Annotated in this window: 51 protein-coding genes and 1 riboswitch (2 of these 52 only partly in view); of the genes, 23 read left to right on the top strand and 28 right to left on the bottom strand. The window is 71.0% G+C overall.

The features are described 5' to 3' along the window. The 3 genes from AB0H86_RS39035 to AB0H86_RS39025 form a co-directional block, all read left to right on the top strand. Nucleotides 1–661: the 3' portion of a dienelactone hydrolase family protein gene (locus AB0H86_RS39035; protein WP_362449972.1), read on the top strand. 494 nt of this gene lie to the left of the window's left edge; 661 of the gene's 1155 nt are visible here — the last part of the coding sequence; the start codon falls outside the window, past its left edge; it ends in the stop codon at nucleotides 659–661. A 38-nt stretch (nucleotides 662–699) separates the two neighbouring features. Then, a complete protein-coding gene (locus AB0H86_RS39030; RefSeq protein WP_362449970.1) occupies nucleotides 700–1812 on the top strand; it encodes a chondroitinase-B domain-containing protein in 1113 nt (370 codons plus the stop codon). Between the two features lie 238 nt (nucleotides 1813–2050). Beyond that, complete coding sequence (locus tag AB0H86_RS39025) at nucleotides 2051–2848, top strand: HAD family acid phosphatase (RefSeq protein ID WP_362449968.1); 798 nt, start codon at nucleotides 2051–2053, stop codon at nucleotides 2846–2848. Here AB0H86_RS39025 and AB0H86_RS39020 read toward each other — a convergent pair. Then, on the bottom strand, nucleotides 2841–5063 hold the full coding sequence (locus tag AB0H86_RS39020) for a family 43 glycosylhydrolase (RefSeq protein ID WP_362449966.1): 2223 nt from the start codon (nucleotides 5061–5063) through the stop codon (nucleotides 2841–2843). The genes AB0H86_RS39025 and AB0H86_RS39020 overlap by 8 nt on opposite strands. Before the next feature lie 235 nt (nucleotides 5064–5298). Between AB0H86_RS39020 and AB0H86_RS39015 the strand changes: the two genes are divergently transcribed. Then, a complete protein-coding gene (locus AB0H86_RS39015; protein ID WP_362449964.1) occupies nucleotides 5299–6453 on the top strand; it encodes a right-handed parallel beta-helix repeat-containing protein in 1155 nt (384 codons plus the stop codon). Nucleotides 6454–6642: 189 nt separating this feature from the next. Here the strand turns inward: AB0H86_RS39015 and AB0H86_RS39010 are convergent, their stop codons facing one another. After that, the gene (locus AB0H86_RS39010) at nucleotides 6643–7485 is read right to left on the bottom strand and encodes a hypothetical protein (RefSeq protein WP_362449963.1); all 843 of its coding nucleotides are present in this window, start codon (nucleotides 7483–7485) and stop codon (nucleotides 6643–6645) included. After that, complete coding sequence (locus tag AB0H86_RS39005; RefSeq protein ID WP_362449961.1) at nucleotides 7482–8048, bottom strand: SigE family RNA polymerase sigma factor; 567 nt, start codon at nucleotides 8046–8048, stop codon at nucleotides 7482–7484. The genes AB0H86_RS39010 and AB0H86_RS39005 overlap by 4 nt, the downstream gene beginning before the upstream one ends. 269 nt (nucleotides 8049–8317) lie before the next feature. Here AB0H86_RS39005 and AB0H86_RS39000 point away from each other — a divergent pair, with 269 nt between their 5' ends. Beyond that, nucleotides 8318–9769: an NCS2 family permease gene (locus AB0H86_RS39000; protein ID WP_362449959.1), complete on the top strand. Its 1452-nt coding sequence runs from the start codon at nucleotides 8318–8320 to the stop codon at nucleotides 9767–9769. Nucleotides 9770–9841: 72 nt separating this feature from the next. Here AB0H86_RS39000 and AB0H86_RS38995 read toward each other — a convergent pair whose 3' ends face one another. The 3 genes from AB0H86_RS38995 to AB0H86_RS38985 form a co-directional block, all read right to left on the bottom strand. After that, on the bottom strand, nucleotides 9842–11293 hold the full coding sequence (locus AB0H86_RS38995) for a penicillin-binding transpeptidase domain-containing protein (RefSeq protein WP_362449957.1): 1452 nt from the start codon (nucleotides 11291–11293) through the stop codon (nucleotides 9842–9844). Between the two features lie 115 nt (nucleotides 11294–11408). Then, nucleotides 11409–11879: a GNAT family N-acetyltransferase gene (locus tag AB0H86_RS38990; protein WP_362449955.1), complete on the bottom strand. Its 471-nt coding sequence runs from the start codon at nucleotides 11877–11879 to the stop codon at nucleotides 11409–11411. Nucleotides 11880–11883: 4 nt separating this feature from the next. Next, a complete protein-coding gene (locus AB0H86_RS38985) occupies nucleotides 11884–12657 on the bottom strand; it encodes an IclR family transcriptional regulator (RefSeq protein ID WP_356776745.1) in 774 nt (257 codons plus the stop codon). A gap of 141 nt (nucleotides 12658–12798) precedes the next feature. Between AB0H86_RS38985 and AB0H86_RS38980 the strand changes: the two genes are divergently transcribed. Together AB0H86_RS38980 and AB0H86_RS38975 are read left to right on the top strand one after the other, a co-directional pair. Further along, nucleotides 12799–14328: an aldehyde dehydrogenase (NADP(+)) gene (locus AB0H86_RS38980; protein ID WP_362449953.1), complete on the top strand. Its 1530-nt coding sequence runs from the start codon at nucleotides 12799–12801 to the stop codon at nucleotides 14326–14328. A gap of 46 nt (nucleotides 14329–14374) precedes the next feature. After that, nucleotides 14375–14983: a DUF1349 domain-containing protein gene (locus AB0H86_RS38975; protein WP_362449951.1), complete on the top strand. Its 609-nt coding sequence runs from the start codon at nucleotides 14375–14377 to the stop codon at nucleotides 14981–14983. On the opposite strand, the gene AB0H86_RS38970 is transcribed toward AB0H86_RS38975, so the two are convergent. Beyond that, on the bottom strand, nucleotides 14949–16331 hold the full coding sequence (locus AB0H86_RS38970) for an MFS transporter (RefSeq protein WP_362449949.1): 1383 nt from the start codon (nucleotides 16329–16331) through the stop codon (nucleotides 14949–14951). The genes AB0H86_RS38975 and AB0H86_RS38970 overlap by 35 nt on opposite strands. Nucleotides 16332–16401: 70 nt before the next feature. Between AB0H86_RS38970 and AB0H86_RS38965 the strand changes: the two genes are divergently transcribed. From AB0H86_RS38965 to AB0H86_RS38940, 6 genes are all read left to right on the top strand, one after another. Then, nucleotides 16402–17397: a helix-turn-helix domain-containing protein gene (locus tag AB0H86_RS38965; RefSeq protein WP_362449947.1), complete on the top strand. Its 996-nt coding sequence runs from the start codon at nucleotides 16402–16404 to the stop codon at nucleotides 17395–17397. Beyond that, the gene (locus AB0H86_RS38960) at nucleotides 17394–17921 is read left to right on the top strand and encodes a GNAT family N-acetyltransferase (RefSeq protein ID WP_362449946.1); all 528 of its coding nucleotides are present in this window, start codon (nucleotides 17394–17396) and stop codon (nucleotides 17919–17921) included. The genes AB0H86_RS38965 and AB0H86_RS38960 overlap by 4 nt, the downstream gene beginning before the upstream one ends. A 75-nt stretch (nucleotides 17922–17996) precedes the next feature. Beyond that, entirely contained in the window at nucleotides 17997–18713 is a 717-nt protein-coding gene (locus AB0H86_RS38955) for a DsbA family oxidoreductase (RefSeq protein ID WP_362449944.1), read from the top strand. Between the two features lie 139 nt (nucleotides 18714–18852). Next, a complete protein-coding gene (locus tag AB0H86_RS38950) occupies nucleotides 18853–19905 on the top strand; it encodes an aminotransferase class V-fold PLP-dependent enzyme (RefSeq protein ID WP_362449942.1) in 1053 nt (350 codons plus the stop codon). Nucleotides 19906–19971: 66 nt separating this feature from the next. Next, nucleotides 19972–20568, top strand: a complete 597-nt coding sequence (locus tag AB0H86_RS38945) for a sigma-70 family RNA polymerase sigma factor (RefSeq protein ID WP_362449940.1) — start codon at nucleotides 19972–19974, stop codon at nucleotides 20566–20568. Nucleotides 20569–20593: 25 nt separating this feature from the next. Next, on the top strand, nucleotides 20594–21601 hold the full coding sequence (locus AB0H86_RS38940) for a maleylpyruvate isomerase family mycothiol-dependent enzyme (protein WP_362449938.1): 1008 nt from the start codon (nucleotides 20594–20596) through the stop codon (nucleotides 21599–21601). A 43-nt stretch (nucleotides 21602–21644) separates the two neighbouring features. On the opposite strand, the gene thpD is transcribed toward AB0H86_RS38940, so the two are convergent. From thpD to AB0H86_RS38910, 6 genes are all read right to left on the bottom strand, one after another. Next, entirely contained in the window at nucleotides 21645–22562 is a 918-nt protein-coding gene (gene thpD, locus AB0H86_RS38935; RefSeq protein ID WP_362449936.1) for an ectoine hydroxylase, read from the bottom strand. A 7-nt stretch (nucleotides 22563–22569) separates the two neighbouring features. Further along, entirely contained in the window at nucleotides 22570–22974 is a 405-nt protein-coding gene (locus tag AB0H86_RS38930) for an ectoine synthase (RefSeq protein WP_362449934.1), read from the bottom strand. Nucleotides 22975–23019: 45 nt separating this feature from the next. Further along, nucleotides 23020–24291, bottom strand: coding sequence for a diaminobutyrate--2-oxoglutarate transaminase (ectB, locus tag AB0H86_RS38925; protein WP_362449932.1), 1272 nt, complete (start codon nucleotides 24289–24291; stop codon nucleotides 23020–23022). A 54-nt stretch (nucleotides 24292–24345) separates the two neighbouring features. Continuing rightward, the gene (gene ectA / locus AB0H86_RS38920; protein WP_362449930.1) at nucleotides 24346–24870 is read right to left on the bottom strand and encodes a diaminobutyrate acetyltransferase; all 525 of its coding nucleotides are present in this window, start codon (nucleotides 24868–24870) and stop codon (nucleotides 24346–24348) included. Nucleotides 24871–25198: 328 nt separating this feature from the next. Beyond that, nucleotides 25199–25732, bottom strand: a complete 534-nt coding sequence (locus tag AB0H86_RS38915; protein ID WP_362449928.1) for a DinB family protein — start codon at nucleotides 25730–25732, stop codon at nucleotides 25199–25201. 161 nt (nucleotides 25733–25893) lie between these two features. Beyond that, nucleotides 25894–26994, bottom strand: coding sequence for an aminotransferase class V-fold PLP-dependent enzyme (locus AB0H86_RS38910; RefSeq protein WP_362449926.1), 1101 nt, complete (start codon nucleotides 26992–26994; stop codon nucleotides 25894–25896). A gap of 174 nt (nucleotides 26995–27168) precedes the next feature. Between AB0H86_RS38910 and AB0H86_RS38905 the strand changes: the two genes are divergently transcribed. From AB0H86_RS38905 to AB0H86_RS38865, 9 genes are all read left to right on the top strand, one after another. Further along, nucleotides 27169–28032: a transporter substrate-binding domain-containing protein gene (locus tag AB0H86_RS38905; protein WP_362449924.1), complete on the top strand. Its 864-nt coding sequence runs from the start codon at nucleotides 27169–27171 to the stop codon at nucleotides 28030–28032. 4 nt (nucleotides 28033–28036) lie between these two features. Next, a complete protein-coding gene (locus AB0H86_RS38900; protein ID WP_362449922.1) occupies nucleotides 28037–28870 on the top strand; it encodes an amino acid ABC transporter permease in 834 nt (277 codons plus the stop codon). Continuing rightward, the gene (locus AB0H86_RS38895) at nucleotides 28867–29685 is read left to right on the top strand and encodes an amino acid ABC transporter ATP-binding protein (protein ID WP_362449920.1); all 819 of its coding nucleotides are present in this window, start codon (nucleotides 28867–28869) and stop codon (nucleotides 29683–29685) included. The genes AB0H86_RS38900 and AB0H86_RS38895 overlap by 4 nt, the downstream gene beginning before the upstream one ends. Before the next feature lie 59 nt (nucleotides 29686–29744). Next, nucleotides 29745–30839, top strand: coding sequence for an amidohydrolase family protein (locus AB0H86_RS38890; RefSeq protein WP_362449918.1), 1095 nt, complete (start codon nucleotides 29745–29747; stop codon nucleotides 30837–30839). A 456-nt stretch (nucleotides 30840–31295) separates the two neighbouring features. Next, complete coding sequence (locus tag AB0H86_RS38885) at nucleotides 31296–32150, top strand: ABC transporter permease subunit (RefSeq protein ID WP_362449916.1); 855 nt, start codon at nucleotides 31296–31298, stop codon at nucleotides 32148–32150. Further along, a complete protein-coding gene (locus AB0H86_RS38880; RefSeq protein ID WP_362449914.1) occupies nucleotides 32147–33034 on the top strand; it encodes a carbohydrate ABC transporter permease in 888 nt (295 codons plus the stop codon). The genes AB0H86_RS38885 and AB0H86_RS38880 overlap by 4 nt, the downstream gene beginning before the upstream one ends. Before the next feature lie 74 nt (nucleotides 33035–33108). Further along, on the top strand, nucleotides 33109–34758 hold the full coding sequence (locus AB0H86_RS38875) for an extracellular solute-binding protein (protein ID WP_362449912.1): 1650 nt from the start codon (nucleotides 33109–33111) through the stop codon (nucleotides 34756–34758). Between the two features lie 43 nt (nucleotides 34759–34801). Further along, the gene (locus tag AB0H86_RS38870; RefSeq protein ID WP_362449983.1) at nucleotides 34802–35851 is read left to right on the top strand and encodes a LacI family DNA-binding transcriptional regulator; all 1050 of its coding nucleotides are present in this window, start codon (nucleotides 34802–34804) and stop codon (nucleotides 35849–35851) included. Nucleotides 35852–35941: 90 nt separating this feature from the next. Then, nucleotides 35942–37861: a DUF2264 domain-containing protein gene (locus AB0H86_RS38865; RefSeq protein ID WP_362449910.1), complete on the top strand. Its 1920-nt coding sequence runs from the start codon at nucleotides 35942–35944 to the stop codon at nucleotides 37859–37861. Here AB0H86_RS38865 and cobC read toward each other — a convergent pair. Genes cobC through cobM form a run of 6 tightly spaced genes read right to left on the bottom strand, consistent with a single transcriptional unit; the run spans nucleotide 37809 to nucleotide 44156 of the window. Beyond that, the gene (gene cobC / locus AB0H86_RS38860; RefSeq protein ID WP_362449908.1) at nucleotides 37809–38870 is read right to left on the bottom strand and encodes an Rv2231c family pyridoxal phosphate-dependent protein CobC; all 1062 of its coding nucleotides are present in this window, start codon (nucleotides 38868–38870) and stop codon (nucleotides 37809–37811) included. The genes AB0H86_RS38865 and cobC overlap by 53 nt on opposite strands. Further along, nucleotides 38860–39786, bottom strand: coding sequence for a sirohydrochlorin chelatase (locus tag AB0H86_RS38855; RefSeq protein WP_362449906.1), 927 nt, complete (start codon nucleotides 39784–39786; stop codon nucleotides 38860–38862). Before AB0H86_RS38855 ends, cobC begins: the two co-directional genes overlap by 11 nt. Next, entirely contained in the window at nucleotides 39783–40373 is a 591-nt protein-coding gene (locus tag AB0H86_RS38850; protein WP_362449904.1) for a precorrin-8X methylmutase, read from the bottom strand. Before AB0H86_RS38850 ends, AB0H86_RS38855 begins: the two co-directional genes overlap by 4 nt. Continuing rightward, complete coding sequence (gene cobJ / locus AB0H86_RS38845; protein WP_362449902.1) at nucleotides 40370–42073, bottom strand: precorrin-3B C(17)-methyltransferase; 1704 nt, start codon at nucleotides 42071–42073, stop codon at nucleotides 40370–40372. Before cobJ ends, AB0H86_RS38850 begins: the two co-directional genes overlap by 4 nt. Then, complete coding sequence (gene cbiE / locus AB0H86_RS38840; protein ID WP_362449900.1) at nucleotides 42070–43341, bottom strand: precorrin-6y C5,15-methyltransferase (decarboxylating) subunit CbiE; 1272 nt, start codon at nucleotides 43339–43341, stop codon at nucleotides 42070–42072. The genes cobJ and cbiE overlap by 4 nt, the downstream gene beginning before the upstream one ends. Continuing rightward, nucleotides 43338–44156 carry a precorrin-4 C(11)-methyltransferase gene (gene cobM, locus AB0H86_RS38835; RefSeq protein ID WP_362449898.1) on the bottom strand — a complete coding sequence of 273 codons (819 nt, stop codon included), beginning with the start codon at nucleotides 44154–44156 and terminating at the stop codon, nucleotides 43338–43340. Before cobM ends, cbiE begins: the two co-directional genes overlap by 4 nt. An 82-nt stretch (nucleotides 44157–44238) precedes the next feature. On the opposite strand from cobM, the gene AB0H86_RS38830 reads away from it, so the two are divergent. Next, nucleotides 44239–44976 carry a ZIP family metal transporter gene (locus tag AB0H86_RS38830; RefSeq protein ID WP_362449896.1) on the top strand — a complete coding sequence of 246 codons (738 nt, stop codon included), beginning with the start codon at nucleotides 44239–44241 and terminating at the stop codon, nucleotides 44974–44976. Nucleotides 44977–45011: 35 nt separating this feature from the next. On the opposite strand, the gene cobI is transcribed toward AB0H86_RS38830, so the two are convergent. The 9 genes from cobI to AB0H86_RS38785 all read right to left on the bottom strand — a co-directional run. Further along, nucleotides 45012–45764, bottom strand: coding sequence for a precorrin-2 C(20)-methyltransferase (gene cobI, locus AB0H86_RS38825; RefSeq protein ID WP_362449894.1), 753 nt, complete (start codon nucleotides 45762–45764; stop codon nucleotides 45012–45014). Beyond that, nucleotides 45761–47317 carry a cobyrinate a,c-diamide synthase gene (locus AB0H86_RS38820; protein WP_362449892.1) on the bottom strand — a complete coding sequence of 519 codons (1557 nt, stop codon included), beginning with the start codon at nucleotides 47315–47317 and terminating at the stop codon, nucleotides 45761–45763. The genes cobI and AB0H86_RS38820 overlap by 4 nt, the downstream gene beginning before the upstream one ends. Further along, nucleotides 47311–47910: a cob(I)yrinic acid a,c-diamide adenosyltransferase gene (gene cobO, locus AB0H86_RS38815; RefSeq protein ID WP_362449890.1), complete on the bottom strand. Its 600-nt coding sequence runs from the start codon at nucleotides 47908–47910 to the stop codon at nucleotides 47311–47313. The genes AB0H86_RS38820 and cobO overlap by 7 nt, the downstream gene beginning before the upstream one ends. Further along, complete coding sequence (locus AB0H86_RS38810) at nucleotides 47910–49922, bottom strand: putative cobaltochelatase (protein WP_362449888.1); 2013 nt, start codon at nucleotides 49920–49922, stop codon at nucleotides 47910–47912. Before AB0H86_RS38810 ends, cobO begins: the two co-directional genes overlap by 1 nt. Beyond that, entirely contained in the window at nucleotides 49919–53575 is a 3657-nt protein-coding gene (gene cobN, locus AB0H86_RS38805) for a cobaltochelatase subunit CobN (protein WP_362449886.1), read from the bottom strand. Before cobN ends, AB0H86_RS38810 begins: the two co-directional genes overlap by 4 nt. Then, nucleotides 53572–55080, bottom strand: coding sequence for a cobyric acid synthase (locus AB0H86_RS38800; protein ID WP_362449885.1), 1509 nt, complete (start codon nucleotides 55078–55080; stop codon nucleotides 53572–53574). Before AB0H86_RS38800 ends, cobN begins: the two co-directional genes overlap by 4 nt. Beyond that, nucleotides 55077–56018, bottom strand: coding sequence for a cobalamin biosynthesis protein (locus tag AB0H86_RS38795; protein ID WP_362449884.1), 942 nt, complete (start codon nucleotides 56016–56018; stop codon nucleotides 55077–55079). The genes AB0H86_RS38800 and AB0H86_RS38795 overlap by 4 nt, the downstream gene beginning before the upstream one ends. Before the next feature lie 100 nt (nucleotides 56019–56118). Further along, nucleotides 56119–56250: riboswitch (cobalamin riboswitch) on the bottom strand. 189 nt (nucleotides 56251–56439) lie between these two features. Beyond that, entirely contained in the window at nucleotides 56440–56661 is a 222-nt protein-coding gene (locus AB0H86_RS38790) for a hypothetical protein (protein WP_362449882.1), read from the bottom strand. A gap of 43 nt (nucleotides 56662–56704) precedes the next feature. Further along, nucleotides 56705–57671 carry the 3' portion of an inorganic phosphate transporter gene (locus AB0H86_RS38785; RefSeq protein WP_362449880.1) on the bottom strand. It continues 290 nt past the right edge of the window, so the window shows 967 of its 1257 coding nt (coding positions 291–1257); the start codon falls outside the window, past its right edge — the gene reads right to left on this strand; its stop codon occupies nucleotides 56705–56707.

Here is a 57671-nt window from a genome sequence, read left to right as displayed (position 1 = left end):
GGACAAGTACTTCAGCGGACGCTTCGTCGGCGACGAACTGGCCCGGCGCGGATACGTGGTCCTCTGCCTGGACGCCCTCGGCTGGGGCGACCGCGGCCCCCTCGCCTACGACCAACAGCAGGCCCTCGCCTCCAACTTCTACAACCTCGGCTCCTCCCTCGCCGGACTCATGGCCCGCGAGGACGCCCGTGCCGCCGGGTTCCTGGCCGGCCTCGACAGGGTGGACGCACGCCGGGTCGCGGCCGTCGGGTTCTCCATGGGCGCCTACCGGGCCTGGCAGACGGCCGCGCTCAGCGACGACATCGCCGCGGCGGCGAGCGTGTGCTGGATGACGGGCCTGAAGGAAATGATGGTGCCCGGCAACAACACGCTGCGCGGGCAGTCGTCGTACTACATGCTCCACCCCGGGCTTCCCCGGTTCCTCGACTTCCCCGACGTGGCGGGCATCGCCGCACCCAGGCCGATGCTCTTCCTCAACGGCGCGCTGGACACCCTCTTCACCGCCGACGGCGTGCGGGTGGCCCACGACAAGCTGCGCGCCGTCTGGCGTTCGCGCCACGCCGAGGAGCGGTTGCGTCTGAAGACCTGGCCCGACCTCGGCCATGTCTTCGTCGACCGCATGCAGGACGAGGTCTTCAGCTGGCTGGACCGCGTCCTGTGACCCCCTCCCCAATCGCACGACGAAAGGACCCGCCCGCCATGTCCCGTCGTACCGCTCTTTCCGCCCTGGCGGCCCTGACCCTGGGTGCCGGCCTCGCCGCCCTCCCCACCCAGGCCCAGGCCGCGACCGTGGTCGTCAGCAACTCGACCGACCTGTCCAACGCCCTGAAGAACGCCACCGCGGGCACGGTCATCCAGGTCCGCGGCGGCACCTACTACCCGACGGCCACGCTCCAGTCGACGGCCAACGGCACCTCGTCCGCGCCGGTCACGCTCACCGCGTACGGCTCCGAGACGGTGAAGATCGACGGCTCGTCGCTGCCCGACGGCGACTGGATCTTCAAGCTCACCGCGGACTACTGGAACGTCTCCAACATCACCTTCCAGAACTCCCCGGACAGCGCGGTCGTCTGCCAGTCCTGCACCGGCACCGTGTGGAACAACATCAAGACCATCAACGGTGGCGACTCCGGCTTCACGCTCACCGGCGACGGCACGGTCAACAACACCGTGAAGAACATCGACAGTTACGGCAACTACGACGCCGCCACCCATGGCGAGAACGCCGACGGTGTCGCCGTGAAGTTCGGCTCCGGCACCGGCAACCTGATCACCGGGGCCCGCCTCTACAACAACTCCGACGACGGCCTGGACTTCTGGTCGTTCTCGTCGCCGGTCACCGTCGAACACACCTGGGCCATGGGCAACGGCAAGAACCGCTGGTCCGACTCCGCGTTCGCGGGCGACGGCAACGGCTACAAGCTGGGCGGTGACGGCGAGGTCGTCGCTCACGTCGTCAACAACTCGGCCGCCTGGGACAACGCGGGCAACGGCTTCACCGAGAACTCCAACAAGGGCGCCATCGTCATCAACCGCACCACCGCCTACGCCAACGCCAAGTGGGGCTACTACTTCGCCACCGGCGCGGCCCGCCTCGGCAAGAACCTCGCCGTCAGCAACGGCGGCGGCTCGGTGAGCAAGGGCTCCTCGGTGGTCTCCTCCGGCAACAACTGGGACAGCGGCATCGCCACGCCCGCCTTCAAGTCGACGGACGCCTCGAGCACGTACAACGCCCGCAGTTCGAGCGGCACCCTGCCCACGACGACGTTCCTGACCACGGGCTCGACGACGATCGGGGCGACGATGAACTGAGATGAGGTGGGCTCAGCCAAGGTGCCACAGGGCGTACGACGCCGGTGGTACCAAGGCTGAGCCCACATCAGCACCGACCCGCCGCTCAGCTGTCGGCCAAGCACGCATGGGGTCCAGTCGCCTTCGCCCCAGCCATGGATTGTGTACCGATGGGATAACGGCGCTCGCACCGAACGTGTGATGCGCGTAGACAATGCTCTGACCTGGGCATCATCTACCCACCAGATCCGGAGATCCCATGCGCAAGTCCCTCAAAGCGGTCGCCGTCGGCGCGGCCTGTGTCGTCGCCGGTGGCGCCCTGTACGGCGCCGGCGCGGCCACCGCCGGTCAGTCCACGGCGAACTCCACGCACGAGCCCTACAACATCGGGCAGCTGGTCAAGGACATCGACACCTACTACGGCACCACGCCCGACGCCGACGGCGTGTACCAGGCGTCCCCGGACAGCCCGTACGCCAAGGATCTCGCGCGTATCGACTCCGCCGCGAGGAAGTACCTCGACCAGGCGGCGCGCAAGGCCCACCACAGGGGCGAGAAGCCCGCGGTCGTCTTCGACATCGACGACACGCTGCTGCTCAGCCTCGACTACGAGAAGCGCTACAACTACACGTACAGCTCGGCCACTTGGGCGGCCTACGTCAACAAGGCCGACCGCCCGGCCGTCTTCGGCAGCCCCGAACTCGTGCGGTACGCCGAGAAGAAGGGCGTCGAGGTGTTCTACAACTCGGGCCTGAGCGAGGCGCAGCGCACGGCCGCGGTCGCGAACCTGAAGAAGATCGGCGCCGATGTGAACCTCGACGCCGATCACGTGTTCCTCAAGAACTCGGCCAACCCGCCGTCCTACCTGAGCGGTTGTGCCACCCCGGGCGCCTGGACCTGCACGACGGTGCAGTACAAGTCCGGCACCCGGAAGCACATCGAGAAGGACCTCGGGTACGACATCGTCGCCAACTTCGGCGACCAGTACTCCGACCTCGACGGCGGCTACGCCGACCGGACGTACAAGCTGCCGAACCCGACGTACTTCGTCAGCTGATCCCGCGTACCGGCCGCAGCGACTCCAGCGTCGGCACCACCGGCTCGATCGTGCCGTCCGCCGCGAACTCCATGCGGTCGATGGTGGTTTCGCGGTGCATGCCGTCGCCGCCCGGCTTTCCGGGGCCGTTCAGGGCGAACCGGTGGTAGACGATGTACCAGTCGTCGGTGCCGGGGACGTTCACCACGGAGTGGTGGCCGGTGCCGAGGATGCCGTACTCGGCACGCTTGGACAGGATCGTTCCCCGCTTGGTCCACGGGCCGAGCGGGGACGGTCCGGTCGCGTAGGCGACGTGGTAGTTCTCGCTGCGGGTGTCGTCCTCGGACCACATGAAGTAGTACGTGCCGTTCCGCTTGATCACGAAGGATCCCTCACGGAAGTTGTCCGGGGTGATGTCCTTCACCTTCGCCGCGTCGTACGACACCATGTCGTCGTTCAGCGGCACCACGTACCCGTGCCCGTTGCCCCAGTAGAGATACGACTGGCCGTCGTCGTCCGTGAAGACCGCCGGGTCGATCATCTGGCCGCTCAGTGAACCGCCCTTCGCCACCAGGGGTTTGCCCAGGGCGTCCTTGAAGGGACCGGCGGGGGAGTCGGCCACCGCCACGCCGATCTGCTGCTCGGCGCAGTAGTAGAAGTAATACTTGCCGTCGCGTTCGGCGATCGCCGGCGCCCACGCGTTCTTGTCCGCCCAGGCCACGTCGGGCCCGAGGTCCAGGATCACGCCGTGGTCCTTCCAGTGGACCAGGTCCTTCGACGAGTACGCCTTGAACCGCGTCCCGCTCCAGCCCTGGAAGCCGTCCGTCGTCGGATAGATCCAGTACTCGCCGTTGAGGTAGTGCACGTCCGGGTCGGCGTTGAGACCGGGAAGGGTCGGGCTGCCGGTGCGGACCGCCTCGACCGTCCAGGTACGCCTCGTGCCGTCCGGGGCCGTCACGGTGTACGTCTGCGGCTTGCGGAAGTCCCGCCGGATACCGGACCTCGGGCTGACCGTCGACCCCTCACCCACCCACAGCTGCGGAGCGAGGTGGCGCAGATCCGCGCCGGGCTCCATCGGCAGCACGGCCTTCGACGTGGCCTCCGTGACGATCGCGTACCCCTTCTGGTCCTTCACCGTCGCGTCCACGACCGACGTGGGGCTCACCGGGTACGCGGCCAGCAGCCGGTCGTACTCCTTCTGTGTCACCGGGAGGACGGTGCCGTGCCGGGGGCTGGCGGGCAGCTGGTAGTTCGTGGACGGGGTCCACTTGCCCGAGTCGAGGTCGGTGGTCTCGAAGGGGACGTAGCCCCGGCCGCCGTACTCGTCGATGAAGAGGTACCACTTCTTCTCGGTGTTGGACTTGAAGACCGTCGGGCCCTCACCGCGGTCCATCGCACCGCTGCCGATGCAGTCCGCGACCAGGTCGTACGTGGTCGACGTCAGGCTGGTCGACTTCTCGCCGGTGATGAACTTGGCGCACGGCGAGCTGGAGTTCGGGTCCCGCTCGTCCTTGGTGTAGCGGTAGTAGGTGTCCTTGTTCTTCACGACCGTCGAGTCGATGACCGAGTAGCCCGGGTCGTCCCAGACCTTCGGCTCGCTGAAGTCGCGGAAGTCCTTCGTGGTCGCGTAGAGCATCTTGTTGTACGTCGATCCCTTGTGGTCGGGATCGTCGTCGGCGTACAGCTTCGACGCCCAGAAGACGACGTACTCACCGAGGGAGTCGTCCCAGTAGGCCTCCGGTGCCCAGGTGTTGCCCGCGCTGTCCGGGGCGACCTTCACCAGGCGCTGATCGGTCCAGTGGACCAGGTCCGTGGACTCCCACACCATGATCGACTTGCTGCCGTGCCGCTGGACGTCGTCCCAGCTGCCGCTGCTGTTCTGGTACATCCTGAGGTCGGTGGCGATCAGGAAGAACTTGTCGCCCTCGGGGGAGCGGATGACGAACGGGTCGCGCAGCCCCTTCTCCCCGACGGTGGACGTCAGGACCGGCTTGCCCGCGTTCAGTTCCCGCCAGTGCAGCGGATCGTTGCCACGGCTGAGGGCGTAGCGGATCTGTTCGCCGTCGGCGGTGCCCTCGCCGGTGAAGTAGGTGAAGAGGTACCCGGCGTACTTGGGCTGCTTCACGGGTGACGCTCCTGGTTGGGCGGTACTGGGGGGTATGGCGATCAGGGAGAGGAGAAGTGCCAGGAAGGGGAGCAGGAGCGTACGGGCGGTACGACGTCTGGGGGGTCGCATGACACATCCTGTGGGACTGTGGGGGTTTCTGTTGGGTCACTGTGCCCTCGGAGTGTCATGGGAGCGAAACAGCGCGTCAATCGGTGCGGGCGGGACGACAGCGATCGAAACTTTCGATCGTTTTCGTGGACGGCGGCAACCTTTCGGTCAGCGGTGGCGACCAGATCCCAGAAACGGGCCGGGGCGGCCCCTCCGGCCCGTTTCGCCTCCCATCCCCCAGGAAAGGAACGGCCCCGTGCGTCTTGGCACCGGACGTCACCGCAGGACACGGACCCTCTCGATCGCCGCGGCGGTGTCCGTCACCGCGGGGGCGGGTGGCGTCTACCTCGGCCTCTCGGGGGGCGGAGCGCAGGCCGCCTCGACGACGGTCACCGTGTCCACCACCGCTCAGCTGGAGTCGGCGTTCAGGAACGCGGTCGCCGGCACCGTCATCGAGGTCCGCGCGGGCACCTACTTCCCGACCGCCACCCTCAAGTCCACGGCCGACGGCACCGGTTCGGCCCGGATCACGTTGCGGGCGTACGGCACCGAGAAGGTGCGGATCGACGGGGCCGAGCTGCCCGACGGCTCCTGGCTGGCCGGGATCTACGGCGACTACTGGACCGTGCAGAACCTCACCTTCCAGAACTCCCCGGCACAGGGCTTCGTGGCCACGTCCTCAGTGGGCGGTGTCTTCAGGAACCTGGTCACCGCCGACAACGGCGACTCCGGCTTCACGCTGCGCGGCGACGGCACGACCGGCAACCTCGTGCGGAACCTGGACAGTCACGGCAACTACGACCCCGCGGGGCACGGGCAGAACGCCGACGGGATCGCGGTGAAGTTCGGCTCCGGCACGGGCAACCGGATCACCGGGGCGCGGTTGTACGACAACTCCGACGACGGCCTCGACCTGTGGCAGTTCTCCTCGCCGGTCACCGTCGAGCGCACGTGGGCCTTCGGCAACGGCCGCAACCGGTGGGGGGACTCCGCGTTCGAGGGCAACGGGAACGGGTTCAAGCTGGGCGGCGGGGGCGTCACCGTCGCGCATGTCGTCAACCGCAACGCGGCCTGGGACAACACCTTGCACGGGTTCACCGACAACTCCAACCCGGGCGCGATCGTACTCAACCGGAACACGGCCTACGCGAATGCCGAGGCGGGCTTCTACTTCGCCACGGGGAGGGCCCGGCTCGCCCGGAACCTGGCGGTGGGCAACAACGGCGGGCTGTCCAAGCTGAGTTCGGCCACCGTCTCCGCGGCGAACAACTGGGACAGCGGTGTCACCGCGCCCGCCTTCAGGTCGACCGACGCGACGTCGGCGTACGGGGCCCGGAAGCCGGACGGGGCCCTGCCGGCCACCACGTTTTTGACCACCGGGTCCACCACCATCGGCGCCACCATGAACTGAGCGTGGTTCGCGGGACGAAACGCCCCCGCCGGTCGTCACCGGCGAGGGCGTCTTCGTGACCGGCCGAGGGGGGCTCGACCAGTGCTTCCGGTCTGGCCCAAAGGGGGGCTTTGGCCAGGCCGGCATCCAAGGGTCACACTTCCCGGTCGCCACCGATGAGGCAAGGGTTGCCGCGTCCGCGGGACTTTCTCATGAGTCGCCCTCGTCGTCCTCGTGGGCGGCGAAATCGCCGCCCACGGCACGCTGCCCGCCGCCCGCGGTGCCGGTGACCGCGTAGCCGTCGTCCTTCGCGTTCCGGCCGCCGCGGTCGTGGTCGTACTGGCCCGCGAACACCCACTCGCCCGGCCACACCGTACGGCCCTGCTTGAGCGCCCAGGTGTAGACGAGGAAGCCGTCCCGCTCGGCGACCGTCGCCGTGAAGTCGTCCTCGGGCGCGGACCGCCAGGCGCCCGCCGAGGTGACCCCGCCCGTCTGCCTGACCTTCAACCGGACGGTGAGCGCGGTGAGTTTCTCGCTCGTCCTCAGGGTGACGTTGCTCTGCGCCCAGAACTCGTTGCTGTGCGGGTCCACCGAACCGTCCGACCACAGCGGGCCGTCCTCGGTGCCGGAGACCGACGGCGGCGTGGTCGGGGTGGAACTCGGCGACCGCGTGGGCGACTTGCTCGACGCGTCGGGCTTCCGCGAGGTGCTCGGCGTCGGATCCGCCGGCGGGGCGGGCGCGCTGCTCGTCGCGTCCGGCGACGGTGTGGGCGTCGGCGAGACGTCGACCGCCTGCTGAGCGGGAGCCTCGTCCCTGACCGCGGAGGCGACCGCGTAGCCGCCGACGCCGAGGACACACGCGACCGCGGCGGTGGCGCTGACCACCCGCGCCCAGCCGAACGGCGGACGGGTCTCCCGACGGTCCGTGCGCATCTGTTCGGTCATCCCGCGCTCGACCCGGGCCAGGATGCGCGCGCGGTCGGGCTCGTGTGCCCCGGCCGTCTCGTGCAGCCGGGCGCGCAGCTCGTCGTGCACGTCCCGCCGCATGGTCATCGGGTCCTTCCTCCGGCGTCACCGGTGCGCACCATCGCCGCGTGCACCCTCTGCGGAGCTGCCGGTGTCCCGAGCAACCGCTGCAGTTCGGCCATTCCCTTGGAGGTCTGGCTCTTCACCGTACCGACCGAGACGCCCAGGGTGAGCGCGGTGTCCTTCTCCGAGAGGTCGAAGGCGTGCCGCAGCACCACGCAGGCGCGTTTGCGGAACGGGAGTCTACGCAACGCCTCCTGCACGTCGACCACGCCCGCCACGTCCGGGTTCTCGGTCCTCTCCTCGCGCTGCGACCAGAACAACGCGACGCGTCGCCGCTCCCGGACGGCACTGCGGATCCGGGTGCGGGCCAGGTTGGCGACGACGCCGCGGGCGTACGCCGCCGGATGATCGGCCGCGCGTACCCGGTCCCAGCGGTGCCACAACGCCAGCAGGGCGTCCGCAGCCAGATCGTCGGCGGCGTCCGCCTCACCGGTCAGCAGATGCGCGAGACGGGACAGTTCGGCGTAGTGACGCTCGAAGAAGTCGTGGAACTCCACGGAGGCTGCGTCGTCGACGACTGTGCCCACGGGCGACCTCTCCTCACGGCGACTCGGGCATCCGGCATACGGATGGCCGTGCGTGTCATGTGAATGACATGTGATCATCCGGCGTCGGCCGGTTCGAGATCCGGAAGCGTAGCAGTGATCGTGCACATGGTTCGTACGGGTCTTCGAATACCGTCTGACCGGCGCGACCCTGATTCCGTAACACGGAGAAAACCTGAGACCGGTTCAACGCAGGAACAATCCAGCCAGCATCCGCACACCGATCATTCAGGCAACAAGGAGCAGCAACCATGTCCGTGACGCAGCAGCCGACCGACCGGCCAAGTAGCCCACCACCAGGGGCGAACGGCGTCGACCGGTTCTTCAGGATCTCCGAGCGGGGGTCCACCCTCGGCCGGGAGATACGCGGCGGCCTCGCCACCTTCTTCACGATGGCCTACATCCTTGTCCTGAATCCCATCATCCTCGGCAGCGCGAAGGACAAGTTCGGCCACCAGCTGGATGCCGTCCAGCTGACCACCGCGACCGCCCTGGTGGCCGCCGTGATGACGATCATCATGGGCATCGGCGGCAACCTTCCCCTCGCGCTCGCCGCCGGCCTCGGACTGAACGCGGTCGTCGCCTTCCAGATCGCCCCGCTGATGAGCTGGGACGACGCGATGGGCCTCATCGTCCTTGAAGGCCTGCTCATCTGCGTGCTGGTGGTGACCGGGCTGCGCGAGGCGGTCATGCACGCCATCCCGCAGTCGCTGAAGCAGGCGATCAGCGTCGGCATCGGTCTGTTCATCGCCTTCATCGGCTTCGTCGACGCCGGGTTCGTCAGCCGGATCCCCGACGTGGCGGGCACCACCGTCCCGGTCCAGCTCGGCGGCACCGGCACCCTGACCGGGTGGCCGATCCTGGTCTTCTGCCTCGGGGTGCTGCTGACGATCGGACTGCTCGCCCGCAAGGTCAAGGGCGCCATCCTCATCAGCATCGTGACCATGACGGTCGTCGCGATCGTCATCGACTCGATCGCCGACATCAAGACCTGGGGCCTGACCACGCCGAAGGTCCCGGACGACGTCGTCGCCTCACCCGACTTCGGCCTCATCGGCCACTTCAGTCTGTTCGGCGCCTTCGGTCAGACCAGCGCCATCACCGTCGTCCTGCTGGTCTTCACGCTGATCCTGTCCGACTTCTTCGACACCATGGGCACGGTGGTCGGCATCAGCGCCGAGGCCGGACTGCTGGACGAGGAGGGCAGGGTGCCCAACATCGGGCGGGTGCTGCTCATCGACGGCGCGGCGGCGGTCGCGGGCGGCGCGGCCTCGTCCTCCTCCGCCACCTCCTACATCGAGTCGGCGGCCGGTGTCGGCGAGGGCTCGCGCACCGGCTTCTCCAACCTGGTCACCGGCACTCTGTTCGGCCTGGCCCTGTTCCTGACCCCGCTGCTCACCATCGTCCCGCTCCAGGCGGCGGCCCCGGCCCTCGTCGCCGTCGGCTTCCTGATGATGACCCAGGTCAAGAACATCGACTGGGACAAGTACGAGATCGCCATCCCGGCGTTCCTGACCATCGCCGTGATGCCGTTCACCTACTCCATCACCAACGGCATCGGCGCCGGCTTCGTCGCCTACGTCCTGCTCAAGACGGTCCTCGGCAAGGCCAAGGAGATCCACTGGCTGCTGTGGGGCACGGCCGCGCTGTTCCTGGTGTACTTCGCGATCGACCCGATCGAGCAGATCCTCGGCGTGAAGTGAGAGCGGGCCCCGGCAAGGCGCCGGGGCTTCCGCCCGTTCCTCAGCGCCGCTTCCACTTCCTCAGTGACGCGTCTACTTCTTCAGCGCCGCTTCCATCACGGCCTTGGCCACCGGCGCCGCCAGCCCGTTGCCGCTGACCTCCGAACGCGCCGCGTTCGACTGCTCCACGACCACCGCCACGGCGACCTCCTTGCCGCCGGCCTTGCCGTACGAGGTGAACCAGGCATACGGCGTCTGGCTGTTGTTCTCGCCGTGCTGGGCGGTGCCGGTCTTGCCGCCCACGATCGCACCGGGGATCCGGGCGTTCGTCCCGGTGCCCTCCTCGACGACCGTCCGCATCGCCGACTGCAACTGCTCGGCGGTGGAGGAGCTGACGATCTCCTTGCTGTCCGTGTCGTCGTCGAAGTTCTTCAGGACGTCACCACCGTTGTCGGTGATCTGCGAAACCATATGCGGCGAGACCAGCTTGCCGTCGTTGGCTATGGCCGCCGACACCATGGCCATCTGCAGCGGCGTCGCCGTCACATCGAACTGGCCGATGCCCGACAGGGCCGTCTGCGCCTCGTCCATGTCCTTCGGATACACGCTCTCGTAGGCGCGCACCGGTATGTCCTGCGTCGCGTCGTCGAAGCCGAACTTCTTCGCCGTCGCCCGGACCTTGTCCTCACCCAGGTCGACGGCCATCTTCGCGAAGACGTTGTTGCAGGAGTACTCCAGGGCCACCCGGATCGTGGCGTTCTCGCAGGGCGCCGACGGGTTCTCGTTCGCCAGGACACTGTTCGACTGCGGCAGCTTGTACGGGTTCGGGCTGTCCGTCTTCTTGTCCACCGACGAGTACAGCCCGTCCTCCAGCGCGGTCGCCGCCACGACCAGCTTGAACGTGGAGCCCGGCGGCAGCGGCTGGCGCAGCGCCCGGTTGGTCAGCGGCTTGTCGGAGTCCTTGGTCAGCTTTCCCCAGGCCGTACCCGCGGTGTTGGCGTCGGTGAGCGAGGAGGGGTCGTACGACGGCGTCGACACGACCGCGAGAATCCTGCCCGTGCTCGGGTCGATCGCGACGGCCGCGCCCTTCTTGTCGCCGAGCGTGTCGTACGCCGCCTTCTGCACGTCCGGATCGACCGTCGTCACCACGTTGCCGGGCTCGGCCCGCTCGTTGGTGACCGTGTCCATGACCGTCTTCAGCCGGTCGTCCGTGCCGTTGAGGAGATCCTGGTAGACGCCCTCCAGCTGGGTGGGCGCGTATGCCTGCGAGGCATAGCCCGTCACCGCCGCGTACAACGGGCCGTCGGTGTAGGTGCGCTTGTACCTGAGGTCGCTGCCCTTCGTCTGCGCGGAACCGGTGATCGACTTTCCGGCCACGATGATGTTCCCGAGCGGCTCCGCGTACGTCTCGATCGCGTTGCGCCGGTTGTCCTTGTCGTCCGCGAGCGCCCGGCCGTCGTAGAACTGCACCCAGGTCGCCCGGACCAGCAGGGCGAGCACCAGGAGCAGCGTGAAGACGGAGGCGCGCCTGATCGTCTTGTTCATCCCGCTCTGAAAGACGAGCGAGGACGATCGGATCGTTCCCCTTCCGCCGGATTTCTCATCGGACGTTCATGTACACATGGGGCGTCACCGAACGCCGTCCGGCGGGCGGCGGTCCTCACTCCCGCAGGGTCAGCACGACCTCGTCGATCTCCTCGCGGCGCGCGTTCGCGAAGCCCCGCGCCCGTGCCGCCGTCCGGAAGCCGCACTTCTCCAGGACGCGCAGGGAGCCCTCGTTGTCGGCGGCCGCGCGGGCGTACAGCGGGCGTTCCGGCACCTCGGCCACCAGCAGACGCAGGGCCGCGGTGGCCACGCCCCGCCCCCAGTACGCGCGGTCCACCCAGTACGTCACCTCGCGCTCGCCCGGGTCCCCGTACACCGCCGCGCTGCCGATCACGTCACCGTCGGCCAGCACCGTCCGGGCGACGGCGTCCGAGGCGCGGATCTTCTTCCAGAGGGCGTCGAAGGCGTCCCGGTCGGCCGGATCCTTCGGGGTGAAGGCCGCCATGCGGACGGACTCCGGGTCGTTCATCTGCCGGAAGAAGACCGGCAGGTCGCTGTCGTGGACCTCGCGGAGTTCGATCTCCATCGGTTCAGAGCCTCCGGGTGGCGAGCGTGAGCCGGTCACGGGCGTCGAACAGGGCGTCCTTCACCATCTGTTCATGGGCGGGGGTCAGCCGGGCCACCGGCACGGAGCAGCTGATCGCGTCCCGCGCGGGCGTGCGGTAGGGGATCGCCACGCCGAAGCAGCGCAGGCCCAGCGTGTTCTCCTCGCGGTCGACGGAGAAGCCCTGCTCTCTGATCTGGTGCAGCTCCTCGATGAGCTTCTCCCGGTCGGTGATCGTGTGCTCGGTGAGCGCCGGCAGTGTCTCCGGGAGCATCTTGCGGACCTGCTCGTCCGGGTAGGTGCTCAGCAGCGCCTTGCCGAGGGAGGTCGAGTGCGCGGGCAGCCGGCGGCCGACCCGGGTGAAGGGGCGCAGGTAGTGCTGCGACTGGCGGGTGGCGAGGTAGACGACGTTGGTGCCGTCCAGACGGGCCAGGTGGATGGTCTCCGTGGTGTCGTCCGAGAGACGGTCCAGGGTCGGCCGGGCGGCCGCGACCACCTCGTCGCCGTCGATGTACGAGGTGCCCACCAGCAGCGCCCGTACGCCGATGCCGTACCGCGTGCCCGTGGCGTCCGTCTCCACCCAGCCCAGCTCCACCAGTGTGCGCAGTAGCATGTACAGACTGGACTTGGGATATCCGACGGCCTCCTGGACCGCCGCCAGGGAATGCATGCCGGGGCGTCCGGCGAAGTACTCGAGCAGTTCTACGGTCCGTACCGCGGACTTGACCTGCGCCCCGCCGCCTGTCTCGGCTGCCGACATCGCCCTTGACCCCTTCGTTCGACGGGAAATAGTCTCCAACAGCATATTCACCACCAGAGACAGCGTTCAGTATATCGAACGGCCTGGTGGATCCCAGATACTGCGGCATTACAGCGCAAGACATACCTGGAGGGACCCGCGGTGGCAGCAGCACCAGTCTGGAGTGTCGACCCCCGAACCGGGAAGCAGCGTGAACAGGTTGCGGTGGAGGCCACGGCCCAGGAGGTGGACGCCACTGTCCGCGCCGCGCACGCCGCGCGCGGCTCGCTGGCCGACCGGGCCGTGCGCTCGGCCTTCCTGCGTTCCGCCGCCGACGCTCTGGAGGCGGCCAAGGACCACCTCGTCGAGGCCGCCGACGCCGAGACCGCGCTCGGTCCGGTACGGCTGACCGGCGAACTCGCCCGCACCTGCTACCAGCTGCGGGCCTTCGCGGACATCGTCGACGAGGGCGCCTTCCTCGACGTCGTCATCAACCACCCCGACGACACCGCGACGCCGCCGATCCCGGATCTGCGCCGCTACAAGGTGCCGCTCGGTGTGGTCGCCGTCTACTCGGCCTCCAACTTCCCCTTCGCCTTCTCGGTCGCCGGCGGCGACACCGCGAGCGCGCTGGCCGCGGGCTCCCCGGTCGTCGTCAAGTCGCACCCCGACCACCCGGCGCTGTCCGAGCTGGTCGCGTCCGTGCTCCGCCGGGCCGCCGCCGGGCACGACATCCCCGAGGGTGTCGTGGGTCTCGTGCACGGCTTCGATGCGGGCATCGAGCTGATCAAGCACCCGCTGATCGCCGCGGCGGGCTTCACCGGATCCGTCCGGGGCGGCCGCGCGCTGTTCGACGCGGCGGCCGCGCGGCCGGTGCCGATCCCGTTCCACGGCGAGCTGGGGTCGCTCAACCCCGTCGTGATCACGGAGGCGGCGGCCGCCGAACGGGCCGAGGCGATCGGCGAGGGCCTCGCCGGTTCGATGACGCTGGGCGTCGGCCAGTTCTGTGTGAAGCCGGGCCTCGTCCTCGCGCCGTCCGGCGCGTCCGGAGACCGCCTGCTGAAGTCCCTGACCGACGCCGTCAGCAACACCGAGGCCGGGGTCCTCCTCGACCATCGCATGCGGGACAACTTCGTCGCCGGCGTGGCCGAGCGCGTCGAACTCCCCGACGTCGACTCCCCGGTGACGCCGGGCGCGGGCGGCGAGCACACGGTGAGCGCGGGCTTCCTGACCGTGGCGGCGGACAAGCTGGCCACCGAGGGTGCCTACGACCTCCTCCTGGAGGAGTGCTTCGGTCCGGTGACGGTCGTGGCCCGCTACGACGACGACGCCCAGGCACAGGCCGTGCTCTCCCGCCTGCCGGGCAACCTCACCGCGACGGTTCATCTGTCGCAGGAGGAGGCGGCCGGTGAGGGACGCGGCGCGGAGATCCTGGCGGAGCTGACCCCGCTGGCCGGCCGGGTGCTGGTCAACGGGTGGCCGACGGGTGTCGCCGTGGCGCCGGCCCAGCACCACGGAGGGCCGTACCCGGCCACGACCTCCACGTCGACCTCCGTCGGCGGTACGGCGATCGAGCGGTGGCTGCGGCCGGTGGCGTACCAGAACGCGCCCGGGGCACTGCTGCCCGCGGAACTGCGGGACGACAACCCGCTCGGGCTGCCCCGACGTTTCAACGGCAGCCTCGAACGCTGATCGCACAACGCCCGCGCGGAGAAGGGGAAACTGGGAAACTCTGAGGATGGACGTCAAACTTCCCGAACTCCCCTTCCTCCTGCGTACCTACGGTCCCGAAGGTAACTGGTCCCACGAGGACGGTGTCCTCACCGGATGGGCCGGACCCCGCCAGGACCGCTTCGTACCGCCCACGGGCGAGGGGCTGGACCCGGCCTCCGACGCGCCCCGGCTGCTCGGGGCGCCCGAAGGCGACTTCCAGCTGATCGCCCGGGTCACGGTCGGGTTCGCCGGAAGCTTCGACGCCGGGGTGCTGTACGTCCATGTCGGTGAGCGGGCGTGGGCGAAGCTGTGTCTGGAGTACTCCCCGGACGTGCCCACCGTCTGCACGGTGGTCACCCGAGGGCACTCGGACGACGCCAACTCCTTCGCCGTGGACGGCAGTTCCGTATGGCTGCGGGTGAGCCGCACCGGGCGGGCCTTCGCCTTCCACGCCTCCCGGGACGGTGAGCGCTGGACCTTCGTCCGGCTCTTCACCCTCGGAGAGGAGGAGGAGACCGGCGCCGCCCTCGTCGGCTTCATGACGCAGTCGCCGATGGGTGCGGGGTGCGTCGTGACGTACGACCACATCGAGTTCCGGCCTACCTGGCCGGACGACCTGCGAGACGGCAGCTGAGGGCGAACGTCACCACGAGCAGGGCCGCGCTGATGGCCAGGCTCAGCCGCATCCCCCCGACGAACCCGTCGGAGACCAGCGTCCCGAAGACGGCGATGCCCAGCCCCCCGGACACCTGCCGCGCCGCGTTGAGCACCCCGGCCGCCAGGCCCGCCCGTTCGGCGGGCACGGCGTCCATCATCGCGGCGGTCAGCGGCGGCACCGTCAGCGCGCAGCCCAGCGCCATCGGTACGAGGAGCACGGCCACCAGAGCCGGCGGGGTGCCCGCGTCGACGTACAGCAGCCCGAGCAGCCCCGCGACGGCCAGCCCCTGCCCGACGAGCATGGGCAGCCGGGGGCCGTGGCGGCCGGCGAGCTTGCCGGCCGCCACGTTCGTCACCGCGATCAGTCCGGTCATCGGCAGGAACATCAGTCCGGCGGCCAGCGCGGAACGGCCCTGCACCTGCTGGAAGAAGAGCGAGAAGACGAACACCATGCTGTAGAAGGCCACGCTGACCGCCGCTCCCGCCGCGACCGTCGCGACCACGGTCCGGTCCCGGAAGAGACCGAGGGGGACGACCGGGTGCTTCGTGCGCGCCTCGATCCGCAGGAACGCGACCGCGGCGACGACGGCCACCGCTCCCGCCGCCCAGCCCTCCGTCCCGCCCTCGATCACCGCGAACGCCAGAGCCGTCAGGGCCAGCACCGCCGTCACCTGGCCGGGCAGATCCAGCGGTGCCGGACGGCGCTCCGATCGCGGGGCCCGGACGAGCAGGGCGAGGATCACCACCCCCACCGGCAGATTGACGAAGAAGATCCCGCGCCAGTCCCAGGCCGAGGTCAGCGCGCCGCCCGCCACCGGACCCAGCGCCACCGCCACCGAACCACCGGCCGCCCACAGCGCCACCGCACGAGCCCGCCGGGCCGGATCGGTGTACGCCTGCCGCACCAGCGCCAGCGAGGCCGGGAGCACGACGGCCGCCGCCACCCCCTGCAGCACCCGGGCACCGATCAGGGCCGGCAGGTTCGGAGCCAGTCCGCAGGCCACCGAGGCGAGCGTGAACACGGTGGTGCCGATCGCGTACGCCCGGCTCGCCCCCGCCCGGTCCGAGAACGCCCCGGTGGACAGCATCAGCGCGGCGAAGGCCAGCGTGTAGGCGTCCACCACCCACTGCAGGCCGGACATGCCGGCGTCGAGGGAGGAACCGATCGCGGGCAGCGCCACGTTCACCACGGACGCGTCGAGACAGATCAGCGCGAAGCCGAGCAGGGCGGCGGTGAGGGTGAGCGCGGAGGAGGGTCGCCTGGGCCCCAACTCGCCCTCGGGACGGGCGAGTCGGTCGGGGTGCAGGGACTGGTTCGTGGCCATGACTCCATGCTGCGGATCCCCGCCGACATACAGTAGTGGCCGCAATGCCATATGCCCGGAGGTTCTGGCCATGCCCGAGCAGCTCAGCCCGCACCGCATCGCGGTCATCGCGCCCTCGCCCGTCTCGATGTTCAACCTCGCCATCCCGGAGATGCTCTTCGGCAAGGTCGAGCGGGACGGGCGGCCGGGGTACGAGGTGGTCATCTGTGCGGCCGAGCCCGGCCCTCTGCCCACCACCGGCGGCCTCGACCTGCACGTACGGCACGGCCTGGACGCCGTGCGGGACGCGGACACGGTGCTCGTGGCGGGCACCGGTGCGCCGTTCGAGCCGGAGGCGCGGATCGTGGCCGCCATCCGTGAGGCGGCCGCCGCCGGCAAGCGCATCGCGGCCCTGTGCACCGGCGCCTTCCAGCTCGCCGAGGCGGGCCTGCTCCAGGGCCGTAAGGCCACGACGTACTGGGCGCACGCCGAGGAACTGCGCATGCGGTACCCGCAGGTCGAACTCTGCGCGGACGTGCTCTACGTGCAGGACGGGCCGTATCTGACGGCGTCCGGCTACGCCGCCGGCATCGACCTGTGCCTGCACCTCATCCGCACCGACTACGGAGCCGCCGTCGCCAACGAGGTCGCCCGGCTCGCCCTCGTCGCCCCGGTACGCCCGGGCGGCCAGACGCAGTTCACCCAGACCCCGCTGCCGCCCGAGCGCGGCACCGCGTGTGCCGACACCCGCGGCTGGGCCATGCGCAACCTGGACAAGCCGCTCACCCTGACCGAGTTGGCCCGGCACTCGGGCGTCTCCGTGCGCACCCTCACCCGGCGCTTCCACGCGGAGAGCGGGGTGAGTCCGCTGCAGTGGCTGCTCCACCAGCGCATCGAGCGGGCGAAGGAGCTCCTGGAGACCACCACCCTGCCCATGGACCAGGTGGCCCGCGCCTGCGGCCTCGGCACCGCCGACTCGCTGCGCGTCCATGTGGTGCGGCGGACCGGACTGACCCCGAGCGCCTACCGGGCGCAGTTCAGCCGCCTGGGAACCACGTCCGTGGGCGGCACGTCTTCCGCTGCATGATCAACGCACGCGTGACCGGAAGTCTGGTGATCCGCACCGTCCTGCCCGCCGAGGCCGAGGCCGTCACCGCGCTGCACGCGCGGGCCCGGGCGACCTACTATCCGGACGGGATCCCGGACGACGGCACCGACTGGCTCGCCGGCTGGCGGGCGGCCGTGGAGCGGCCCGACGGGCACGTGCTGTGTGCGGTCGAGCACGCCCGGATCGTCGGCCTCGCCTCCTTCCGCACCCCCGAGGACACCCCCGCGGACACGGTCAAGCTGTTCCAGTTCCATGTCGACCCCGACCACTGGCGCGCCGGTATCGGTACGGCCCTGCACACGGCCTGCGTGGAGCAGTGGCGGGCCGACCGCAGGCGCACCGCCGTGCTCGACGTGCACATGGACAACCGACGGGCCCAGGCCTTCTACGCCCGGCAGGGCTGGATCCCCGACCCGGAGAACCCGCCGGCCGACGGCGATCACCACCTCTTCCTGCGCTATGGCGTCAGCAGTGCCGTCAGCCATGCCGGCACCCGGGAATGAACCACTCTGTTTGAACGTTCACGCTCTCGGCGGAGGGGGCCTCCGTACCCGCACGACCTGGAAAGAGCCGAGACCATGCGCGTCGAGATCTGGACGGACATCGCCTGCCCCTGGTGCTACGTCGGAAAGGCCCGTTTCGACAAGGCGCTGGAGGCCTTCCCGCACCGCGACCGGGTCGAGGTGGTGCACCGGTCCTTCGAGCTGGACCCGGGCCGCGCCAAGGGTGACGTCCAGCCGGTGCTCGCGATGCTCACCAAGAAGTACGGCATGAGCGAGGCACAGGCCCAGGCCGGCGAGGAGAACCTGGGCGCGCAGGCCGCCGCCGAGGGGCTGGAGTACCGCACCCGGGACCGCGACCACGGCAACACCTTCGACATGCACCGGCTGCTCCACCTCGCCAAGGAGCAGGGCAGGCAGGACGAGCTCGTCCAGGCCTTCTACACGGCCAACTTCGCCGAGCAGCGGTCCGTCTTCTCCGAGGGCGACGAGCGGCTGGTCGAGCTGGCCGTCGCCGCGGGCCTGGACGCCGACGCCGTCCGCGCGGTCCTCGCCGACCCGACCGCGTACGCCGACGACGTCCGCGCCGACGAGCGGGAGGCCGCCCAGCTCGGGGCGAACGGGGTGCCCTTCTTCGTCCTCGACCGCAAGTACGGTGTCTCCGGCGCCCAGCCCACCGAGGTCTTCGCGCAGGCGCTGACCGAGGCGTGGGGCGAGCACGCACCGCTGAAGCTGATCGACGAGGGCGGCGCGCAGGCGTGCGGGCCGGACGGGTGCGCGGTACCGCAGCACTGAGCCGTGCCGCGGTGCCGAGAGGTTTGCAGGTCGGGGCCGGAAAGGTGTGCAGGTCGGGGCTGACGTATAAGGATCGCTTGGCCGATCCCCGCGGACACCAGTGATGGACGAGGGGTGGCCGGTGGCTCACAGTGGTCTCATGGAGACCTTCGAGAGCCTCGTGAGCACCGAGTTCGCCCCGAAGAACATCTATCTGAACACCGCGAGCAACGGGCTGCTCCCCGCCCGTACCGTGGCCGCCCTCCAGGAGGCGGCGCTGATGCGGGCCGACGGCAGGCCGCTGGACTCGCTGTACGAGGACGTGGAGACCGCCCGGGCCGTCTTCGCCCGGCTGGCCGGAGTCCCGGTCGGCCGGGTCGCGGCCGGGTCCTCGGTCACCGCCCACACCGGGGTGGTCGCCGCCTCGCTGCCCGCGGGCGCCGAAGTCCTCACCGCCGAGGGCGACTTCGCCTCCGTCGTGAACCCCTTCCACGCCCGCGGCGACCTCAAGGTGCGCGCCGTGCCCGTGGACCGGCTCGCCGAGTCCGTCCGCCCGGGCACCGAACTGGTCGCGGTCAGCTCCACACAGTCCGCCGACGGCCGGATCGCCGACCTGCCCGCGCTCCGGGAGGCGGCCCGCGAGCACGGCGCCCGCACCTACGTGGACGTCTCCCAGTCCGCCGGATGGCTGCCGATGGAGGCCGACGCGTACGACTACACCGTCACCGTCAGCTACAAGTGGCTGCTCGGCCCGCACGGGGTGGCCTTCCTCGTCGTACCGGAGGACTTCGGCGGGATCACGCCGATCCTGGCCGGCTGGGTGGCGGGGGAGAACCCCTGGGACAGCTGCTACGGCCCCCTCGCCGAACTCGCCCACTCCGCCCGCCGGTTCGACCTGCCTTTCGACCTGGCCGCCTACGCCGGGATGCGCCGCTCCCTCGAACTCGTCGAGGAACTCGGCGTCGACGCCGTACACGCCCACGACCTCGCCCTCGCCGACCGCTTCCGCAGCGGACTCGCCGCCCTCGGCCACCAGCCCGTGCCCGCTCCCGGCTCGGCGATCGTCTCGGTCCCCGAACTCGGCCACCGTCGGCCCCAGTTGAGCAGCGCCGGGATCCAGACCGCCAACCGCGCGGGCAACCTGCGTGCCTCCTTCCACCTGTACAACACATCCGACGACGTCGACCGGCTGCTGGAGGCCCTGTCTTCCTGAATCACTGGCGCGGGCCGGGCAGGGACGCTAGGAAAGGCACCAGGGGTGGTGGTGCCGTTGGAGTCCATGGGCAAGACATCCGTCGAACCGTGCGCCGACGCGGAGCTGCACCGGCGGCTGGTGTACGGCGACGAGTCCGCGCTGGCCGAGGTGTACACGGCGTACGGTGCGCTGGTGCGGGCCGTCGCCGTGCGGGTCACCCGTAGTCCGGGCGCCGCCGACGACGTGGCACAGGAGGTCTTCGCCCAACTGTGGAGCAGGCCGTACGCCTTCGACGCGCGCCGGGGCAGCCTGCGCACCTGGCTGTCCGTGCTCGCCCACCGGCGGGCCGTCGACTGGGTGCGTGGCGAGGCCAGGCACCGCAAGGACACCCGCGCCGACGACGACGCGCTGCACGCGATCGCCGACGCGGGCCCCGGACCCGACGAGACGGTCGTCGACCGGGAACGCTCCCTGCTCCTGCACTCCGCCCTCGCCGAACTCCCGCAGCCACAACGGGAGGTGGTCCACCTGGCCTACTTCGCGGGCCGTACCTACCGGCAGGCCGCCGTCGAACTCGGCATCCCCGAGGGCACCGCCAAGACCCGCCTGCGCACGGCGCTGCGCACCCTGGCCGAGACATTGGCCGACCCACCCGACCCGGCGCGGGAAAGAGGCGCATGATGGCGAACAGGGACGGAGGTGTGTGGTGACCGCGGACCACGACGGCATACGGGACCTGCTGGCCGCCTGGGCCTTCGGCGCCCTGGAACCGGCCGACGAGAAGACGGTTCCCCCTCATCTGACCGTGTGCGAGAGCTGCGCGGCGGAGGCGGAACGGCTGCGGGAGACGGTACGGCTGCTGGAGGGACCACCCTCGAACGGTGTGCCCGCGCGGCCCGCCGACGGTGTGCTCGCCGGCGCCCTGCGCGCCCGCCCCGCCGCTCCCCGCGTGGCCCAGCACGCCGCGCCCTACGCCGCCGCCGTGGCCGGGCTGAGGGCGCTGTTGCCCGAGGCGGACCGGCGGTGGGGGACCCCGGTGGTGCACGACTGGGACGTGCACGCGACTCTCGCGCATCTCCTCGCCGCCGACGAACCACTCGCCGCCCGGCTCGGTGTCGCCGCCCGGCTGCCGTCCGCCCCGGCCGCCGACGCGGGGCCGGGGTGGGAGGACGCCTGGAACCGGCGTACCGCCGCCGTCATCGCCCACGAGCACGGCCGTACACCCGAGGAGACCGTCGCCGACTGGGCCGCGCAGGCGGACGCGCTGCTCGCCACGCCCGAGGCCGGCGATCCCGAACGGGCCGCGCGGGCACTGACGTTGATGGGAATCCGGCTGCCGGTCGCCGAGCACTTCCTGGTGCGCGCCTTCGAGGTGTGGATCCACACCGACGACATCGGCCGCGCCCTCGGTCTGCCCGTCCCGCCGCCGCCCGCCGCGCACCTGTGGCAGCTGGTCCGGCTCGCCGTCCGCCTCCTCGGCCTGGCCCTCGGACCCGGCGCGCCGCCGGTGCTGTTCACGGTCACCGGCGGCGATCAGTGGGTGCTGGGCTCCGACGCCGAGCCCGTCCGGGCCGAACTCACCCTGGACCCGGTCGACTTCTGCCTCCTCGTCGGCGGACGGCACACGCCCGACGAGGTGCCGCGGGCTGCCACCGGAGACGAGGCGGCCGTACGGAACGTACTGGAGCGGGCGGCGTCACTGGCGTGGCTGTAAGCCGCCCCACCTGTGACACCGCCCGCTCCACGAGTCTCCGGGTCTACCGCACCGGCGTGAAGTCCCTCGCGCCAATGAACTCCGGTCGTCGCACCGGAGCCGCGAACGGCTCGACGGCCTTGTTCTCCACGCTGTTGAACACGATGAACACGTTGCTGCGGGGGAACGGCGTGATGTTGTCGCCCGAGCCGTGCATGCAGTTGCAGTCGAACCAGGTCGCCGAACCGGCCTTGCCGGTGAACAGCTTGATGCCGTACTCGGACGCCATCTTGGTCAGCGCCTCGTCGGACGGCGTGCCCGCGTCCTGCATCTGCAGGGACTTCTTGTAGTTGTCCTTCGGCGTGGCCCCCGCGCACCCGAGAAACGTGTGGTGCGACCCCGGCATGATCATGAGACCGCCGTTGGTGTCGTAGTTCTCGGTGAGCGCGATCGACACCGAGACCGTCCGCATGTTCGGCAGACCGTCCTCGGCGTGCCAGGTCTCGAAGTCGGAGTGCCAGTAGAAGCCGCTGGCTCCGAAGCCCGGCTTGACGTTGATCCGCGACTGGTGGACGTACACGTCGGAGCCGAGGATCTGCCGGGCCCGGCCGACGATCCGCTCGTCGTGCACGAGGTTCGCGAACACCTCGCTGATCTTGTGCACCTCGAAGACGGTCCGGATCTCCTGGGACGTCGGCTCGACGATCGAGCGTTCGTCGGCGCGGATCCCCGGATCCGTGACGAGCCGCTCCAACTCCCGGTGGTACACGCCTACCTCGTCGGCCCCGATGAGCTGGTCGATGCCGAGGAAGCCGTCGCGCTCGAACGACTGGAGGTCGGGACCCGGAATCGGGCCGACCGCCCCGGGCGCGGACCAGACGACCGGGTCCTGACGCGGGATCGCCACCTCGGTGGCGCCGCGGCTGGGGTAGAGGTCCGTGACCGTGGTACTGGATGTGGTGCTGTGCGTGGTGGTGGTCATGGTGATGTCACACCTCCTCGGGCTCGGTGAGCAGCGGATAGACGCCGTTCTCGTCGTGATCCTCCCGTCCGGTCACGGGCGGGTTGAAGACACAGATGCAGCGGAAGTCCTCCTTGATCCGCATCGTGTGCCGCTCGTGGCCGTCGAGCAGGTACATGGTCCCGGGCGTGATGGTGTACTTCTGCCCGGTCTCGTTGTCGGTGAGCTCGGCCTCGCCCTCGACGCACACGACGGCCTCGATGTGGTTCGCGTACCACATCGACGTCTCCGTACCCGCGTACAGGGTCGTCTCATGCAGGGAGAAGCCGACCCTCTCCTTGGCGAGGACGATGCGTTTGCTCTCCCAGGTGCCGGACTCGGCCTTCACATGCCGGTCGGTGCCTTCGATGTCCTTGAACGAACGGACGATCACGGTGCTGCGATGCCTCCTAGATGGATGACGGATGTGTCGGTTGAATCAGGCCGTTTCGCGTACGGCCCGGGCCAGGACGCTCAGGCCCCGGTCCAGTTCGTCGGGCGTGATGGTGAGCGCCGGAAGCAGTTTCACGACCTCGCTCTCCGGGCCCGACGTCTCGATGAGCAGGCCGAGTTCGAACGCGCGCTTGGCGACCCGTCCGGCCCGGTCCTTGTCGTGGAACTCCAGGCCCCAGACGAGCCCGCGGCCCCGGTACTCCTTCACGTCGGCGAGGTTCTCCTCGGTGATGGAGATGAAGGCCTGCTCGACCTGCTCGCCGCGGGCGCGGGTCTGCTTCTCCATCACGGACCCGTCCGCCCAGTACGCCTCCAGCGTGGCGGTGGCCGTCACGAAGGCGGGGTTGTTGCCGCGGAAGGTGCCGTTGTGCTCGCCCGGCTCCCAGATGTCCAGCTCGGGCTTGAACAGGCACAGCGACATGGGCATGCCGTAGCCGCTGATGGACTTGGAGACGGTGACGATGTCGGGGGTGATGCCCGCCTCCTCGAACGAGAAGAAGGCACCGGTCCGTCCGCAGCCCATCTGGATGTCGTCGACGATGAGCAGCATGTCCTGCCGCTCGCACAGCTCGGACAGCGCGCGCAGCCACTCCGGGCGCGCCACGTTGATGCCGCCCTCGCCCTGCACGGTCTCCACGATCACCGCGGCGGGCTTGTTCAGGCCCGAGCCCTGGTCCTCCAGGAGCCGCTCGAACCAGAGGAAGTCCGCCACCGTGCCTTCGAAGTAGTTGTCGAAGGGCATCGGCGTGCCGTGCACCAGCGGGATGCCGGCGCCGGCCCGCTTGAAGGCGTTGCCGGTCACGGCGAGCGAGCCGAGCGACATGCCGTGGAAGGCGTTGGTGAACGACACGATCGACTCGCGCCCCTTCACCTTCCGCGCCAGCTTCAGCGCGGCCTCCACGGCGTTGGTGCCGGTCGGGCCCGGGAACATGACCTTGTACGGCAGGTCGCGCGGCCGCAGGACCAGGTTCTGGAAGGACTCCAGGAAGGCCCGCTTGGCGGTGGTCGACATGTCGAGCCCGTGCGTGATGCCGTCGCGCTCCAGGTAGTCGATCAGCGCCCGTTTCAGCACCGGGTTGTTGTGGCCGTAGTTCAGCGACCCCGCTCCGGCGAAGAAGTCGAGGTACTCATGGCCGTCCTCGTCGTACATGCGGCTGCCCTGCGCACGGTCGAAGATGGCGGGCCAGCCACGGCAGTAGCTGCGTACCTCGGATTCGAGGGTCTCGAAGACACTGAGGTCGGGCTGGGTGATGGTCACGACGAATCGCTCCTCGTTGCGTGGGGGGTGCAGAGGTGGATGCAGAGGCAGTGGTCAGGCGGAGGCGGCGGCGGTGCGGGACAGCGGCCCGATGCGGTAGAGCACTTCGGGGTCGTGCGGCCCGTCGGGGAACACCCCCGTCTCGAACAGCACCTCGCGCTCCAGCCGGGCGCCGTGCCGCTCGGCGAACGACGTGAACAGGCGCTCGGAGGCGGTGTTGTCCGGCGTGATCGTGGTCTCGACGGTGGTCAGTCCGCGCTCGGCGGCGGTCCGTGCGACCAGCCCGTCCAGCAGGGCGGCGGCGAGCCCGCGGCCGCGGTGCGACTCGTTCACCGCCACCTGCCAGACGAGCAGGGTGTCCGGGCGGTCAGGCCGGACGTAGGCGGTGACGAAGCCGACCGGCGCACCGTGCTCGTCGCGCGCCACGGCCGAGGTGGCGGCGAAGTCACGGCACCACAGCAGATAGCTGTAGGACGAGTTCAGGTCGAGGACCTTCGAGTCCCTGGCCATCCGCCACAGCGCGGCGCCGTCCGCCACCGACGGACGGTCGATTTGCAGGTCTGCTTGTGCGGCAGTCATGCGAATTGAATTTACCGAGGGAAATTGAAAAATGCATCGCCGTGGGGGGTTACGTACGAGCGCGGTCTGTGTTATCACGCGGGCGCGCACCGACGCGCGAATATCGCCCCTTATCGACCGTTATGACCGGTAGATAAGGGGCAAATGGATCACGATGTGTAACGCGTCACAGGTGGGTAACCCCCACGAGATCTCCCCGAATTACACCCATCGGCGTTCGCAGAATCTTTGCGTTTAGGTCGAAGGAAAGCGGGCAGAAGAATACGGGAAGCTGATCTCGAATGCATTCCTTAATGTGTCCGATATTACGTCCGGGATTAATTCGGAATTAGAATCCGGTCGCTCCGTCGATCCGCTCCCGCAGGATGTCGGCGTGCCCGTTGTGCCGCGCGTACTCCTCGATCATGTGGATGTACACCCAGCGCAGGCTGGCCTCCTGCCCGGCCAGCGGCCCGTCGGTGATCCGCCCGATGTGGTCCAGTGACAGTTCCGCGCACAGCTCGTTCCCCCGGGTGATCTCCCGCTTCCACGCCGTGATCGCCTCGTCGAGCCTCCGACCGGGTTCGAGGACGTGCCCGTTCCCCTCCCCGAACACCGGCGGTACGTCCAGTCCCGCGGACACCCGCTGGAACCAGTTCCGCTCGACCTCGGCGAGGTGCTGCACCAGCCCGAGCGGCGTGAGCGACGACGGCTCGGCCGAGGCGGTCCGTGCCTGTACGTCGTCCAGACCGGCGCACTTCAGCTCCAGCGTGGCCCGGTGGAACGCCAGCCAGCTCTCCAGCATGGGCCGCTCCTCGCCGGTCATGAGGGGGATGCGGCGGCCGTCGGGAAGGATGAGGGGTGCGTTGGTGTCGGTGGTCATGGAGCGAGCATGGCACGGCAGTTTTCCGCCTGTCCGGCGTTCACGGCCGAGGCCGTGAGGGGCGTGGCCGACGACTGTCGCCGATCACTCGACGACTGTCGCCACGTGTCCTCGGTCACGACCCACGACTATCGCCACGCCTCCTCGGTCACGACCGGCGACTATCGCCACGCGTCCTCGACCGCCCGGAACGCCCCCTCCACATCCACGCCCAGGCCCTTCTCCCGCAACGCGCCCCCCAGCGCCGCCAGACTCGCCCGTACCGCCCCCTGCGTGGCGTGGGCCCCGTAGTGGTTGACCCGGATCATCTCCTTGGCCAACGCGCCCCCGCCCGCGACCAGCGGCACCGCCGGGTCCGACTCCAGCGCCCGGGCCACCAACTCCGACGCCACCACTCCGGGCGGCGTCCGCAGGGTCGTGGCGACCGGCGCGGCCTCCCGGTCCTCGTACACATACGGCTCCAGGCCGCCGCCCAGCGCCCGCGCGCCCGCCCGCGTCGCCTCGGCGGCACGACGGTGCCGGTCCATCACCGCGTGCAGCCCGACCGTCTCGATCCGCTCGACACAAGCCTCCAGCGCCAGCATCTCCAGCTGGGCCGGCGCGTGCGGCAGTGCCTTCCGGCCGCCGTCGAGCCACCGCTCCTTCCAGTCCAGCAGCGAGAGGTACGACCGTCGCGGCGCCCCCGGGTTGGCCGCCATCCTGGCCCACGCCCGCTCGCTCACCGACACGGCCGAGACGCCCGCGGGCCCGCCCATCGCCTTCTGCGCCCCGATCACGCACAGGTCCACGCCCCACGCGTCCGTGAGCACCGGCTCGGCCCCGATCGACGCGACGGCGTCCAGGTAGAACAGGGCGCCGTGCCGCCGTACGACCTCTCCGATCTCCGCGACCGGGTTGGTGTTGCCGGTCGCGGCCTCCGCGTGCACCAGGGACACGAAGTCGATCTCCGGGTGCTCGGCGAAGGCCTCCCGGATCTGTTCGGCGGAGACCGCCGTGTGGAACGGCACCGTCAGGTCGATCACGGTCGCGCCGCAGTCGCGCAGCCAGTCGCCGAAGGTCTGCCCGTACGGGCCCGTGATGACGTTGAGGGCCGTGGTGCCCGGTCTGGCGGTGGAACGGATCGCGCCCTCCAGCGGCAGCAGCGCCTCGCCCTGTGTGATCACCACGTCCTGCCCGGTACTCAGCAGCCGCGCCACACGGTCCTCGATCGACGCGAAGTGCGCCGCGGTCAGCGGGGCCAGGTCCAGAAACGGATGTGTCACGGGGGTGCTCTCTTCAGTCACGGGGTAGACGAGACGAGGGTAACCGGCACCATTCGTCTCCCTGAGACCGATTACTTCTTAGGTCGGGCAGCCGCGTGACCATCGTTTTAGTTTGAGATACTCAAACATTTCCTTATAATCGGCACCCACAGTTCCCCCCTAGGAAGGCCCGCCGTGAACACGCTTCTCGGGCGCCGGACCCGCGTCCTGGCCGCCACCACCGCGATGGCCGGGCTGATGCTCGTCTCCGCCTGTACGTCCACCGACGACGGGGCCGGCGGCTCGAAGACCGCCGCCGGCGGGGTCGAACTGGCCAAGGGTGGACAGCTCACCACCTGCACCCACCTTCCGTACCCGCCCTTCCAGTCGGAGATCGACGGCAAGTATCAGGGCTTCGACGTCTCGCTGATCGACCTCGTCGCCAAGGACCTGGGCGTGAAGCAGAGCATCCTCGACACGCCGTTCGAGAACTTCAAGACCGGCGCCTTCCTCAACTCCGGCCAGTGCGACCTGGCCGCGGCCGGCATGACCATCACCGAGGAGCGCAAGAAGAACGTCGACTTCTCGGACCCGTACTTCGACGCCACCCAGGCCGTCCTGGTCGACAAGAAGAGCGGCGTGAACTCCCTCGCCGACGTGAAGTCCAAGGACGTCAAGCTCGGCGCCCAGGCGCAGACGACCGGCGAGGAGTACGTCCAGAAGCAGGGCTTCGACCCGGTCTCCTTCGAGTCCTCCGACGCCGTCCTCAACGGCCTGCGCTCCGGCCAGGTCAAGGCCGTCGTCATCGACTACCCGGTCGTCCAGGGCTGGCTGAAGACCAAGGCCAACGCCGACGCCTTCAAGGTCGTCGACAACCTCAACACCGGTGAGCAGTACGGCTTCACGGTGAAGAAGGGCAACACCAAGCTGCTGGCCGCGGTCAACAAGGCGATCGCGGACGCCAAGGCCGACGGCACGTACAAGAAGCTGTACGAGAAGTGGATCGGCCCGTACGACGAGTCCGCCGCTTCGCCGTCCGCCTCGCCGTCCGCCTCCTGACCCCATGACTGACACGGACGTACGACTCCAGCCCAGGAAAAAGGGCCTGACCCGGCGGCAGAAGCGCAGTCTGTCGCGCGGCGCCCAGTACGTCGTCTTCGTCGCCGCCGTGATCGCCTTCGCGTTCTCGGCGGACTGGGGACGGCTGAAGAACCAGTTCGCTCAGGCCGACATCGCCGAGCAGATGTTCCCGGACGTCATCACCCTGGCGCTGAAGAACACCGTGCTCTACACGCTGTCCGGCTTCGTCGTCGGACTCGTGCTCGGCCTGGTGATCGCCCTGATGCGGCTGTCGTCGGTGGGCCCGTACCGCTGGTTCGCCGGCGTGTACATCGAGATCTTCCGTGGCCTGCCCGCCCTGCTGATCTTCATCTTCATCGGTGTCGCGGTCCCGCTCGCCTTCCCGGGCACGGAGATCATCGGCGGTACCTACGGCAAGGTCGCCCTCGCGCTCGGCCTGGTCGCCGCCGCGTACATGGCGGAGACGATCCGCGCGGGCATCCAGGCCGTGCCCAAGGGACAGTTGGAGGCGGCCCGTTCGCTGGGCTTCTCACCCGCGCGGGCGATGGTCTCGATCATCATCCCGCAGGCGTTCCGGATCATCCTCCCGCCGCTGACCAACGAGTTGGTCCTGCTCTTCAAGGACTCCTCGCTGGTGCTGTTCCTCGGCGTCACACTGGAGGAACGCGAACTGTCCAAGTACGGCCGCGACCTGGCCAGTACGACCGCCAACTCCACGCCGATCCTCGTCGCCGGACTGTGCTACCTGCTGGTCACGATCCCGCTCGGCTTCGTCGTACGCCGTATGGAGGCCAAGGCCCAGGAGGCCGTGAAATGAGCCGACCGGAGATCCAGGTCCAGGGCCTGCACAAGTCCTTCGGCGACAACGAGGTCCTGCGCGGCATCGACCTGGAGATCGGCCACGGCGAGGTCGTCTGTGTGATCGGTCCGTCCGGGTCCGGCAAGTCGACCCTGCTGCGGTGCGTGAACCTGCTGGAGGAACCCACCAAGGGCCGGGTCTTCGTCGGCGGCAGCGAACTCACCGACCCGGACGTCGACATCGACGCCGTACGCCGCCGTATCGGCATGGTCTTCCAGCAGTTCAACCTCTTCCCGCACCTGTCGGTGACCGAGAACCTCACACTGCCGCAGCGCCGGGTGCTCGGGCGCGGCAAGGCGCAGGCCGCGAAGGTGGCCGCGGAGAACCTGGAGCGGGTGGGTCTCGCCGAGAAGGCGGACGCCTACCCCTCCTCCCTCTCCGGCGGGCAGCAGCAGCGGGTCGCCATCGCCCGCGCACTCGCCATGGGCCCCGAGGTGATGCTCTTCGACGAGCCGACCTCGGCACTCGACCCGGAACTGGTCGGAGACGTCCTGGCCGTCATGCGCATGCTCGCCGACGAGGGCATGACGATGATGGTCGTCACCCATGAGATGACCTTCGCCCGCGAGGTCGCCGACCGGGTCGTCTTCATGGACGGCGGGGCGGTCGTCGAGGACGGCACCCCCGAGCAGGTCATCGGCAACCCCCGCCATGAACGCACCCGCCACTTCCTCTCCCGCATCCTCGACCCCGCGATGGCCGAGGTGGAGGAGGATTCACCGAAGAAGGCCGACAAGGCCGACAAGGCCGATAAGGCTGATAAGGCCGACTGATCGCTCTGCGCCGAAAGCCCCTTCATCCCGCGGGGGGCGGGTTCAATAAGGTGCGATGCATGAACCAAGCGGTACTGCATGTGAAGGGCCGAGTCCTCGTCGGCCGGGACGAGGACCAGGTCCGTGACGAGCTGTGGGTCGTCGACGGCCGGATCTCCTACGACCGCCCCACCGGGGCCCGTGACATCCGGACCGCCGAGGGCTGGGCGCTGCCCGGCCTGGTCGACGCCCACTGCCATGTGGGCCTGGGCCCGGACGGGCCCGTGGACGAGGACGTGGCGGAGAAGCAGGCGCTGACCGACCGCGGGGCCGGCACACTCCTGATCCGCGACGCGGGCTCGCCCTCCGACACCCGCTGGATCGATGACCGCGAAGACCTCCCGAAGATCATCCGGGCCGGCCGGCACATCGCCCGCACCCGCCGCTACATCCGCGGCTACGCGCACGAGATCGAACCGGAGGACCTGGTCGCGTACATCGCCCGGGAGGCGCGGCGCGGCGACGGCTGGGTGAAGCTGGTGGGCGACTGGATCGACCGCGACCTCGGTGACCTGGCGCCCAGCTGGCCGCGGGAGGCGGTCGAGGCGGCCATCGCCGAGGCGCACCGCCTCGGCGCCCGGGTCACCGCCCACTGCTTCGCCGAGAGCTCCCTGCGGGACCTGGTCGAGTCCGGCATCGACTGCATCGAGCACGCGACCGGTCTGACTGAGGAGCTGATCCCGCTGTTCGCGTCCCGCGGGGTCGCGATCGTCCCGACGCTGGTCAACATCGCCACGTTCCCGAAGCTGGCCGACGGCGGCGAGGCCAGGTTCCCCCGCTGGTCGGCCCATATGCGCCGGCTCCACGAACGCCGCTACGACACCGTGCGGGGCGCCTACGACGCCGGCATCCCGGTCTTCGTCGGCACCGACGCGGGCGGCACCCTGCCGCACGGCCTGGTTGCGGCCGAGGTGGCGGAGCTGGTGACGGCCGGGATCCCCCCGCTGGACGCCCTCGCGGCGACGGCCTGGGATGCTCGCGCCTGGCTGGGCCGACCCGGCCTGGAGGAGGGCGCACCGGCGGACCTGGTGGTGTACGAACGGGACCCCCGCACGGATGTCCGGGTGCTGGCGGCGCCGTCGCGAGTGGTGGTGAACGGGCGGGTCGTGGGCTAGGAACGACCACCGGGCGGGCAAGGACGACCACCGGGCGGGCGACGATCGGGCGGGCGACGATCGCCGTGAAGCCGCAACGATCGGCGTGAAGCCGCAACGCGCCCCCGCCGAAACGGAGTTGGATCCGACCGGCGGCAGCTCGACGGCTCCGTGCGGTTGAGGTCCGGGCGATCGCCCTGGTCATCGCGGGTTGAGGAGCGGTGGCGCCGGCGCGGCCTGGCCGGACCGACCGGATCAGGGCTCCCGCCGTCAACAGTCCTTCTGTGTCAGGGCTGTTGACGGCGCGATGAAAACGTTTTAACTTCCCCTCACTCCGACTTCGAGACATGAGGGGGACCCGTGGCCGCTGTACTACGGGAACACGCAGGTACAGAGGAGGTCGACGCGGCTCCTCGCCGAGAAGGTGGCGCACATCCGAAGCGAAAACGCTTACAGGGACGTGCTCTCTTTCTGCTCATGCTGCCCGGCCTCGCCTACTTCCTGCTGTTCCACTACGGCGCACTGGTCGGCAACGTCATCGCCTTCAAGGAGTACGTCCCCTTCGACGGCCTCTGGGGCAGCCCCTGGGTCGGCCTGGGCAACTTCCAGCGGATGTTCGAGGACGGCGCCTTCTGGGACGCGGTGCTCAACACCGTCTGGATCGCCGTCCTCCAGCTGGTCTTCTACTTCCCGGTGCCGCTCGGCCTCGCCCTGCTCCTGCACAGCCTCACCTGGAGCTCGGTGCGCCGGTTCGTGCAGTCGGTGGCGTATCTGCCGCACTTCATCTCGTGGGTGATCGTCGTCGCCCTCTTCCAGCAACTGCTCGGCGACACCGGCCTGCTCAACTCCTCGCTGGACGGCATGGGGTTGCACACCGCCGACATCATCGGCAACCCCGACGCCTTCAAGCCGCTGGTTGTCGCCCAGGTCATCTGGAAGGACGCCGGCTGGGGCACGATCATCTTCCTCGCCGCGCTGGCCCAGGTCGACGAGCAGCAGTACGAGGCCGCCGCGATCGACGGCGCGGGCCCTTGGCGGCGCCTCTGGCACGTCACCCTGCCCGCCATCCGCCCGGTGGTCGTCCTGCTGCTCATCATGCGGCTCGGCGACATCCTCTCCGTCGGCTTCGAGCAGATGCTGCTCCAGCGCGACGCGGTCGGCCCCGAGACCGCCGAGATCATCGACACCTTCGTCTACTACCAGGGCATCGTCGGCGGCGACTACGGATTCGCCGCCGCCGCGGGCCTGTTCAAGGGCGTCATCGGCGCCCTCCTCGTCTACGCCGCCAACAAGGTCGCCCACCGCCTCGGCGAACAGGGGGTCTACAAGTGAGTGCCCACGTCCGGCCCGGCTGGCTGGAGAAGCCGAAGCCGCTCACCCAGGCCGCCAAAGCCCTCGCGCTCGTGGCTGTCGTGCTGCTGGTCTGCGTGCCGTTCCTCGTCATCGTGTCGACCTCCCTTGCCTCGACCGACGAGGTGGTGGACAACGGCGGCTGGGTGCTGTGGCCGACCGAGCCGACACTCGACGCCTACCGCGACATCCTCGACGGCGGCATCGTCACCCACGCCCTCGGCGTCAGCGCCGGCGTCACGATCGTGGGCACGCTGCTCAGCCTCGCCTGCACGGTGACCCTCGCCTACGCGCTGTCCCGCCCCGGTGTCTTCGGCAGTCGGCCCGCGCTGCTGCTGATCCTCTTCACCTTCCTCTTCCCGCCCGGCATGATCCCCAGCTTCCTGCTGGTCAAGGAGCTGGGCCTGCTGGACAACTACGCCTCGCTGGTGCTGCCCGTCCTGGTGAACGTGTTCAACCTCGTCGTCCTGCGCGGCTTCTTCCAGGGCATCCCGGAGGAGCTGTACGAGGCCGCCCGGCTGGACGGGGCGGGGGACTGGCGGGTGCTGGTCTCGATCGTCCTGCCGCTGTCCAAGGCCGCGCTCGCCGTGGTGGGCCTGTTCTACGCGGTGGCGTACTGGAACTCCTGGTTCTACGCCTCGCTCTACCTGGAGAGCGACCACTGGCCCCTGCAACAGGTCCTGCGCACCTACGTGATGGCGGGCTCCGGACTCACCGACGCGACGACCGGTGAGGGCACGGTCACCGCCCCGCAGACCGTGCAGATGGCGGTGCTGGTGATCGCCACCGTGCCGATCCTGCTGGTCTACCCGTTCCTGCAGAAGTACTTCACGAAGGGCGTGCTCACCGGCGCGATCAAGAGCTGACGCGCATCTGGAGCCGACCCGTCCAAGAGAGCTGACAGACCGTCAAGAGCCGTGTCCAGAAAGGTCATCCGCTCATGCCCAGCATCTCCCGCCGTACCCTGCTGCGTTCCGCGGCCGCCGTCGGCGCCGCAGCCTCCGCCCCCGCCCTGCTGACCGCCTGCTCCACCAGCTCCGGCGACAGCGACGTCTCCAACGCCGGCAAGAAACTCGCCCCCTGGCCCGCGTACCGCCCCGCCACCGGTCCCAAGCCGGACCTGGCTCCCACCGACGAAGGCGTCCAGGCCGGATACACCGCCTACCCGTCCGACCTGGTCAAGTCCGTCTCCCGCACCCCCGGAGACGGTTCCACCGTCAAGGTCATGTCGGTGTCCTTCGGCACCCCGCCCAAGCCCGCTTCCGCCAACCGGTTCTGGGCGGCCATGGAGAAGGCCCTCGGCGTGAAGATCGAGTACACGGTCATCTCCCAGGCCGACTACCAGAAGAAGATGGCCACGGTGATGGCCGGCGACGCCGACACCCTGCCGGACATCATCAACCTCTTCTCCGGGTTCGTCCTGCCGCGAGAGGCCGAGTTCGTGCAGCGGCGCGCGGAGGACCTCACCCCGCACCTGTCCGGCGAGGCGATCACCGACTACCCGAACCTCGCGAACGTCCCCACCCATGCCTGGCGCGACATGGGCCGCATCGGCGGCCGTATCTACGGCATTCCCCTGGAACGCCCGCTGCCCGGCTCCACCCTCTGGCTCAACGAGGGCATGTTCGCCGACGCCGGTATGAAGGAGGGCTGGACCGCCGACGACTTCGCCGCCGTCGCGAAGCGGGCGACCGGCGGACGGACGTACGCGCTCGGCGCCGCCTCCGGCTCCCTGTTCGGCAACGCCGTGCACTCCGCCGCCCACAACGCGCCCCAGGAGTGGGCCGTCACCAAGAACGGCACCTTCCAGCCGGGCTGGGCCGACGAGCGCTTCAAGGCGGCGATCGCCTTCCAGGCCGGACTGCGCGAGGCGGGCTCCTACCATCCGGACGCCACGTCCATCTCGCAGATCGATCTGACCACCCTCTACTACAACGGCACGGTCGGCTCCATGCAGGACGGCTTCGGCGCCTACCTGCCCAAGTACCGTGAGTCCCAAGGCAAGTTGACCCCGGCCGCAGCGCTGCCGTACAGCGTCGGCGGCGAGCCCGGCGGTATCGTCGCCGCCCGCCGCTCCTTCGGCTACACCGTGCTGAAGAAGGCGAAGAAGGAACGCGTCGAACTGCTGCTGCGCATCCTCGACCACCTCGCCGCCCCCTTCGGCAGCAAGGAGTGGGAACTCGTCCACTACGGCGTCGAGGGCACCCACTTCACCCGCGGCAAGGACGGCTCACCGCAGCCCACCAAGCTCGGCGAGGTGGAGAACAACACCAACCTGCCGCTGAAGTACCTCGCCGAAGGCCCCCAGGTGCTGTTCGTGCCGGGCATGCCCGACGCCGTACGGGCCCTGCACGCCTGGCAGCTCAAGACCGTCCCGCACGCCATCCGCAACGCCTCCTACGGCCTGCAGTCCCGCACCAAGAACGCCCAGGGCACGACCCTCAAGGCGCTCCTCGACGACACTGTCACCGGCATCGTCGCCGGGCGCATCCCGTTGTCGGAGTGGGACGGGGCGGTGAAGAAGTGGCGGTCCCGGGGCGGCGACAGAATGGCCGAGGAGTTCGCGAAGGACTACGCGGCCAACACGTGACCGGGCGCAAGTGGAAGAGGAGACGCGGGGGATGGGGAACGACATGGAGTCCAGGCGGCGGGTCACGATCCGGGAGGTCGCCGAGCGGGCGGGCGTGTCGACGGCCACCGCCTCCCGCGCCCTGAGCGGCAACCACCCGGTGCCCGCCGCGACCCGGGCCCGGGTGCTGCGCGCGGCCCGCGACCTCGACTACGTCGCCAACGCGCACGCCCGCGCCCTGGTCGGCGGCGGCCGCAAGATGGCCGCGGTCGTCGTCCGCCAGGTGACCAGCCCGTTCTACGCCCAGGTCGCCGAGGGCGTGGAGGCGGAGGCCGCCGACCGGGGCTGGCTGTGCGTGGTCGGCGCGACCGGCGGGAACCCTCAGCGCGAGATGGAGTTCGTGCAGCTCATGCGGGAGGAGGGCGCGCGGCTGGTGATCCTGGTCGGCGGGGTCGTCGAGGACGACGCGTACCGCTCGCGCGTCGCACACTACGCGCAGGCTCTGGACGCGTCCGGGGCGCGGCTGGTGTTGTGCGGGCGGCCGGCCCCGGGGCCCGACATACCCGCGCTCGTCGTCGAGTTCGACAACGAGGCGGGGGCCCGGGCCGTCACCGGGCATCTGCTGTCGGCGGGGCATCGGCGGATCGTCTTCCTCGGGGGCCTGCCCGGCAACACCGCCCTCGACGCCCGCGTCACCGGCTACCGGGCCGCGCTCGCCGAGCACGGGTTGCCTCCGGCGGCCGGGCGGGTCATCGACTGTGGCCTCGGTCGAGCGGCCGGCCTGCGTGCGATGACCGAACTCCTGAAGGAGACACGGGAGTTCACCGCGGTGGTCGCCGGGGACGACATGGTGGCCGCGGGTGCGCTGCGGGCGATCGCCGATGCGGGGCTCGTCGTTCCCGATGACATGTCCGTCGTCGGGTACAACGACATCCCTCTTGCCGAGGACTTCAATCCGCCGCTCACTACTGTGCGTACGCCGGCGGAGGAACTCGGGCGTTCGGCCGTGCGGATCGCTCTGCGGGATCCTGAGCACGCGGCTGGGAGCCACCATCTGTTGGGCACGCACATCGTTGTGCGCCGCAGTGTGGCTCCGCCGGGGGGGCCGTTTTGAATCTGCGGGTGATTCGTGGCTGGTCGCGCAGTTCCCCGCGCCCCTGACGGGGCTATGCCTGCCCCCGACTTATGGAGGACCGAACCCCGCATGACCGCCCCGCACCTCACCGAGCTTCCCGCACCCGCTCCGCTGCTTTCGCCGATCACCGGCTGGACCCGCGCTCACTGGGAGGCGGTCGCCGATCGGCTTCTGGAGGGGCTGGTGCCGTATGCCTCGCCGGGGTTCGCGCAGTACCGGTTGCCCGGGCCGCCGAGTCACTCCGGGGCCTGGTCGGACGGGCTGGAGGGGTTCGCGCGTTCCTTTCTGCTCGCGGCCTTCCGTATCGCGGGCTCGGGTGGTCGGGTCGGCCCCGCTCTCATCGAGCGGTACGCGGCCGGACTCGCCGCCGGGACCGACCCGCACGGCGATGAACGCTGGCCGCCCATCACCGACCGCGCCCAGCCCATGGTCGAGGCCGCGTCGATCGCGATCGCCCTGCACGAGTCCCGCCGCTGGCTGTGGGACCACCTCGACGACCGCGTACGCGACCAGGTCGCCGACTGGCTGGGCGGTTTCGTCGGCGCCGACGTCAACGACTCCAACTGGCGTCTGTTCCAGGTCATCACGGAGGAGTTCCTGGCCTCGGTCGGCGCCCCGCACGACCGTGCCGAGATCGACGCCGGGCTCGCCCGCCTGGACGACTGGTACCGGGGCGGCGGCTGGTACACCGACGGCGACGGCCGCAAGTTCGACTACTACAACGCCTTGGCGCTGCACCTGTACCCGGTGCTGTGGGCACGCGTCGCGGGCCCGCGCGCGAACCCCGGGGCGGTGGCCCGGCACCGCGCCCGGCTGCGGGAGTTCCTCGCCGTCCACCAGCACTTCTTCGGCTCCGACGGCGCCCCGGTGCACCAGGGCCGTTCCCTCACCTACCGCTTCGCGACCACCGCACCGCTGTGGGCGGGCGCCCTCGCCGACGCCACCCCGCTGCCGCCCGGCCGTACCCGCCGCCTCGCCTCGGGCGCGCTGAAGCATTTCGCCGAGCGGGGCGTGCCGGACGAGCGCGGTCTGCTCACCCTCGGCTGGTACCGCCCCTTCCTGCCCGTCACGCAGCGTTACTCGGGCCCCGCCTCCCCGTACTGGGCGAGCAAGGCCTTCCTCGGCCTGCTGCTGCCCGAGAAACACCCGGTGTGGACGGCACCCGAGGAGCCCGCCCCCGTGGACACGGCCGACGTGCGCCTCGCCCTCCCGGCCCCCGGCTGGCTCCTGCACTCCACCGCCGCCGACGGGATCGTACGGCTCGTCAACCACGGCAGCGACCGCTTCCCGCCCCCGCCGGCGACCGGCGAGGAGAGCCCGCACTACGCCCGGTTCGCGTACTCCAGCGCGACGGCCCCCGAAACCCCGGACGCCCCGGGCACCGGCCCGGACAACCACCTCGCCCTGCTCGCCCCCGACGGCACGCCGTCCCCACGCGGCCGTATCCACCCGCTCGGCGCCTCGGGCGGCCGTGCCGCCTCCTGGCACCGGGCGCGGGGACACCGAGTCGAGACGGTGAGCGTGGTCCACGGCCCCTGGGAGGTGCGGGTCCATCGCCTCGATGTCCCGCCCAAAACCCCGGTCCGCGAAGGCAGTTGGGCCGTCGCCGACGACACCGCCCCGCCGATCGCCAGGACCGGCCCGTGCCGCGCGTCGGCCCGCCGCGCGGACGGCCTGACCAGCGCGATCACCGGACTGTACGGCTGGGACGGCGCCGAAAGCACTGTCGCGACGGCCCTCGACACCAATGCCGTCGGCCGCCACTCGGCGACGCCCGTGCTCGAACTGGGCGACGGCGCCCGCCTGTTGGTCACCCTCGTGGTGCTCAGCGCCGACCCGGACGCGCTGCGTACGGGAGCGGGCGCGTCGGTCGCCGAGGACGGAACCGTGGAGATCCGCTTCCCGGACGGCACACGGGAGCGGGTGGCGCCGAGGCTCAGCCTTGGGCCAGAGCCATCGCCTGGTCCAGCGCCTGGAGGAACGAGTTGACGGTCACCCGGTCCCGTACCGCCAGCCGCAGCCACTCCTCGTCCAGCCCCGGGAAGGTGTCCCCGCGCCGGACCGCGAACCCGAGGTCGCGCAGATGCCGTCGTACGGCGAGGGCGCGCGGCAGTCGAACGAGCACGAACGACGCCTCGGCGGGCCCCGCCACCCGCAGCCCGTCGGGGGCGAACTCCTCCAGCCCCGCGACGAGATGGGCCCGGTCGGTGGCGACGCGGTGGGCGGCATGGCCCGCCTCCGCCAGCGCCCGCGGCGAGACGCACGCCTGAGCCGCCGTGAGGGCGGGCGTGGACACCGGCCACAGCGGCTGGGCCCGCTCCAGTTGAGCGACGGTCTCCGGAGCGGCCAGCACATAACCGATCCGCAGTCCGGCCAGCCCCCACGTCTTGGTCAGGCTGCGCAGCACCACAAGCCCGGGGACGTCCGTCCGCCCGGCCAGTGCCTCCCGCTCGCCCGGCACCGCGTCCATGAACGCCTCGTCCACCACCAACGTCCGCCCGGGACGCGCCAGTCCGGCGATCACGGCCGCCGGATGCAGAACGGACGTGGGATTCGTCGGGTTGCCGACCACCACCAGGTCCGCGTCCTCGGGAACCGCCGCCGGATCCAGCCGGAAACCGTCCTCCTCGCGCAGCAGCACCCGGCCGACCGTGTGACCGGCGTCCCGCAGCGCCGCCTCCGGCTCCGTGAACTGGGGGTGCACCACGACCGGTCGACGGACCTTCAGGGCCCGCGCGAGCAGGACGAACGCCTCGGCGGCACCCGCCGTCAGCAGCACCCGCTCCACCGGCAGCCCGTGCCGCGCGGCCACCGCCGCCCGCGCCGCCCGCCCGTCCGGATAGGCGGCGAGACCGGTCAGCGACTCGGCGATCCGCTCCCGCAGCCAGCGGGGCGGGGTGTCCGCACGCACGTTCACGGCCAGGTCGACGACCGCCGAGCCGGCGTCACGCACCTCGGCGTCGCCGTGGTGGCGCAGATCATGTCCCTCAGTGCGCATGGGAGTGAGTATGTCCTCCGTGCTGGTGGTGCCCGTGGTGGTGGTCGTCGTCCGGGTGGAAGTGCGGCTGCTGCGGCAGACCGACCTTGTCCTCGAAGCCGGGCAGCGCGATCCGGTACACGCACGAGTCGCAGTTCATCCGCAGGTCGCCCTTGACGGCCTCCTCGTACCGCTCCCACACGAGGTCCAGCAACTCCGGCTCCGGACCGATGACATCGGCCGACCGTACCTCGGTCTCGGGGTGCGCGGCAGCCCAGCCCTCCGTCTGCTGCCGCACTCGGTCCGGCAGGATGCCGGTGAACAGGAAGTAGGGGAGCACCACGATCCGCCGCGCCCCGAGCTTCGCGCACCGGTCCAGGCCGCTCGGCACGTCCGGCGCCGCCAGCGACACGAACGCCGTCTCCACGCCCGCGTATCCGCGCCCCTCCCACAGCAGCCGGGCCGCCTTGTGCACCTCGGCGTTCGCGTCGGGATCCGTGGACCCGCGCCCCACCAGCAGCACGGTCACGTCGGCCCGGTCCGAGGGCGTGCGCACCGACTCGCCGAGCGCCTCGTCCAGTCGTCGTTCCAGCACGCTCAGCAGCGCGGGGTGCGGGCCCAGCGGACGGCCGTAGCTGTACGAGATCCCCGGGTGCTTCCCCTTCTCGCGGGCCAGCGCCGCCGGAATGTCACCCTTGGCGTGTCCGGCGGACACCAGCATCAGCGGAACGGCGGCGAACCGGCGTACCCCCCGCTCCACCAACTCGGTGACCGCGTCGCCCAGCGGCGGTGGGGACAGTTCGATGAAGCCGCCCGCGACGGGCAGTTCGGGGTGGCGGCTGCCCAGGCGCCGAACGAAGTCGCGGAACGCCTCGGCTCCGGCATCGTCCCGGGTGCCATGGCCGGCGATGAGCAGGGCGGGCGGCGGGGTGGTCACTGGTGCTCCTCGGGATGCGAATCGGGGTGGTACAGCAGGGCGTTGAGCGCGGCGGCGGCGACCGCCGACCCGCCCTTCTCGGACACGTTGCTCACGGCGGGCAGCCCGCTCTCGCGCAACGCGGCCTTGGACTCGGCCGCTCCGACGAAGCCGACGGGCAGGCCGATGACGAGCGCGGGGGAGGCGTCCAGGGTCAGCAGCTCCTCCAGGGCGGTGGGGGCGTTGCCGATCACCCACAGGGCGCCGGGGCCGACCTGTTCGTACGCCAGCCGGATCGCATGGGCCGAACGGGTCAGCCCGGGCCCGGACTCGGCGTCCCGGAGCCGGCAGACGGTCTCCCGCCGGGTGATCCCGGCCGCGACCATCTCCACGTCCACGACCACGGGCGCCCCGGCGTGCAGGGCGGCGTGCGCCTTCTCCAGCGTGTCCTCGGCCATGACGAGATCCCTCGCGTACTCCAGGTCGGCCGCGGAGTGGATGACCCGCTCCACGACCGCCCGGGTCAGCGGCGGGAAGTGCGAGGTGTCCAGGCGGGCGCGCAGCCGCCGGAAGGACTCCTGCTCGATCGGGTGGACCACACGGTTCACTTGGTCTCCTCCTGCGAGTCCCGCGGGCTCTCCTGCCAGCGGTAGCCGCGCGGTGTCACCATGCGTCCGGCGATCCGCCGGGTCGCCGTGTTGCCCACGGTCACGACCGTCATCATGTCTACCGTCGCCGGGTCCAGTGTGGCCAGTGTCGTCAGCCGACCGGACTCGTCCGGCCGCGACGCGTTCCGTACGACACCGACCGGCGTCGTCGGTTCCCGGTGCTCGGCGAGGATCGCGAGCGCCTTCGGCAGCTGCCAGTCGCGGCCCCGGCTGCGCGGGTTGTAGAACGTCACGACGATGTCCGCCTCGGCCGCCGCCCGCACCCGCCGCTCGATGACCTCCCACGGTGTGTGCAGGTCGGAGAGGCTGATGGACACGTGGTCGTGGCCCAGCGGCGCACCGAGCACGGCGGCGGCGGCGAGCGCCGCGGTCACCCCCGGCACACCGACCACGTCGATGTCGTCGGAGGCCTCGGCGAGCGCGGGGGAGGCCATGGCGTACACGCCGGCGTCCCCGCTGCCGATCAGCGCGACGGCCCGGCCCTCGCGGGCCTCCTCGACGGCCGTCCGGGCCCGCTCCTCCTCGGCCCCCAGCCCCGACTCCAGGATCCGGGTGCCCGGTCGCAGCAGGTCGCGGATCTGGTCGACGTACTGGTCGAGCCCGACGAGGACGGAGGCGCGCCGCAACTCCGCCCTGGCGCGGGGCGTGAGCAGGTCCCGGGCGCCCGGTCCGAGCCCGACCACCGCGAGCCGGCCGCGCGCGGGGCGTCGTACGACGGCACAGGTCGCCATGGCGGGATCCGCCGCCGACTTCCGCTTGGGGACGAGGAGTTCACCTCCGCCCACCAGCGCCGCGGCCTCGGCCACGGACGGTGTGCCGACGGCGGCGAGCGGCGCGTCGGAGGGGTTGGGCACGTCCACGGAGGCCAACTCCTGTGCGGAGTAGGTCACCAGAGGCACACCCAGCCGCTCGGCCGCCTCGACGATCCCGGCTTCCTCGGCCTTGGCGTCGAGGGTGGCGAGTTCGGCGATGCTACGGGCGGACAGTCCCGCATCGAGCAACGCGGCCTCGACCAGCCCCAGCACCTCCTCGACCGGGGCGCCCCTGGAGGCCCCCACGCCGACGACGAGGGACGGCGGGCGCAGCACGACCGCACGCTCGGCGGGCTCGACCAGGCGATCCGTCAGCCGGATCGTGTACCGGCCTTCCCCGGTGACCGGAAGGGCCGGAAGGGGCCAGGCGAAGTCCGCCTTCAGGGCGACCGGTTCGCCGTCGAGCACGGCCCGCGAGACACCGGCGACATCCCCCTCCACCGGGAACCCGAGGGTGTCGAGACCCGGCACCCCCACCGCGTCCGTGGCCGTGGTCACCACGGGCTGCGCACCGAGCAACTCGCCGACCTCGCACGCGAGTTCGTTGGCGCCGCCGCCATGGCCGCCCACCAGCGAGACGGCGAACCGCCCGCCCTCGTCGACACACACCACACCCGGGTCGGACGCCTTGTCGTCCAGCAGCGGCGCGACCAGCCGCACCACCGCCCCCGTCGCCAGGAAACACACGAGCTGCTCGCACTGAGCGAACGCGGCCCGTACGGCGTCCCCCACCGGACCCTCGTACACGCGCGTCCGGTCAGGCCAGGCCGCGGCCAGCCGGTCCCGCGCGGCCGCGCCGGCCGCGGTGGCGGAAATGAGGCCGATCACTTAGTAGCTCCTTCACGCCGTGCCGGGGGCCTGACGCCCCACAGCAGGAAAACCGGATTCGTCGCCGCGAGCCGGGTCACGTCCCCCGGCAGCGGCGCGAGCCGGGACGACTGCAACAGCACCCCGTCGCAGTCGAGGCCGGCGTCGGTGAGCGCCGCCCGCACGGCCGGCACCCGGTCGAGCGCGGCCATCGCGACGACGACGGTCCGCCGGGCCCGCCGCGCGCACGCCGTGACGACGGCGGGCAGTTCGCGCCCGCCGCCGCCGACGAACACCGCGTCGGGATCGTCCAGGCCGGACAGCACGGTCGGCGCCGCCCCGTGCACGACCCGTACGTCGACCCCGTGTGCCATGGCGTTCGCGCGGATCCGCCCGACCCCGTCGAGGGTCTTCTCCACCGCCGTCACGGCCGCGCCGAACCGGGCGCACTCCACGGCCACCGACCCCGAACCCGCGCCGACGTCCCAGACCAGATCGCCGAGGCGGGGCCCGAGCCGGGACAGGGCCAGCGCCCGCACCTCGAACTTGGTGATCATCGAGTCGCGGTGCGCGAAGTCCCCTTCGTCCAGGGCCCACCCGGCGGGCCCGGCGGGCGGCCCGGCGACCGTACGCGCGGCGCCGAGCGTCCGCGCCTCGTCCAGGCACAGCACGACGCTCACCGACGATCCCCAGTCCCGGGCCGCGGCCTCGGCCGGCGTCACCCGCTCCACCCGCTCGTCCTTCGAGCCGAGCGCGGAGGCGACCACCAGGACCCGCGCGTCGGACCCGAGCGCGGCCCCCAGTTCCGCCGGCCCCGCCCCCGGCCCGGTCAGCACGGCGACCTTCGGCCGGGCCCGGCACACGTTGACCGCCGTCCGCAGCTCACGCCCGTGCGCGCTGACGACGACCGCGTCGTCCCAGGGCAGTCCGACCCGGGCGAAGGCGGCGGCGACGGACGAGACACCGGCCCGCACGTCAAGCCGCTCGGCACCGAACCGCTCCGCCAGCACCCGCACGATCCCGAAGAACCCGGGGTCGCCGGAGGCCAGCACGACGACCGGGCTCCGCCGGTCCGGATGCCGCTCCTCGTCCAGATGCCGCTCGATGATGTCCAGGGCGGGCGCCAGCGCACCGAGGACCACCTGCTCGGCGTCCGCGGCCACCGGCGCGGCGGCAAGGTGCCGTCGGCCGCCCACGACCAGCCCGGCCCCGGCCACGGCGGCCGCGGCGTCGGGCGGCAGCGGTGCCCCCGTCCCCGTGCCGACGACGGTGATCGGACGGTCGCTCACGTGCCGGCGCCCCGTGCGCGCAGGGCCTTGCGGGCCTCAGGGTCGGCCTTGCGGTAGCCGTGGAAGTGACCGGGGTGGTAGAGGTGCGAGCGGGTGCCCTCGGCGTCGAGCGCCGGGCCGACCAGGAACAGGGTGTGCTTCCAGAGCTTGTGCTCCTTGACCGTCTCCTCCAGGGTGCTGATCGTGCACTTCACGATCAGCTCCTCCGGCCAGGTCGCCTGGTAGGCGACGACGACCGGCGTGCTCGTCGGATAGCCGCCCTCCAGCAGCTCCCGCACGAGCTGACCACTGCGCGCGGCCGACAGGAAGATCGCCATGGTGGTGCCGTGCTTGGCGAACTCCCGCACCTCCTCCCCGGGCGGCATCGGCGTCTTGCCGCCGCCGAGCCGGGTGAGCACGACGGACTGGGCGACCTCCGGGATGGTCAGCTCGCGCCCGGCGAGCGCGGCGACGGCGGAGAAGGCGGAGACACCCGGGATCACCTCGGTCCCGATGCCGATCCGGGCGCACCGGTCGAGCTGCTCCTGCGTTCCGCCCCACAGCGAGGGGTCGCCGGAGTGGATACGGGCCACGCGCAGACCCCGCTCCAGGGCCCGCTCGTAGACGGCCACGACGTCCTCCAGGGACATCGTCGCCGAGTCGAGGATCTCCGCGTCCTCACGCGCGTGCTGGAGGACCTCCGCCTGGACCAGGCTGGCCGCCCAGATCACGACGTCGGCGTCGGCGATGGCACGCGCGGCGCGGATCGTCAGCAGGTCGGCGGCGCCGGGGCCGGCACCGACGAAGGTCACTTTGCCGGTGGGGGCATCGGCCATGGGTTCGGTCCTCTCGTACGGAAGTTCATTGCTGCTTGGGTCGGATGTGCGTGAGGGGCGTGCGATCGGATACCAAGGGCACATGGCGGTCTTCGTCGCGCTCGGCGCGTTCCTGATGACGCTGGCGGGTGGCTGGACGGCACTGCGGGTGACCGACCGCCGCCATCTCGTCCTGGGCCTGGCCGGCGGCCTGATGCTCGGCGTGGTCGGCCTGGACCTGCTGCCGGAGGCGCTGGACGCGGCCGGCACCGAGGTCTTCGGCGTCCCCGCCGCCCTGCTGCTCTTCGTGGCCGGCTTCCTGCTGGCCCACATGATGGAACGCCTGCTCGCCGGCCGTCAGGCCGCGCACGGCGCCGAGGAAACCGGGCCTCGCGCCGGCCGCGCCCCCGAAGTGGGTCTGACGGCGGCGGCCGCGATGGTCGGCCACAGCGCCATGGACGGTGTCGCGATCGGCGCGGCCTTCCAGGTCGGCGGCGGCATGGGCACGGCGGTCGCGCTGGCCGTCGTCGCCCACGACTTCGCGGACGGCTTCAACACGTACACGATCACGAGCCTGTACGGGAACGCCCGCCGCCGAGCGCTCGCGATGCTGTTCGCGGACGCGGCGGCCCCGGTCGTGGGCGCGGCCTCCACGGTCTTCCTCACGATCCCGGAGGGGGTGCTCGGCGGCTATCTCGGCCTCTTCGGCGGCGCGCTCCTCTATCTCGCGGCCGCCGAGATCCTCCCCGAGGCCCACCACGAACACCCCGCCCGCTCGACCCTGCTGTGCACGGTCGCGGGGGTGGCGTTCATCTGGCTGGTGGTGGGGCTGGCCGGCTGACACCCCGGTTCTCGAGGGGCGGGTTCTTGACGGGCTCACAGTTTGCCGCCTCGGCCGCCGTGGCGCCGCGCGGGTGCGATGAGTGTGGAGAGATACGGCAGGGGAGCGTCGTCGAGGTCGGCGGCCGGCCGGATGGACTCGGACTCCAGCCCGAGCGCCGACCCCCACACGGCGTCGTCGATCCGCCCGGTCTCCCGCAACGCCTCGGCCACCTCCCGCGACTGCCGCCCGAACTTGTACGCGACGACGGTCCCGGGCCCGTTCAGGGCGTCCTTGAGCACGGCGGCCCCGGCGGTGACGGGCACCAGCGTGAGCGGCTCGGTCCCCTCGGTGAGGACGGCCCCCGAGCGTGCCGCGAGGTCCTGCATCGCGGTGATACCGGGCACGGTCTCCACCACCACGCCCGGCACCAGCTCGGTGATGGTCTGCGCGAGATAGGTGAAGGTGGAGTACACGTTCGGATCGCCGATGGTCGCGAAGGCGACCGAGCCACGAGCCTCCAGCAGCTGGGCGACCCGCTCTCCGGCCGCGTCCCAGGCGGCCTCCCGCCGCGCCCGGTCACTGCGCTCGTTGAGCGCGAACACCACCCGGACGACCTTCTCCTCGGGCACGTAGTGCAGGACGGTGGCTTCCGCCCGACCCCGCTCGCCCCCGTCCTTTCCATCGGACGCGGCCATGACCGGTACGACGACCACGTCGGCGGCGCGCAGAGCATTGACGCCCTTGACGGTCACCAGCTCCGGATCCCCGGGCCCGACCCCGACCCCGATCAACCTGCTGCTGCTCATGACGTCCGGCACCTCTCCACGAACCGACGGGCGACACCGGGCTCGGACGCCCAGTGCGTGTGCAGATAACTCGCGTGCACACCCTGCTGTACGAAACCTTCGAGCCGCCGTCGAGGGGCGCGCACACCCCAGGCGGCGACATCCCCCGCCCCGGGCTCCACCACGGTCCGGTGGAACTCGTGCCCCCGCATCCGCGTCCCGGCCTCGGCGAGCACGCTGTCGCCGACGGCCACGGCGTCCCGGTAGCCGAGCGTGAGGTGCTCGGACATCCGCGCGGTGGCGTCCAGCACTCCGCACATCGGCAGCTCGTCCAGCTCCCGGCACAGATACAGCAGCCCCGCACACTCGGCGGCGACGGGAGCACCGCTCTCCGCGAGGGCCGCGACGGACTTGCGCAGAGGTTCGTTGGCGGACAGCTCGGCGGCGTACACCTCGGGGAAACCACCCCCGATCACCAACCCGCTTGTCCCGTCGGGCAGTTGCTCGTCCCGCAGGGGATCGAAGACGACGACTTCGGCACCGGCGGCACTGAGAAGTTCGGTGTGCTCGGCATAGGAGAAGGTGAAAGCGGGACCCCCGGCGACGGCAACTCTCACACCGGGCAATTCCTTGGATCCCCGGTCCGCTTCACTCAGCCCGTCCGGCGTTTGAGGACGAGGCCGCTGCCGTCCCGAACCCCCACCCACCCGCTGGGGGCCATGCCGGCCCGCCCTTCCCAGCCCGTCCGGCGTTTGAGGACGAGGCCCTTCAGGCCGAAGCGGGGGTCTGGGGGCGGCAGCCCCCAGGGACGGGATGGGAAGGCGCGAAGCAGCCAGCACCTCAGCCGCATCCCAAGCCGCACCCGACAACGCCCCGGCACTCCCCGCCAGCGCGGCCAACGCCTCCAGGTCACACCCGACCCGCACCTGCTCCGCCATCGCGGCAACCGCCTCCACCGCCGAAGCCCGCCGCTCGGCGACCGGCACCAGCCCCAGATGCCGCGCCGGCGTATCCACCTGAGCCGCCCGCCGCAGCACACCGAGCACCGGCACCCCGGCCGACTCCAACGCCTCCCGCAGCAGCTCCTCGTGCCGATCCGATCCGACCTTGTTGAGGATCACGCCCCCGACCCGCACCTCCGGATCCCAGGAGGCGAACCCGTGCACCAGCGCCGCCACCGACCGGGACTGCGACGAGGCGTCGACGACCAGCACCACCGGCGCCCGCAGCAACTTCGCCACATGCGCGGTGGACGCCAGTTCACCCTCCCCGGCGGCCCCGTCGTACAGCCCCATCACACCTTCGACGACGGCGATGTCACAGCCCCGCGCACCATGCGCGAACAACGGCCCGACCAACTCCGGCCCGCACAGATACGCGTCGAGATTCCGCCCCACCCGCCCGGTCGCGAGCGCGTGATACCCGGGGTCGATGTAGTCCGGCCCGACCTTGTGCCCGGACACGGCGAGCCCCCGCGCAGCGAACGCGGCCATCAACCCCGTGGCGACGGTGGTCTTGCCGCTGCCCGAGGAGGGCGCGGCGATGACCAGCCGTGGGACGGAAGACGTCACCATTCGATGCCCCGTTGCCCCTTCTGCCCGGCGTCCATCGGATGCTTGACCTTGGACATGTCGGTGACGAGGTCCGCGAACTCCACCAGCTTCTCGGGGGCGTTGCGTCCGGTGATCACGACATGCTGGGTCCCGGGCCGGTCCCGCAGCACGGAGACGACCTCGTCGGTGTCGATCCACCCCCAGTGCATGGGGTAGGCGAACTCGTCCAGCACATACAGCTGGTACGTCTCGGCGGCCAGGTCCCGCTTGACCTGCTCCCAGCCCTCCCGGGCCTTCTCCTCGTTGTCCATCTGATCGTCCCGCTGGACCCAGGACCAGCCCTCGCCCATCTTGTGCCAGGCGACGGACCCGCCCTCGCCGGAGTCCCCGAGCACCCGCAGTGCCCGCTCCTCGCCGACCTTCCACTTCGCCGACTTGACGAACTGGAACACCCCGATCGGCCACCCCTGGTTCCAGGCCCGCAGCGCGAGCCCGAAAGCGGCGGTGGACTTGCCCTTCCCGATGCCCGTGTGCACGACGACCAGCGGCCGGTTACGCCGCTGACGGGTCGTCAGTCCGTCCTCCGGTACGACACTCGGCTGTCCCTGCGGCATTACGCGGCCCTCCTCGAATCGCCCTGAACTTCCCTGACCAGCCCGGCGATCGAGTCCGCCCGCAACTCGTCCAAGGTCACCGCCGTACCGCCCAGCTCACCCGCGAGCTGTCCGGCCAGCCCCAGCCGCACCGGCCCCGACTCGCAGTCCACGACCACGGAGGCGATCTGCTCGTCCGCGAGGAGACGGGCCGCACGCCCGGAGAGCGCGACCGGCTCCGGCCCACCCGTGGCGCGCCCGTCGGTCACCACCACGACCAGCGCCCGCCGCGCCGGATCCCGCAGCCGCTCCACCCGCAGCACCTCGTGCGCCCGCAGCAGACCCGCCGCGAGCGGCGTCCGGCCACCCGTGGGCAGCGACTCCAGCCGAACCGCCGCCGCGTCCACGGAGGAGGTCGGCGGCAGCGCCACCTCGGCGGCCGATCCCCGGAACGTCACCAGCCCCACCTTGTCCCGCCGCTGATAGGCGTCAAGCAGCAGGGACAGCACGGCACCCTTCACGGCACTCATCCGCTGCCGGGCCGCCATGGAGCCGGAGGCGTCGACGACGAACAGCACGAGGTTCCCCTCGCGCCCCTCCCGCGTCGCCTGCCGCAGATCGTCCCGCCGCACGACCAGCCCACGCCCGGACCGTCCGCGCGCCCGCTGATGCGGCGCCGCCGCCTGCACGGTCGCCGCCAGGTGCAGCTTGGTCAGCGCCCCCCGGGGCCGCCGGGCCCCGGTCGTCCGCCCGTGCTCGGTCCGCGCCCGCGAACGCCGCCCCGCGGCGCCCTCACCGAGACCGGGCACGCTCAGCATCTTGGTACGGAAGGGCTCGGAGGCCCGCGTCGGCTGCTGCTCACCCGAGCCGCCACCGGAGGACTGCGGCTCCCCGCCCTCCTCCCCGGCCTCGGGCCGCGCACCGGTGTCGCCGCCCTCGGGCCCCTCGGAAGGCGGCTGTCCGCCGCCCCCGCCGTCTCCGTCGGGCCCCGACCCGTCAGGATCCGGGTCCTCGTCGTCCGAGCCGCCGAACTCCTCAAGGGTCTCGTCGAGCTTGTCCTCGTCGAGTCCGGGCGCGTCAAAGGGGTTGCGTCGCCTGCGGTGCGGCAGCGCGAGCAGCGCGGCCTGCCGGACGTCCTCCGCGAGGACGTCCGTCCGCCCGGCCCACGCGGCCAGCGCGGTCGCCGTCCGCGCCATCACGATGTCGGCCCGCATGCCGTCCACCTCGAACGCGGCACAGGTGGCCGCGATCTGCCGCAGCGCCGGGTCACCCAGCCGCACCGACGGCAACAGCTCCCGTGCCGCCACGATCCGCGCCCGTACGGAGGACTCCTCGTCCGCCCAGCGCGCGGCGAAGGCGGCCGGTTCGTCGTCGTAGGCGAGCCTGCGCCGCACGACCTCCACCCGTTGGTCGGGCTCCCGCGAGGCCGCGACCTCGACGGTCAGCCCGAACCGGTCGAGCAACTGCGGCCGCAGTTCGCCCTCTTCGGGGTTCATGGTCCCGACGAGCAGGAACTTCGAGGCATGCCGTACGGAGACACCCTCGCGTTCGACGTACGACGCGCCCATCGCCGCCGCGTCGAGCAGCAGGTCGACCAGGTGGTCGTGGAGGAGGTTGACCTCGTCGACGTACAGGATCCCGCGGTGCGCGTCGGCGAGCAGCCCGGGCTCGAACGCCTTCACGCCCTCGGCCAGCGCCCGCTCGATGTCGAGGGCGCCGACGAGCCGGTCCTCGGAGGCACCGACGGGGAGTTCCACCATGCGGGCGGGACGCCAGGCACCGCCGCCGGTCTCGTGCGGCCCGTCCGGGCAGCCAGGGTCGGGCGACGCGGGGTCGCAGGAGAAACGGCAGCCGGGGACCACGGAGACCTCCGGCAGCAGCGCCGAAAGGGCCCGCACCGCCGTCGACTTGGCAGTGCCCTTCTCGCCGCGCACCAGCACGCCGCCGACCGCGGGGGACACGGCGTTCAGCAGCAGCGCGAGCCGCAGGTCGTCCTGACCGACGACGGCCGTGAACGGGAACGGGGTACTCACTTGTCGTCGCCCTCCAAATCGCCTTCCAGCTCCAGGTAGGTGGCCCGCAGCCGTTCCAGGGTGTCCGCGTCCGGCTCGGCCCACAGTCCGCGCTCGGCGGCCTCCAGGAGCCGCTCCGTGATGCCGCGAAGCGCCCAGGGGTTGGACTTCTTCATGAAGTCCCGGTTCTCCTGGTCGAAGACGTACTCGGCGCTGAGCTTCTCGTACATCCAGTCGTCGACCACGCCCGCCGTCGCGTCGTACCCGAAGAGGTAGTCGACGGTCGCCGCCATCTCGAAGGCGCCCTTGTAGCCGTGCCGCCTCATGGCCGCCATCCAGCGCGGGTTGACGACGCGCGCCCGGAAGACCCGGTGCGTCTCCTCGCCGAGCGTGCGCGTCTTCACCTGGTCCGGGGTGGCGGAGTCGCCGACGTACGCCTCGGGGGAGGTGCCCGTCAGATGCCGGACCATGGCGACCATGCCGCCGTGGTACTGGAAGTAGTCGTCGGCGTCCACGAGGTCGTGCTCGCGGGTGTCCACGTTCTTGGCGGCCACCGCGATCCGCTTGAACGCCGTTTCCATGTCCCCGCGCGCCGCCCGACCGTCCAGACCGCGCCCGTAGGCGTACCCGCCCCACACCGCGTACACCTCGGCGAGGTCCGCGTCGCTGCGCCAGTTGCGGGCGTCGATCAGCGGCAGCAGACCGGCGCCGTACGCGCCCGGCTTGGAGCCGAAGATGCGGGAGGTGGCCCGGCGACGGTCGCCGTGCTCGGCGGTGTCCGCGTCGGCGTGCGCGCGCACGTAGTTCTGCTCGGCGGTCTCGTCCAGCTCCGCCACCGCCCGTACCGCGTCGTCGATCAGTCCGACGACATGCGGGAACGCGTCCCGGAAGAAACCGGAGATACGGACCGTGACGTCGATGCGGGGCCGGCCCAGTTCCGCCGGCGGGACCACCTCGAAGCCGGTCACCCGGCGCGAGGCGTCGTCCCAGACCGGGCGGCAGCCCAGCAGCGCGAGGATCTCGGCGATGTCGTCACCCTGGGTGCGCATCGCGGACGTACCCCACACCGTGAGGCCGACGGACTTCGGGAACTCGCCCGTGTCCTGCAGATACCGCTGCACGAGCGAGTCCGCCAGCGACTGTCCGACCTCCCAACTCAGCCTGGACGGAATGGCCTTGGGGTCGACCGAGTAGAAGTTCCGGCCGGTCGGGAGGACGTTGACGAGTCCGCGGGTCGGCGATCCGGACGGTCCCGCCGGGACGTAACCGCCGTCGAGCGCGAGCAGGATGTGGTCGATCTCGTCGGTGGTGCGGGCGAGCCGGGGCATGACCTCGTCGCACGCGAACTCCAACACCGCCACAGCATCCGGGAGTTCGGCACCGATGACGGCTCGGACGAGGGCCGGGACGGCGGTGACGTCCCACTCCCGGTCCTCCATGCCCTCCGCGAACCGGCGGCACAGCTGCTCCAGCAGATCGATCGCGTCGGCGGCCGAACGCGCCGGTCCCTCGACCAGATCGCTCAGTTCCACCGGCACCTTCAGCGGCGCACCCGGCTCGGCCAGCAACTCCTTCTCGCTGAGCCCGAAATGGGCTGCCAGCGAGGCCCGCAGCCCCGGCAGCGCGTTGGCCAGCCCGCCCCACACCTGCGAGGCGCGCAGCACGGCGAGCACGAGGTTCACGCGCGGTTCGCCGACCGGGCCGCCGCCCAGGATGTGCAGCCCGTCGCGGATCTGCACGTCCTTGATCTCGCACAGATAGCCGTCGATGTGCATCACGAACTCGTCGAACGCCGCGTCGTCCGGCTGGTCGTCCACATGCAGGTCGTGGTGCAGCTCGGCCGCCTTCACCAGCGTCCAGATCTGCGCGCGGACGGCGGGCGCCTTCGTCGGGTCCAGGTCGGACACGAGCGCGTACTCGTCGAGGAGTTGCTCCAGCTTCGCCAGGTCGCCGTAGGTGTCGGCACGCGCCATCGGCGGCACGAGGTGGTCGACGACCGTCGCGTGTCCGCGCCGCTTGGCCTGGGTGCCCTCGCCGGGGTCGTTGACGATGAAGGGGTAGATGAGCGGGAGTTCGCCGAGTACGGCGTCGGGCGCGCAGCCACCGCTCAGCCCAAGTCCCTTGCCGGGCAGCCACTCCATCGTGCCGTGCTTGCCCATGTGGACGATCGCGTCGGCGCCGAAGCTGTTCTCGAGCCAGCGGTAGGCCGCCATGTAGTGGTGCGACGGCGGCATGTCGGGGTCGTGGTAGATCGCGATCGGGTTCTCGCCGAAGCCGCGCGGCGGCTGGATCATCACGACGACGTTCCCGAACTGCAGGGACGCGAGCACGATGTCGTCGCCGTCGACGTAGAGATTGCCCGGCGGCTCGCCCCACGCCTCCACCATGCCGTTGCGCAGCTCAGGGTCGAGCTTGTCGAACCACGCCTGGTAGTCGGCGAGCGGCACCCGCGCGGGCGCGCCGGCCAGCTGCTCCTCCGTCAGCCACTCCACGTCGTGGCCACCGGCGTTGATCAGCCGGTGGATCAGCTCGTCACCGTTGTCGGGGTGGCCCTCGACGACGTATCCGGCGTCCCGGAGCGAGTCCAGCACCCGTACCGCCGAAGCGGGCGTGTCCAGACCCACGGCGTTGCCGACGCGTGAGTGCTTGGTCGGGTACGCGGTGAAGACCAGCGCGAGCTTCTTCTCGGCGTTCGGCTTGTGCTTCAACTTCGCGTGCCGTACGGCGATTCCGGCGACCCGCGCGGCCCGCTCGGGGTCGGCGACGTACACGGGCACCTCGTCCGGACCCTGCTCCTTGAAGGAGAAGGGGACCGTGATCAGCCGCCCGTCGAACTCCGGGATGGCGACCTGCATCGCGGCGTCCATGGGGGAGAGCGCGGCGTCGGACTCGTCCCAGGCCGCGCGGGACGACGTAAGGCAAAGCCCTTGCAGCACAGGCACGTTGAGGTCGGCCAGCGCGCCGATGTCCCACGCCTCCTCGTCACCGCCGGCCGACGCCTGCGAGGCGTGTGTGCCGCCTGCGGCGAGGACGGTGGCGACCAGGGCGTCCGCCTTCCCCAGGATCTCGTACAGCCCGGCGTCGGCACCGCGCAGCGAACCGCAGTACACGGCAAGGGCGTTGGCGCCCTTCGCCTCGATCGCGTCGCACAGGGTGTCCACGAAGGCGGTGTTGCCGGACAGGTGATGCGCCCGGTAGAAGAGCACACCCACCGTGGGGCGACCCTCGATGAAGGCACGCTCGCCGTGGACGCCGAACTCGGCCATCTTCTGGGGCTCTTCGAAGCCCTCGCCGGTGAGGAGGACGGTGTCGGAGAGGAAGCGGGCGAGTTCGGCCAGGTTCTCCGGCCCGCCCTCGACGAGATACCGCAGCGCCTCGGCCACGACACCGGCCGGCACCGACGACTCGGCCATCAACTCCGCGTCGGGAACGCTCTCTCCGCCGAGCAGCACGGTCGGAATCCCGGACGCCTTCAGCGCCGCCAGCCCGTCCTCCCAGGCCCGCTTGCCACCCAGCAGTCGTACGACGGCGATGTCCGAGCCCTCGAGTAGTCCCGGAAGTTCCTCCGTGACGTCCACCCGGGTCGGATTGCCGATCCGGTACGACGCACCGGAAGCGGCCCGGGCCGCCAACAGGTCCGTGTCGGCGGTCGACAACAACAACACTGTGCTCATGCGGGCGCTCCCGGTGGAATGAAAGGCAGTCCTTGCGGCGCACCGGACTCGATGAGCCGCCACAGCGCGTCCGTGTCCGCGTGCTGTTCGATCAGGTCGCCGAGCCGGTCGAGCTGCTCCTCGCGCAGCGCGGCGAACGAGGTGTCGGCGGCCGGCACGAAACGGCGGCCCGCGGCGGCCGCCACCTCGCGCAGGAAGGCCCGCCGGAAGCCGTCCGACTCCAGCGAGCCGTGCCAGTGGGTGCCCCAGGTCTGGCCGACCCGGCAGCCGTCAAGGAAGGGGTCGCCTCCTGAGATCTCGGCGACCCCGTGATGGATCTCGTATCCCTCGACGTGCTCGCCGAGGGCTTCCCCGACCGGTCGGGTGAGGGTCTTCTCGCGGTCGAACCGCACGCGGACGGGAAGGACTCCGAGCCCTTCGACCTGACCGGCGCGCGACTCGACCTCGTCGTCGATGTGTTCGCCGAGGATCTGGAAGCCTCCGCAGATACCGAGAGTCGGCCTCCCCTCGGCGGCCCTTCTGACGAGCGCGTCCGCCAGTCCCCGCTCGCGGAGCCACTCCAGCGCGCGGACCGTTCCCCGGGTCCCGGGAATCACCACGAGGTCGGCGTCGGACAGTTCCTCCGGTCGGTCCACGAACCGCACCACGACACCCGGTTCGGCTGCCAGCGCGTCCACGTCGGTGAAGTTGGACATGAGGGGAATCGCGCAGACGGCGACCCGCAGCACGTCCTCGCCGACGGGCGGGGAGACGTTCGACTCCCGCACGGTTCCGCGCAGCGAGACGCGCAGTCCGTCCTCCTCGTCGATCCCGAGCCCGTGCCGGAAGGGCAGGACGCCGTACGTACGCCGCCCGGTGAGCCCGTGCAGCATGTCGAGCCCGGGCTCCAGCAGGCTGACATCCCCCCGGAACTTGTTGACGAGGAACCCGGCGACGAGTTCCTGGTCCTCGGGCGAGAGCAGGGCGACGGTCCCGAAGAAGGAAGCGAAGACGCCCCCGCGGTCGATGTCACCGACCACGAGGACGGGAAGCCGAGCGTTCCGCGCGATGCCCATGTTCACGATGTCGGTCCGCCGCAGGTTGATCTCGGCGGGAGAGCCGGCCCCTTCACAGATCACCGCGTCATACGTGCCCCGCAACTCCGCGAGACAGTCGAGGACGGTCCCGAGCAGCCGCTGCTGCCGCCCTCCGTGATAGCCACGCGCACTGAGCTCCCCGACCGGCTTCCCGAGCAGCACGACCTGACTGCTCTGTTCACCGCCCGGCTTCAGCAGCACGGGATTCATCAACGCGGTCGGCTCGACGCGGCAGGCCTGTGCCTGCATGGCCTGCGCCCGCCCGATCTCCGCGCCCTCCCGCGTCACGAACGAGTTGAGGGACATGTTCTGCGCCTTGAAGGGCGCGACCTTGACGCCCTGCCGCACCAGCCACCGGCAGATCCCCGCGGTGATGACGCTCTTGCCGGCGTCAGAGGTGGTGCCGGCGACGAGGAGACCACCGTTCACGACGTTCGCCCCCTAGTGAGCAGCCGCCCGGCGACGCTGACGCCGAGAGCCAGGAGACCGACGTGCCGGGACAGCCGTACGGCCCGCTCGATGTCGTGTGTGGCCACGGCACGCCCCTCTCCGTTGAGCACCGGCCGATGCTCCACCCGCCCCGCATAGGACAGGGTCCCGCCGAGCCGCACCCCCAACGCCCCCGCGAACGACGCCTCCACGGGCCCCGCGTTGGGACTCGGATGCTGTGCCGCGTCGGCCCGCCAGGCGCGCACGGCGCCGCGCGGATCGGGTCCCGCGAGCGTCGCGAGGACGGCGGTCAGCCGTGCCCCCGGCCAGCCCGCGACATCGTCGAGCCGCGCGGACGCCCATCCGTAGCGCCGGTATCTGGGCGACTTGTGGCCGACCATCGCGTCGAGGGTGTTGACGGCCCGAAACCCGAGAAGCCCGGGCACCCCGCCCACGGCTCCCCACACCAGCGCCCCCACCACGGCATCGGAGGTGTTCTCGGCGACCGACTCCACGACCGCGCGCGCGATCCCGTCGGCGTCGAGCGCCTGCGGATCCCGCCCGCACAGATGCGGCAGCCGCGCCCGCGCCCCGGTGACGTCCCCCGCCTCCAGCGCACGCCCGATGCTCCGGGCCTCCCGCGTGAGTGAAGTCCCGCCGACGACGGCCCAGGTGGCGGCGCCGGTCAGCGCGACGGAAGCGGCGGGTGAGGTACGTACGGCACGAGCGGCCGCGGCCCCGAGCGCGACGGCGCCACCGGCGCACACGGCGGCGTGCAGCGCGCCCCATCCCCGGTGGTCCCGCCACAACACCCGTTCCACGGCACCGGCGGCCCGCCCGAACAGGGCGACCGGATGCCCACGGCGGGGATCGCCGAGGAGCAGGTCACCGAGGAGGCCGGCGGCGGCGCCGTACGCGAAGACGCGATCGGCACGCATGGACTCAGCCGACCGCTGTGACAGACGGGGCGCTGCTACTGCATCTCGAACGGCAGCCGAGCATGGCGATATGTCCTCACTCAGGGTGTCCACGCCCTGGTTCGACGAGACCGGCGGCGAGAGTTCCTGGCTCCCGGGGCTTTCTCCCCGGTCACAGTGGCGGGACCGCGCCGGAATCTCACCGGCTTCCTCTTCTGCCTCCGTACATGGCCCCGGCAGTCCACCACGGGGTTGGAAGGGCCGTCAACTTGCCGTTGACCTGCGAAGGGAGAGTGTGCTGAGACCCACACGCGAGTGGTCACAGCCGTCACAGACGACGTGGGGTGGGGGGGGGGGGGGGGGGCCCCCCCCCCCCCCCGGGGGGGGGGGGGGGGGGCGGCCCCCCCCCCCCCCACCCCACGTGGTGTCCTGGTGTCGCAGGTCAGACGACGATCAGCGAGATCCCGTACGCCACCGCCGCCGCGCACGCCGCGAAGCACACGTACGCGCCGGTGACCGCGAGGGTGGCGGAGTCGCCCTGGGCCGTGGCCCGTTCGCGGTGCGACAGGCCCATGATGCCGAGGGTGAACAGGGCCACGAGGGCCACGGTGACCACGAGGCTGACGCCGAAGACGGAACCGAGGGCCGCCCAGTCGATCTTCATGCTGCTTCTTCCTTCATGCCGGTGGGTGCCTGGGTGGCCGGGCTCAGACGGTGGTCGCGGCCGACGGGGCCGCGGGGTCGGTGGCCTGGGCGGCCGGGGCCGGGATCGTGGCCGTGAGGTCCTCGGTGACGTTGCCCGCCGGGGGCGGGGCCACAGCGGCGATCGCGGTGGTCACCACGCCGGCCGGTTCCCCGGTCTCCTCGGGCTCGTTGACGTTGTTCGCGTCGATGACCTCGCGACGGGAGACCTTCCAGATGGCCGCGCTGGAGGCGATCAGGAAGACGGCGACGAGGGCCGTGCCGAAGTTCCCGAGCCCGGTCACGTACTCGGCGAGCGCGCCGACCAAGGCCGCGGCGGGCAGGGTCAGACCCCACGCCACGAACATCCGGGTCGCCGTCGACCAGCGGACGACCCCGCCCTTGCGGCCGAGGCCCGCGCCCATCACCGAGCCGGAGACCGAGTGCGTGGTGGAGAGGGAGAAGCCGAGGTGGGAGGAGGCCAGGATGACCGTGGCCGCGCTGGTCTGGGCGGCGAAGCCCTGCTGCGGCTGGAGTTCGGTCAGGCCCTTGCCCATGGTGCGGATGATGCGCCAGCCGCCGAGGTAGGTGCCGAGCGCGATGGCCATGCCCGCCGACAGGATGACCCAGGTGGGCGGGTCGGAGTCGGGGGCGACGGCACCGCCGGCGACCAGGGCCAGGGTGATGATGCCCATGGTCTTCTGCGCGTCGTTGGTGCCGTGGGCCAGGGAGACCAGGCCGGCGGAGGCGATCTGCCCGGCGCGGTAGCCCTTTTCGGCGGCCTTGCCCTCGGCCTTCCGGCCGAGCGAGTACGACAGACGGGTGGCCAGCATCGCGGCGAGGCCCGCGACGATCGGGGCCGCGATCGCCGGGAGCAGGACCTTGGTGACGAGCACGTCACCGTGGACCGCGCCCATGCCCGCCGAGGCGATGGTGGCGCCGATCAGACCACCCATGAGGGCGTGCGAGGAACTGGAGGGAAGGCCCACCAGC

Source organism: Streptomyces sp. NPDC050997, from assembly GCF_040660135.1.
Lineage (GTDB): Bacteria > Actinomycetota > Actinomycetes > Streptomycetales > Streptomycetaceae > Streptomyces.
Note: the sequence above shows the minus strand (reverse complement) of the source record. Positions and strands in the feature narration are given on the sequence as shown.

Coding starts and splice junctions, on each gene's coding strand:
- AB0H86_RS39030 (WP_362449970.1), top strand. CDS start 700: ATGTCCCGTCGTACCGCTCTTTCCGCCCTGGCGGCCCTGACCCTGGGT.
- AB0H86_RS39025 (WP_362449968.1), top strand. CDS start 2,051: ATGCGCAAGTCCCTCAAAGCGGTCGCCGTCGGCGCGGCCTGTGTCGTC.
- AB0H86_RS39020 (WP_362449966.1), bottom strand. CDS start 5,063: ATGCGACCCCCCAGACGTCGTACCGCCCGTACGCTCCTGCTCCCCTTC.
- AB0H86_RS39010 (WP_362449963.1), bottom strand. CDS start 7,485: ATGACCATGCGGCGGGACGTGCACGACGAGCTGCGCGCCCGGCTGCAC.
- AB0H86_RS39000 (WP_362449959.1), top strand. CDS start 8,318: ATGTCCGTGACGCAGCAGCCGACCGACCGGCCAAGTAGCCCACCACCA.
- AB0H86_RS38995 (WP_362449957.1), bottom strand. CDS start 11,293: ATGAACAAGACGATCAGGCGCGCCTCCGTCTTCACGCTGCTCCTGGTG.
- AB0H86_RS38990 (WP_362449955.1), bottom strand. CDS start 11,879: ATGGAGATCGAACTCCGCGAGGTCCACGACAGCGACCTGCCGGTCTTC.
- AB0H86_RS38985 (WP_356776745.1), bottom strand. CDS start 12,657: ATGTCGGCAGCCGAGACAGGCGGCGGGGCGCAGGTCAAGTCCGCGGTA.
- AB0H86_RS38975 (WP_362449951.1), top strand. CDS start 14,375: ATGGACGTCAAACTTCCCGAACTCCCCTTCCTCCTGCGTACCTACGGT.
- AB0H86_RS38970 (WP_362449949.1), bottom strand. CDS start 16,331: ATGGCCACGAACCAGTCCCTGCACCCCGACCGACTCGCCCGTCCCGAG.
- AB0H86_RS38965 (WP_362449947.1), top strand. CDS start 16,402: ATGCCCGAGCAGCTCAGCCCGCACCGCATCGCGGTCATCGCGCCCTCG.
- AB0H86_RS38960 (WP_362449946.1), top strand. CDS start 17,394: ATGATCAACGCACGCGTGACCGGAAGTCTGGTGATCCGCACCGTCCTG.
- AB0H86_RS38955 (WP_362449944.1), top strand. CDS start 17,997: ATGCGCGTCGAGATCTGGACGGACATCGCCTGCCCCTGGTGCTACGTC.
- AB0H86_RS38950 (WP_362449942.1), top strand. CDS start 18,853: ATGGAGACCTTCGAGAGCCTCGTGAGCACCGAGTTCGCCCCGAAGAAC.
- AB0H86_RS38945 (WP_362449940.1), top strand. CDS start 19,972: ATGGGCAAGACATCCGTCGAACCGTGCGCCGACGCGGAGCTGCACCGG.
- thpD (WP_362449936.1), bottom strand. CDS start 22,562: ATGACCACCACCACGCACAGCACCACATCCAGTACCACGGTCACGGAC.
- ectA (WP_362449930.1), bottom strand. CDS start 24,870: ATGACTGCCGCACAAGCAGACCTGCAAATCGACCGTCCGTCGGTGGCG.
- AB0H86_RS38915 (WP_362449928.1), bottom strand. CDS start 25,732: ATGACCACCGACACCAACGCACCCCTCATCCTTCCCGACGGCCGCCGC.
- AB0H86_RS38900 (WP_362449922.1), top strand. CDS start 28,037: ATGACTGACACGGACGTACGACTCCAGCCCAGGAAAAAGGGCCTGACC.
- AB0H86_RS38895 (WP_362449920.1), top strand. CDS start 28,867: ATGAGCCGACCGGAGATCCAGGTCCAGGGCCTGCACAAGTCCTTCGGC.
- AB0H86_RS38890 (WP_362449918.1), top strand. CDS start 29,745: ATGAACCAAGCGGTACTGCATGTGAAGGGCCGAGTCCTCGTCGGCCGG.
- AB0H86_RS38885 (WP_362449916.1), top strand. CDS start 31,296: ATGCTGCCCGGCCTCGCCTACTTCCTGCTGTTCCACTACGGCGCACTG.
- AB0H86_RS38875 (WP_362449912.1), top strand. CDS start 33,109: ATGCCCAGCATCTCCCGCCGTACCCTGCTGCGTTCCGCGGCCGCCGTC.
- AB0H86_RS38870 (WP_362449983.1), top strand. CDS start 34,802: ATGGAGTCCAGGCGGCGGGTCACGATCCGGGAGGTCGCCGAGCGGGCG.
- AB0H86_RS38865 (WP_362449910.1), top strand. CDS start 35,942: ATGACCGCCCCGCACCTCACCGAGCTTCCCGCACCCGCTCCGCTGCTT.
- cobC (WP_362449908.1), bottom strand. CDS start 38,870: ATGCGCACTGAGGGACATGATCTGCGCCACCACGGCGACGCCGAGGTG.
- cobM (WP_362449898.1), bottom strand. CDS start 44,156: ATGGCCGATGCCCCCACCGGCAAAGTGACCTTCGTCGGTGCCGGCCCC.
- AB0H86_RS38830 (WP_362449896.1), top strand. CDS start 44,239: ATGGCGGTCTTCGTCGCGCTCGGCGCGTTCCTGATGACGCTGGCGGGT.
- cobI (WP_362449894.1), bottom strand. CDS start 45,764: ATGAGCAGCAGCAGGTTGATCGGGGTCGGGGTCGGGCCCGGGGATCCG.
- AB0H86_RS38820 (WP_362449892.1), bottom strand. CDS start 47,317: ATGGTGACGTCTTCCGTCCCACGGCTGGTCATCGCCGCGCCCTCCTCG.
- cobO (WP_362449890.1), bottom strand. CDS start 47,910: ATGCCGCAGGGACAGCCGAGTGTCGTACCGGAGGACGGACTGACGACC.
- cobN (WP_362449886.1), bottom strand. CDS start 53,575: ATGAGCACAGTGTTGTTGTTGTCGACCGCCGACACGGACCTGTTGGCG.
- AB0H86_RS38795 (WP_362449884.1), bottom strand. CDS start 56,018: ATGCGTGCCGATCGCGTCTTCGCGTACGGCGCCGCCGCCGGCCTCCTC.
- AB0H86_RS38790 (WP_362449882.1), bottom strand. CDS start 56,661: ATGAAGATCGACTGGGCGGCCCTCGGTTCCGTCTTCGGCGTCAGCCTC.